Origin of the sequence: Acetobacter persici (assembly GCF_018256955.1) — a bacterium.
In the GTDB taxonomy this organism is placed as follows: Bacteria; Pseudomonadota; Alphaproteobacteria; order Acetobacterales; family Acetobacteraceae; genus Acetobacter; species Acetobacter persici.
This window is the reverse complement of record NZ_JAERKU010000003.1, coordinates 115,344-173,014: the sequence shown is the minus strand read 5'-3', so window position 1 is coordinate 173,014 and position 57,671 is coordinate 115,344. Positions and strand designations below refer to the sequence as shown.

48 protein-coding genes (2 of these 48 cut by a window edge) are annotated in these 57,671 nt (G+C 60.4%); 24 read left to right on the top strand and 24 right to left on the bottom strand.

What is annotated here, in order from left to right; all coding sequences use genetic code 11:
• On the top strand, window positions 1-1,379 hold the 3' portion of the coding sequence (gene cobT / locus JK199_RS05170) for a cobaltochelatase subunit CobT (RefSeq protein ID WP_086655278.1). Its footprint begins 562 nt before the window's first position; 1,379 of the gene's 1,941 nt are visible here — the last part of the coding sequence; its start codon lies beyond the left edge, outside the window; the stop codon is at window positions 1,377-1,379.
• Window positions 1,380-1,659: 280 nt separating this feature from the next.
• Here cobT and rsgA read toward each other — a convergent pair whose 3' ends face one another.
• Window positions 1,660-2,712, bottom strand: coding sequence for a ribosome small subunit-dependent GTPase A (gene rsgA, locus JK199_RS05165; protein ID WP_212374284.1), 1,053 nt, complete (start codon window positions 2,710-2,712; stop codon window positions 1,660-1,662).
• Between the two features lie 218 nt (window positions 2,713-2,930).
• On the opposite strand from rsgA, the gene JK199_RS05160 reads away from it, so the two are divergent.
• Window positions 2,931-3,566 carry a GNAT family N-acetyltransferase gene (locus JK199_RS05160; RefSeq protein WP_212374282.1) on the top strand — a complete coding sequence of 212 codons (636 nt, stop codon included), beginning with the start codon at window positions 2,931-2,933 and terminating at the stop codon, window positions 3,564-3,566.
• Between the two features lie 192 nt (window positions 3,567-3,758).
• On the opposite strand, the gene JK199_RS05155 is transcribed toward JK199_RS05160, so the two are convergent.
• Both JK199_RS05155 and JK199_RS05150 read right to left on the bottom strand, forming a co-directional pair.
• Complete coding sequence (locus JK199_RS05155; RefSeq protein WP_212374280.1) at window positions 3,759-5,213, bottom strand: pyridoxal phosphate-dependent decarboxylase family protein; 1,455 nt, start codon at window positions 5,211-5,213, stop codon at window positions 3,759-3,761.
• Window positions 5,214-5,216: 3 nt separating this feature from the next.
• A complete protein-coding gene (locus JK199_RS05150; protein WP_025828809.1) occupies window positions 5,217-6,206 on the bottom strand; it encodes a bile acid:sodium symporter family protein in 990 nt (329 codons plus the stop codon).
• 158 nt (window positions 6,207-6,364) lie between these two features.
• Here JK199_RS05150 and JK199_RS05145 point away from each other — a divergent pair, with 158 nt between their 5' ends.
• From JK199_RS05145 to JK199_RS05135, 3 genes are all read left to right on the top strand, one after another.
• Window positions 6,365-7,255: a hypothetical protein gene (locus tag JK199_RS05145; protein WP_212374277.1), complete on the top strand. Its 891-nt coding sequence runs from the start codon at window positions 6,365-6,367 to the stop codon at window positions 7,253-7,255.
• 137 nt (window positions 7,256-7,392) lie between these two features.
• Window positions 7,393-8,310, top strand: a complete 918-nt coding sequence (locus JK199_RS05140) for an SPFH domain-containing protein (RefSeq protein ID WP_212374275.1) — start codon at window positions 7,393-7,395, stop codon at window positions 8,308-8,310.
• Window positions 8,307-8,531, top strand: a complete 225-nt coding sequence (locus JK199_RS05135) for a hypothetical protein (protein ID WP_212374273.1) — start codon at window positions 8,307-8,309, stop codon at window positions 8,529-8,531. Before JK199_RS05140 ends, JK199_RS05135 begins: the two co-directional genes overlap by 4 nt.
• Before the next feature lie 20 nt (window positions 8,532-8,551).
• Here JK199_RS05135 and mfd read toward each other — a convergent pair whose 3' ends face one another.
• A complete protein-coding gene (gene mfd / locus JK199_RS05130) occupies window positions 8,552-12,031 on the bottom strand; it encodes a transcription-repair coupling factor (protein WP_212374271.1) in 3,480 nt (1,159 codons plus the stop codon).
• Window positions 12,028-12,351 carry an FAD assembly factor SdhE gene (locus JK199_RS05125; RefSeq protein WP_212374269.1) on the bottom strand — a complete coding sequence of 108 codons (324 nt, stop codon included), beginning with the start codon at window positions 12,349-12,351 and terminating at the stop codon, window positions 12,028-12,030. The genes mfd and JK199_RS05125 overlap by 4 nt, the downstream gene beginning before the upstream one ends.
• A gap of 68 nt (window positions 12,352-12,419) precedes the next feature.
• Between JK199_RS05125 and recG the strand changes: the two genes are divergently transcribed.
• Window positions 12,420-14,564 carry an ATP-dependent DNA helicase RecG gene (gene recG, locus JK199_RS05120; protein ID WP_212374682.1) on the top strand — a complete coding sequence of 715 codons (2,145 nt, stop codon included), beginning with the start codon at window positions 12,420-12,422 and terminating at the stop codon, window positions 14,562-14,564.
• 101 nt (window positions 14,565-14,665) lie between these two features.
• Here the strand turns inward: recG and JK199_RS05115 are convergent, their stop codons facing one another.
• The 5 genes from JK199_RS05115 to JK199_RS05095 form a co-directional block, all read right to left on the bottom strand.
• Complete coding sequence (locus tag JK199_RS05115; RefSeq protein ID WP_212374267.1) at window positions 14,666-15,277, bottom strand: thiamine phosphate synthase; 612 nt, start codon at window positions 15,275-15,277, stop codon at window positions 14,666-14,668.
• Window positions 15,274-16,050 (bottom strand): thiazole synthase, encoded by a 777-nt coding sequence (locus JK199_RS05110; protein ID WP_212374265.1) that lies wholly within the window; start codon window positions 16,048-16,050, stop codon window positions 15,274-15,276. The genes JK199_RS05115 and JK199_RS05110 overlap by 4 nt, the downstream gene beginning before the upstream one ends.
• Window positions 16,051-16,056: 6 nt before the next feature.
• Window positions 16,057-16,254 (bottom strand): sulfur carrier protein ThiS, encoded by a 198-nt coding sequence (thiS, locus tag JK199_RS05105; RefSeq protein ID WP_025828820.1) that lies wholly within the window; start codon window positions 16,252-16,254, stop codon window positions 16,057-16,059.
• Between the two features lie 65 nt (window positions 16,255-16,319).
• Window positions 16,320-17,315, bottom strand: a complete 996-nt coding sequence (locus JK199_RS05100; protein WP_212374263.1) for an FAD-dependent oxidoreductase — start codon at window positions 17,313-17,315, stop codon at window positions 16,320-16,322.
• Window positions 17,316-17,442: 127 nt separating this feature from the next.
• Complete coding sequence (locus JK199_RS05095) at window positions 17,443-17,919, bottom strand: DUF3429 domain-containing protein (RefSeq protein WP_212353623.1); 477 nt, start codon at window positions 17,917-17,919, stop codon at window positions 17,443-17,445.
• A 182-nt stretch (window positions 17,920-18,101) separates the two neighbouring features.
• On the opposite strand from JK199_RS05095, the gene eno reads away from it, so the two are divergent.
• Window positions 18,102-19,379, top strand: a complete 1,278-nt coding sequence (gene eno, locus JK199_RS05090) for a phosphopyruvate hydratase (protein ID WP_212374261.1) — start codon at window positions 18,102-18,104, stop codon at window positions 19,377-19,379.
• Between the two features lie 168 nt (window positions 19,380-19,547).
• Window positions 19,548-19,877 carry an FtsB family cell division protein gene (locus JK199_RS05085; protein ID WP_086655292.1) on the top strand — a complete coding sequence of 110 codons (330 nt, stop codon included), beginning with the start codon at window positions 19,548-19,550 and terminating at the stop codon, window positions 19,875-19,877.
• Window positions 19,878-20,028: 151 nt separating this feature from the next.
• Here JK199_RS05085 and rpmG read toward each other — a convergent pair whose 3' ends face one another.
• Complete coding sequence (rpmG, locus tag JK199_RS05080; RefSeq protein WP_003623017.1) at window positions 20,029-20,196, bottom strand: 50S ribosomal protein L33; 168 nt, start codon at window positions 20,194-20,196, stop codon at window positions 20,029-20,031.
• A gap of 152 nt (window positions 20,197-20,348) precedes the next feature.
• Here rpmG and JK199_RS05075 point away from each other — a divergent pair, with 152 nt between their 5' ends.
• On the top strand, window positions 20,349-21,548 hold the full coding sequence (locus JK199_RS05075) for a molybdopterin molybdotransferase MoeA (RefSeq protein WP_212374259.1): 1,200 nt from the start codon (window positions 20,349-20,351) through the stop codon (window positions 21,546-21,548).
• Window positions 21,549-21,554: 6 nt separating this feature from the next.
• Here the strand turns inward: JK199_RS05075 and JK199_RS05070 are convergent, their stop codons facing one another.
• Window positions 21,555-22,862 carry a carbohydrate porin gene (locus JK199_RS05070; protein WP_342356290.1) on the bottom strand — a complete coding sequence of 436 codons (1,308 nt, stop codon included), beginning with the start codon at window positions 22,860-22,862 and terminating at the stop codon, window positions 21,555-21,557.
• Window positions 22,863-23,125: 263 nt separating this feature from the next.
• Between JK199_RS05070 and lexA the strand changes: the two genes are divergently transcribed.
• Complete coding sequence (lexA, locus tag JK199_RS05065; protein ID WP_025827829.1) at window positions 23,126-23,791, top strand: transcriptional repressor LexA; 666 nt, start codon at window positions 23,126-23,128, stop codon at window positions 23,789-23,791.
• A 107-nt stretch (window positions 23,792-23,898) separates the two neighbouring features.
• Here lexA and bioD read toward each other — a convergent pair whose 3' ends face one another.
• Genes bioD through JK199_RS05050 form a run of 3 tightly spaced genes read right to left on the bottom strand, consistent with a single transcriptional unit; the run spans window position 23,899 to window position 27,205 of the window.
• A complete protein-coding gene (bioD, locus tag JK199_RS05060) occupies window positions 23,899-25,323 on the bottom strand; it encodes a dethiobiotin synthase (RefSeq protein ID WP_212374257.1) in 1,425 nt (474 codons plus the stop codon).
• Entirely contained in the window at window positions 25,320-26,012 is a 693-nt protein-coding gene (locus JK199_RS05055) for an alpha/beta fold hydrolase (RefSeq protein ID WP_212374255.1), read from the bottom strand. Before JK199_RS05055 ends, bioD begins: the two co-directional genes overlap by 4 nt.
• A complete protein-coding gene (locus tag JK199_RS05050; protein ID WP_212374253.1) occupies window positions 26,009-27,205 on the bottom strand; it encodes an aminotransferase class I/II-fold pyridoxal phosphate-dependent enzyme in 1,197 nt (398 codons plus the stop codon). The genes JK199_RS05055 and JK199_RS05050 overlap by 4 nt, the downstream gene beginning before the upstream one ends.
• Before the next feature lie 148 nt (window positions 27,206-27,353).
• Here JK199_RS05050 and JK199_RS05045 point away from each other — a divergent pair, with 148 nt between their 5' ends.
• Window positions 27,354-28,613, top strand: coding sequence for an adenosylmethionine--8-amino-7-oxononanoate transaminase (locus JK199_RS05045; RefSeq protein WP_212374678.1), 1,260 nt, complete (start codon window positions 27,354-27,356; stop codon window positions 28,611-28,613).
• 155 nt (window positions 28,614-28,768) lie between these two features.
• Here JK199_RS05045 and JK199_RS05040 read toward each other — a convergent pair whose 3' ends face one another.
• The 6 genes from JK199_RS05040 to JK199_RS05015 all read right to left on the bottom strand — a co-directional run bounded on the left by JK199_RS05040 (window position 28,769) and on the right by JK199_RS05015 (window position 34,183).
• The gene (locus JK199_RS05040; protein ID WP_342356289.1) at window positions 28,769-29,221 is read right to left on the bottom strand and encodes a molybdenum cofactor biosynthesis protein MoaE; all 453 of its coding nucleotides are present in this window, start codon (window positions 29,219-29,221) and stop codon (window positions 28,769-28,771) included.
• Between the two features lie 4 nt (window positions 29,222-29,225).
• Window positions 29,226-29,489 carry a molybdopterin converting factor subunit 1 gene (moaD, locus tag JK199_RS05035; RefSeq protein WP_086655297.1) on the bottom strand — a complete coding sequence of 88 codons (264 nt, stop codon included), beginning with the start codon at window positions 29,487-29,489 and terminating at the stop codon, window positions 29,226-29,228.
• A 55-nt stretch (window positions 29,490-29,544) separates the two neighbouring features.
• Entirely contained in the window at window positions 29,545-30,045 is a 501-nt protein-coding gene (locus JK199_RS05030) for a hypothetical protein (protein WP_373278446.1), read from the bottom strand.
• A gap of 201 nt (window positions 30,046-30,246) precedes the next feature.
• The gene (pgsA, locus tag JK199_RS05025; protein WP_077930028.1) at window positions 30,247-30,819 is read right to left on the bottom strand and encodes a CDP-diacylglycerol--glycerol-3-phosphate 3-phosphatidyltransferase; all 573 of its coding nucleotides are present in this window, start codon (window positions 30,817-30,819) and stop codon (window positions 30,247-30,249) included.
• A gap of 99 nt (window positions 30,820-30,918) precedes the next feature.
• Complete coding sequence (gene uvrC / locus JK199_RS05020; protein WP_408742331.1) at window positions 30,919-32,832, bottom strand: excinuclease ABC subunit UvrC; 1,914 nt, start codon at window positions 32,830-32,832, stop codon at window positions 30,919-30,921.
• 265 nt (window positions 32,833-33,097) lie between these two features.
• Window positions 33,098-34,183: a dipeptidase gene (locus JK199_RS05015; protein WP_212374251.1), complete on the bottom strand. Its 1,086-nt coding sequence runs from the start codon at window positions 34,181-34,183 to the stop codon at window positions 33,098-33,100.
• A 117-nt stretch (window positions 34,184-34,300) separates the two neighbouring features.
• Here JK199_RS05015 and JK199_RS05010 point away from each other — a divergent pair, with 117 nt between their 5' ends.
• A complete protein-coding gene (locus tag JK199_RS05010; protein WP_408742330.1) occupies window positions 34,301-35,095 on the top strand; it encodes an exodeoxyribonuclease III in 795 nt (264 codons plus the stop codon).
• A 71-nt stretch (window positions 35,096-35,166) separates the two neighbouring features.
• Here the strand turns inward: JK199_RS05010 and JK199_RS05005 are convergent, their stop codons facing one another.
• Window positions 35,167-39,564, bottom strand: coding sequence for a translocation/assembly module TamB domain-containing protein (locus JK199_RS05005; protein ID WP_212374247.1), 4,398 nt, complete (start codon window positions 39,562-39,564; stop codon window positions 35,167-35,169).
• A complete protein-coding gene (locus JK199_RS05000; protein WP_212374674.1) occupies window positions 39,564-41,450 on the bottom strand; it encodes an autotransporter assembly complex protein TamA in 1,887 nt (628 codons plus the stop codon). The genes JK199_RS05005 and JK199_RS05000 overlap by 1 nt, the downstream gene beginning before the upstream one ends.
• 334 nt (window positions 41,451-41,784) lie before the next feature.
• Between JK199_RS05000 and JK199_RS04995 the strand changes: the two genes are divergently transcribed.
• From JK199_RS04995 to JK199_RS04960, 8 genes are all read left to right on the top strand, one after another.
• Complete coding sequence (locus JK199_RS04995) at window positions 41,785-42,861, top strand: lysophospholipid acyltransferase family protein (RefSeq protein ID WP_212374245.1); 1,077 nt, start codon at window positions 41,785-41,787, stop codon at window positions 42,859-42,861.
• Between the two features lie 93 nt (window positions 42,862-42,954).
• Window positions 42,955-44,373 (top strand): tRNA (N6-isopentenyl adenosine(37)-C2)-methylthiotransferase MiaB, encoded by a 1,419-nt coding sequence (gene miaB, locus JK199_RS04990; protein ID WP_212353653.1) that lies wholly within the window; start codon window positions 42,955-42,957, stop codon window positions 44,371-44,373.
• Window positions 44,370-45,467 carry a PhoH family protein gene (locus JK199_RS04985; RefSeq protein WP_179194548.1) on the top strand — a complete coding sequence of 366 codons (1,098 nt, stop codon included), beginning with the start codon at window positions 44,370-44,372 and terminating at the stop codon, window positions 45,465-45,467. The genes miaB and JK199_RS04985 overlap by 4 nt, the downstream gene beginning before the upstream one ends.
• The gene (gene ybeY / locus JK199_RS04980) at window positions 45,451-45,990 is read left to right on the top strand and encodes an rRNA maturation RNase YbeY (RefSeq protein ID WP_086655301.1); all 540 of its coding nucleotides are present in this window, start codon (window positions 45,451-45,453) and stop codon (window positions 45,988-45,990) included. The genes JK199_RS04985 and ybeY overlap by 17 nt, the downstream gene beginning before the upstream one ends.
• Entirely contained in the window at window positions 45,987-46,931 is a 945-nt protein-coding gene (locus tag JK199_RS04975) for a hemolysin family protein (RefSeq protein ID WP_212359093.1), read from the top strand. Before ybeY ends, JK199_RS04975 begins: the two co-directional genes overlap by 4 nt.
• Before the next feature lie 70 nt (window positions 46,932-47,001).
• Window positions 47,002-47,628 carry a thioredoxin domain-containing protein gene (locus JK199_RS04970; RefSeq protein WP_212353657.1) on the top strand — a complete coding sequence of 209 codons (627 nt, stop codon included), beginning with the start codon at window positions 47,002-47,004 and terminating at the stop codon, window positions 47,626-47,628.
• A 41-nt stretch (window positions 47,629-47,669) separates the two neighbouring features.
• Entirely contained in the window at window positions 47,670-52,196 is a 4,527-nt protein-coding gene (locus JK199_RS04965) for an AAA family ATPase (RefSeq protein WP_212374243.1), read from the top strand.
• Between the two features lie 13 nt (window positions 52,197-52,209).
• Window positions 52,210-52,968, top strand: coding sequence for a hypothetical protein (locus tag JK199_RS04960; RefSeq protein WP_237388708.1), 759 nt, complete (start codon window positions 52,210-52,212; stop codon window positions 52,966-52,968).
• 51 nt (window positions 52,969-53,019) lie between these two features.
• Here the strand turns inward: JK199_RS04960 and JK199_RS04955 are convergent, their stop codons facing one another.
• The gene (locus JK199_RS04955; protein ID WP_212374241.1) at window positions 53,020-54,537 is read right to left on the bottom strand and encodes a succinate CoA transferase; all 1,518 of its coding nucleotides are present in this window, start codon (window positions 54,535-54,537) and stop codon (window positions 53,020-53,022) included.
• 265 nt (window positions 54,538-54,802) lie between these two features.
• Here JK199_RS04955 and JK199_RS04950 point away from each other — a divergent pair, with 265 nt between their 5' ends.
• From JK199_RS04950 to gltA, 4 genes are all read left to right on the top strand, one after another.
• Window positions 54,803-55,546 (top strand): metallophosphoesterase, encoded by a 744-nt coding sequence (locus JK199_RS04950; protein WP_025829375.1) that lies wholly within the window; start codon window positions 54,803-54,805, stop codon window positions 55,544-55,546.
• An 80-nt stretch (window positions 55,547-55,626) separates the two neighbouring features.
• On the top strand, window positions 55,627-55,944 hold the full coding sequence (locus JK199_RS04945; protein WP_179194549.1) for a chorismate mutase: 318 nt from the start codon (window positions 55,627-55,629) through the stop codon (window positions 55,942-55,944).
• Window positions 55,941-56,468: a SixA phosphatase family protein gene (locus tag JK199_RS04940; protein WP_212374239.1), complete on the top strand. Its 528-nt coding sequence runs from the start codon at window positions 55,941-55,943 to the stop codon at window positions 56,466-56,468. Before JK199_RS04945 ends, JK199_RS04940 begins: the two co-directional genes overlap by 4 nt.
• Before the next feature lie 163 nt (window positions 56,469-56,631).
• On the top strand, window positions 56,632-57,671 hold the 5' portion of the coding sequence (gene gltA, locus JK199_RS04935) for a citrate synthase (RefSeq protein ID WP_025828158.1). The gene runs 271 nt beyond the window's last position; the window shows 1,040 of its 1,311 coding nt (coding positions 1-1,040); the start codon lies at window positions 56,632-56,634; the stop codon falls past the right edge of the window.

The following is a 57,671-nucleotide window of genomic DNA, read 5'->3' as shown; positions in this document are numbered from 1 at the left end:
TCCTGCGCAAATGGCAGGCTGCACTCTCCCCTCAGGCGCAAACCGCGCTGGAAAATCTTGCACTCACTCAGGATGACCAGACAGCCTATGCCAGAGCCACACGCAAGCTGCTGGCAGCCTGCTCCCTGACAGACGATGACGCTCCGTCGGACGAGATGGAAGCGGATGAAAACGGCTCCGACTCTGCGGCAAATGAAGATGACAGCACGGCTCCGCCCCCGGAAGCTCAGGAAGAAAACGCTCCGCCGGAGCCGGATTCTTCTTCCGAGCCGGTCCCGCAGCCTGAACTGATTGGCGGCGGCGGAGAGACCTCCCCGGAAGGGCTGGAAGAAGAACGGGAAGGCGCAGGCGCGGATGGAACGGGGGAAGCCGCAGGCCCCGGCAGCAACCCGGAACGCGAAGCCGGAGAAACCGCAGGCAGCTATCACGCCTACACCACCGCGTTTGATGAAGAAATCAAAGCGGAAGATCTGTGTGACCCGGAGGAACTGAACCGCCTGCGCCACCAGCTTGATCTGCAACTGGCCACGCTGCATGGCGTTGTCTCCCGCCTTGCCAACAAGCTGCAACGTCGCCTGATGGCGCAGCAGACGCGCTCCTGGGAGTTTGACCTTGATGACGGCATGCTGGATGCAGGCCGCCTCTCCCGCATTGTGGTCAACCCCATGCTCTCCCTGTCCTACAAACGGGAACGCGAGACAGAATTCCGCGATACGGTTGTTACGCTGCTGGTTGATAACTCCGGCTCCATGCGGGGCCGCCCCATTTCAGTCGCGGCCTCCTGCGGGGATATTCTGGCCCGCACACTGGAACGCTGCGGCGTGAAAGTGGAGATTCTGGGTTTTACCACGCGCGCGTGGAAAGGCGGCCAGAGCCGTGAGCAGTGGGTAAAAGACGGCAAACCCGCAGAACCGGGACGCCTGAATGATCTGCGGCACATTATCTATAAAGCCGCGGATATGCCCTGGCGGCGGGCGCGACCTAATCTGGGTCTGATGCTGCGTGAGGGGCTGCTGAAGGAAAATATCGACGGGGAAGCCCTGCTCTGGGCATGGAAACGCATCCGGGGGCGGCCGGAAGCGCGCAAAATCCTGATGGTCATTTCAGACGGCGCGCCGGTGGATGACAGCACGTTGTCCGTCAATCCGGCATCCTATCTGGAAGACCATCTGCGGGCCGTTATTCATCAGATTGAAGACCGCAGCCCGGTCGAACTGACAGCCATCGGGATCGGCCATGACGTCGGCCGGTATTACCAGCGCGCCGTGACAATTACCGACGCGGAAGAACTGGGCGGCACCATGCTACAGGCCCTCTCCGGCCTGTTTGATGAAAAGCAGAACCTCCCAGGTCGACGCGGCAGGGGCGCAAGAGCTTAAATGCGCCCCGCAGGCCCAACACATCAAGTCTCCGCATCCAGAACACAGAGGCAAGAGCATGAACAGATGTTGCTTCCCCTGTGTTCTGATTACCAGTTCCTCAAAAGTGCCCACCCCTCACCCAAATGAGGAATAATAAGCTGATAGCCGGGCAATCTGGAGAGATTGAAGGCCTTCCGGGTCACAACATAACGATAAGACTCTTCTCAACCCGGAAGACGTTGATGATCGGATAACTCCTCAGGCAGAAGGCACAAGGAAGCCGATTTGCTCAGTCGACTTAATCATTTCGTCTCAATGACCGTGACTGTCGATTAAGCCTGATCTGCTCACGTCGTTTGGCTCTTCTGGATTCCGGATCTTCTTTCTCGGCCTGATAAGCACCTTCCCGTTTTAATTTGAGCCAGTTATTCCAGCGTCGACTGTCGATTCTGCCGTCTGCACGGGCAGTCCGTACAGCACAATCAGGCTCCGCCTGATGCTGACAGTCTCGAAAACGACATTCCTGCGCAATTCGCTCAATCTGCGACGTAAAGTCACTAAAGCTTTCATCAATACTCTTATCCGCGCCGATCATTCCGAGTTCACGCATTCCCGGCGTATCAATGAGCAACCCTCCCGAAGGAAGACGAACCAGTTCGCGGTGTGTCGTCGTGTGGCGTCCTTTTTCCGCAAACGGCGACACATGCCCCGTTGCGGCATACTCCGTTTCTAACAACGCGTTCAGCAGAGTTGATTTTCCAGCCCCCGAACTGCCGACCATCACGCCTGTTCTGTGTCCGGTCAGATATAAAGCTGTCTGCTCAATACCCGTTCCATCAAAAGCGGAGACTATCTGGATATCAGTAGTCGGAGCGCATGCTCTGGCCGCCTGCATACATGCTTCTGGATTGTCGCACATATCCGCTTTAGTCAGTATGATAACGGGGGTAGCCCCGCTCTCTTTTGTCAAAGTCAGATAACGCTCAAGGCGAGAGAGATTAAAATCTTCCCCCATCGTCATAACGAGAAATGCCACATCAATATTGGCCGCTATGACCTGTGAACCGGTCCGTTTACCGACTTCCTTGCGGACGAAACACGTCGAACGTGGCAATACGCTGTGGATCGTTGCGCGCTGTTCGCTCTTACGTGGCGAACACATCACCCAGTCCCCGATGGCTGGCCTTTCCAGCGGGGCGGACGTATGCAGCAACCGCCCGGCAATATCCGCCTGCAACAGCCCTGCTGCCGTTACGACGGTGAGACAATGACGCTGCTGAGAAATAACGCGACCGGGAAGCTGATCACGTCCCGATACCTGCTGAACCGCGCACATGGTCGCAGCGTTCAAGCCATAAGATGTAAGTATGGTCAGATTTTTTGTCTTTCGTGGCGAAATTAAATTCCGCCAACAGCCCTTTAAACGGGAAAGAGCCCAGAGCGGCGGAAAGGAACAATAGCGAGACTCATGATCATGATCGTGCCCTCCTCTGTTACTTTGGCTCTAGGAATTTCCTGCCTTCAGGACAGTGATCTTGTCAATAAAGACAGCCCGTATAAAACCATAGAATGGCTCAAGAACTACATCTCAATAACAATATTTCTCTCGTACCGTTACGTCCTGAAGATGCGGTAGAGATGTTTCCCGGATTATCAGATGCGAAAGCCTATCAGTTTATTCCTGATACACCTCCGGACACGCCTGAAACTCTCCGTGAACGCTATCAGGTGCTCGTATCCGGAGGGCCGCCAGATGCCCATGAAATCTGGCTAAACTGGGTTATCCGATATGGAAGCAACAAGGTTGCCGCAGGCTATACTCAGGCAACAATTACAGGGAAAGATGCCCTTATAGGGTATCATGTTTTTCCTGCCTTTTGGCGCAAAGGCATTGGATCTGAGGCGGTCACTCAAACGCTTGAAAATATATTTGACCGAAAAGACGTCACAACCGCACGAGCATTTGTAGATACGCGCAACACCGGATCTATCTCACTCCTTGAAAAGCTCGGTTTTTTCAGAGCGAACACCCTTGAAAATGCCGATTTTTTTAAGGGGCAACAGAGCAACGAATATGAATATATTCTCAAAAAAAGAGATATATTTACGCCACCGCCATCAGAAAAACTTGTGATTTTTATCAATGATACTTTTGAAATGGGCCTTTTTACCCATCTCAAAACCATTTCTTATAAAAAACATTGAGTTTTCCTGTGGCTTTTACCCGGACGACAGGACGTTTTTCACGACAGTTGCGAGAATAAAAAAAGGAAAAAAGAACCAACAGGAGACTCACTCCCCTCACCGCAGGCTCTTGAATACCCCTGATGTGAGTATTCAAAATTACCTTTTCCCGCTCTCCAACACTACTTTTTCAGGCGCCTCTGCGCCTCCCGTTTACGCCGCCTGACGTTCCAGCGTATGTCCAAGGCGTTTCTCGGCCAGTTTCAACAGCGTTTCCAGCATCAGATCAACATCTGCGTCTATTGTGCGGTGATTAACGATTGCAGCCCGAATGGCGCGCTTGCCATGCACGATGGTGGTAGAAGGCGCGGCAACCCCACTTTCATGAAGGTCTTTTACCAATTCTCCATTCAGCCTGTATTCATCCACGCCCGGCGCAACAACGCGGAAGCAGACAATGTTGAGCGTGACAGGGGCCAGCTGTTCAAGGCAGGGCGTTGCCTGCACCCGTGCGGCCAGATGCTGCGCCACAGAACAGCAATGTGACACCATCTGCCCAAGTCGTTCCGTCCCGAAAGACGCCAGCGTGAACCAGACCTTGAGCGCACGGAACCCACGTGAGAGGTCCGGCCCGAGGTCACAAAACCACGGAGCCCCGGCCGCCAGCCCACGATCTTCGCGCGAGAGATAGGCCAGAGACTGCGCAAAAGCCGCTGCCTGCCGCCCCTCTTCCCGCACAAGAATGCATCCGGCGTCATACGGTGTCTGCGCCCATTTATGGAAATCAAACGCAATGCTGTTGGCACGCTCCATGCCTGTCAGAGCCGGAGCATGTTCCGGAGAAAGGCGGGCCATGGCACCAAACGCGCCGTCTACATGGAACCAGAGCGCCTCGGCTTCAGCAAAATCCGCCAGCGCCGCCAGCGGATCAACAGAGCCGGTATCGACTGTTCCGGCGGTGCCCACCACTACAAATGGCTCCAGCCCGGCAGCCCGGTCTTCCGCCACCATGCGGCGCAACGCCGCGAGATCCATCCGGAAGTCCGCATCCACCGGAACGCGGCGGAGGGCCTGCGTACCCAACCCTGCCATATCAAACGCACGGGCAATACAGCCATGGGCCGTCTGGGCGGCGTACCCAACCAGCCTGCGTCCGGCCAGTCCCGCACTCCGCATTTCCAGACCACCCGGCACTGCGCGGCTGGCGGTAATCACGGCAATGAAGTTGGCCATGGAAGAGCCGGTCACCAGAACGCCCGTCGCTGTTTCCGGAAAGCCCAGCATGGTCGCGGCCCAGCGGATCACCATCCGCTCCACTTCAATCGGCGCGTGATCCCGCCCGCCCAGATTGGCGTTCAGCCCCGCAGCCAGTAACTCGGCCAGCATCCCCTGCGCTGTACCGCCACCATGTACCCATCCCATAAACCGGGGGTGCCGGTTGCCTGTCGCGTAAGGCACGACCGACTGTGCAAACTGCTCATACAGCGCGGTCAGAGAGGTTTCCTGCACCGGCAGCTCTGCGTCCCGGAACGCCTGCCGCACAGCAGGAGGCATAGGCTGCCAGACGGGGCCGGAAGCCACGGTCTGGACGTTATCCAGCATTTCATCCAGCATCCGGTGTCCAAGTGCCCGTAATGCGTCCCAGTTTTCCGGATCAAGCCCCGCCACGTCTTACTCCTTTTGCGGCTCTCCTGCCGCTGGCAGGCGTTCCGCGCTTTCCTGCGTCATGCGGGCAAACTTTCGGGCCAGCACCGCACAGACGAACAACTGGATCTGGTGATAGATCATCAGCGGCAGGACGATAAGCCCGACAGAGGATGCAGGGAACAGCACGTTGGCCATCGGCACACCTGACGCCAGTGTTTTTTTGGAGCCACAGAACACAATGGCAATCTCATCACGCAGCGGCACACCCGCCATACGGCTGCCATAAGCGGTAATCAGCAGAACACAGACGAGCAGCAGAAAATCCACCAACGCAATCAGCCCAAGCTGGCTGAGCGGCAGGCGGTGCCACAGGCCCTGCATCACGGCCTCACTGAAGGCCGTGTAGACCACAATCAGAATAGACCCACGGTCCGTGAGGGAAAGCAGCTTTTTGTTCCGGTGCGCCCACCCCCCGATCCACGGCTGAAGCAACTGGCCCAGAAGAAAAGGCAGCAGAAGCTGGAAAACAATATTCAGGACATTGCCGGACGAGCCGCCATGTTTACTGAGAACCAGCCCGACCAGAAAAGGCGTGATAAAAATCCCGGCAATATTGGACGCCGTCGCGGCACAGACCGCCGCTGGCACATTGCCACCGCCAATGGAGGTGAAGGCAATGGAAGACTGCACGGTGGACGGCAGGCAGCACAGAAACAGTACGCCCATCCAGACGTCATTCTGTAAAAGCCCCGGCGCCAGAGCATGAGCGGCCAGCCCCAGCAGCGGGAACAGCACAAATGTGCACGCCAGGATAATCAGATGCAGCCGCCAGGCCATCACGCCGTCCACCACCGCCTTGCGGGAGAGCCGCGCGCCTTGCAGGAAAAACATCACGGCAATGACAATAATCGCAAGCCACTGGAAAACAGGCACAGCAGCGCCATGACAGGGCAGGACTGTCGCCAGAAAAATGGTACAGATCAGGCCGAGGAGAAAAGGGTCCAGTCTCAACATCTGCTGTGGCTCTTTTTTATTGTGACAGAAGTTTGCGCGCAGGACGCCGTGAAATCTGTATTATTCTTAAGATCCCGATTGCACCCGGCACCCGCTTACGCCACCTTTACGATCAAATGAAACACAACACCATTCCTTCCCCCGCTGGTCTCATACTTATGAGCCTTGGTCTTTGCGCCGCCGTTGTGCCGCTCCGGACAACACAGGCCGCAACCCCTCCGGCCACCTGCGCCGTGATTACGCACGGTGCGACGCAGGACAGCGCGCATGGCGTGACGTATGAAAACGTGGTGGTGCACGCACCAGACGACAGCGGTGGCCTGACCGCCAGCAAAATGACGCTGACGGGCGGCACCGCCGAGGCTGCGCATGATCAGGCGGATGCCGCCTCGCTCCTGCTGATGTCCGCCATCACGGGGCGTCACAATACCGCGTGCTCGGACTGGCTGGCCCAGCAGGGGAAAATCGCCGCGGCGACTCTTAAAGCAGGCGGCGGGTATGACATTACATGGACCAATGCGGTCCTGACCCACGGCTCCAGCCGCGTGAACAGCAGCACAGCGCATTTCAAGGTCGATGGTAGCACATCGGCCCATACCAGTGCAGCCACGCTGGCCCTGTCCGGCATGAGCTTTCAGGGCATTAGCAATGAGGCCCTGCTCCCCTCTTCCGCCTCTGCTGCGTTCTCTCTCCCGGCGTCCGAGCTTCCTGCACTGATGGCTGCCATCGGGGGCCGGGCCTCGGCTGCCCCTGCGGTCCATGTCACCATTTCCAGCTTTGATGCGGTGCGGGACACCGTGCACCTCAAAGGCAACGGCACGGCCACCCTCACGGGTGACGTCAACGCCACCACGGCCTCCGGCCATCTGGAAATCAGCAATCTGGAAGCGCTGATTGAAAAAGCCCGTGATGCCAGACAGATGAAGCTGGCCGCCGGACTCGTGCTCGCCCGGCTGGTCAGCCACGCCCAGAACGATGTGAATGTGTGGAATACGGTCTGGCAGGGCGGCGTGCTGACAGTAAACGGGTTCCCGCTCCCTCTGCACTGAGCGTTACAAGCCAAACCGGAGGGGCAGGTTTTTCGGGATTTACGGGAATCCCTGCCCCCTTCCCTCTGAATGGCGTTGTTTGCCGGCCTATTTTTTTGATATCATTAATATATCAGAAAACAGGGAATGATCTGACAATGAGCACGACAGAAACCAGACCATGGGCGCTCTCCGGATTTGTCGGTGCGGGCGTTGTCCTCATCCTCGGTGCGGGAGGTCTGGTCTGCCAGCTTGCGGCCAGAGAGACGCCTGCTGGGGTCGCGGGCACAGTCCTGTTCTGGGGGGCCGCAGCCATCCTGCTGCGTGGGTTTGTAACCCTGCAACCCAATGAAGCCTCTGTACTGACATTCCTTGGAAAATATTCAGGAACCCTGAACCGGGATGGCTTCTGGTTCATTAACCCGTTTGCTCTGCGCAAGCGCGTCACGCTGCGGCTGGTCACGCAGGAGATTGGTCCGCTGAAAGTGAATGACGCCTCTGGCAATCCCGTCGAAATCGGCATGGTGCTGACATGGCGGGTGGAGCAGGCTGCCCGCGCGATCTTTGATGTGGAAAATTATTCCCGTTACGTGACGGCACAGGGAGAGACGGCCCTGCGCAGCCTCGCCAGCCGCTACCCCTATGATGAAGATGAATACGCACAGAGCCACGCCGCACGGCAGACAGAGCCGCTCCCCCTGCCAGAAGGCGGCGTTCTCTCGCTGCGTGATGGAGGAGACCGTCTGACGGCTATTCTCACCGCTGATCTGCGGGAACGGATGGCGCTGGCCGGGCTGGTTGTTCAGGACGCACGTCTGTCCCACCTTGCCTACGCCCCTGAGATTGCCGCAACAATGCTTCGCAAGCAGGCAGCAAGTGCCGTTATCGCCGCCCGCCGCACCATTACATCTGGCGCTGTCAATATTGTCGAGCAGGCGCTCAACGAACTTGAAGAGCGCCTTGACGGAGTACTGGACGCCGAGCGGAAAGCCGCCATGGTCTCTAATTTGCTGGTTGTTCTGGTCGGGGACAGAGACGTCACCCCTGTTGTCAACGCAGGCACGCTGTATTCGTGACGGAATACAACCGCAGGGGCAGACCGCGCGGACCGGAGAAAGCCGCCTTCGCGCTGCGGCTTGACCCTAAGTTACTGGCTGCCGTCCGCCGCTGCGCAGCCGCCGAGTTGCGCAGCGTGAATGCCCAGATTGAAGTCCTCCTCAAGGAAGCACTGGGCCGACGCGGCATTCCGCTTCACCCGGACCCGCACGCAGCCCCTGATGACGACGCCGCCGAATAAGCGGAAGGCGGAAAGCCGCCTCAGGCTGCCTCCGCCGCGACCTTCTTTGTCAGCTTAACCAGATCCCGCAGCACACGGCGGGCAAGGTCGATCCGCTGCGTGTTGGTCAGCTCCCGCACCACCGCCATTTTATGGTCTGGCCGCAGGCGGACAGCGCCATCTTTCCAGCGACCCATCCACTGCACCAGCCCCGCCGGGTTCCTGAAGCTGTTATTGCGGAATTGCAGCACCATGCCCTTGGGGCCGGCTTCCAGTCGCTCCACACCTGCGGCGCGGCAGAGGCGCTTGAGGTCTACAATATCGAGCAGGTTCTTTACCTCTGGTGGCAGCGTACCAAAGCGGTCCACCAGTTCGGCTTCCATAGCTTCCAGTTCTGCGTCTGACCCAAGGCCACTGATACGGCGATACAGCCCAAGCCGCACCGGCAGGTCCGGCACATAGGCGTCGGGGATCAGCACTGGCAGACCGACAATAATATTCGGCGTCCAGTCGCGATCTTCCGCCCGCCTGCGGCTGGTTTCATTCCGGAGGTCGGCCACCGCATCTTCCAGCATCTGCTGGTAGAGTTCGATCCCGACTTCCCGCACATGGCCGGACTGCTGGTCCCCCAGCAGGTTCCCGGCCCCGCGCAGATCCAGATCATGCGAGGCCAGCGTGAAGCCCGCACCCAGCGTATCCAGCGTCTGCATCACTTCCAGCCGCTTTTCGGAAGAGGCAGAAAGCGTATGTGTCTGCGGCCATGTCAGATAGGCGTAACCACGCTGCTTGCCGCGCCCCACACGCCCCCGGAGCTGATAAAGCTGCCCAAGGCCAAACATGTCGGCCCGGTGAATAATCAGCGTATTGACCGCGGGCATATCCAGCCCGCTTTCCACAATATTGGTGGAGAGCAGAATGTCATATTTGCCGTCCGAGAATTCCGTCATCACCCGCTCAAGGTCGGTTGGCGTCAGGCGGCCATGCGCCTGCACTACCTTGGCATCCGGCACGATGGTGCTCAGCCGCTCGGCCAGACGGTCCAGATCCTCGATGCGGGGTGCCACACAGAAAATCTGCCCACCCCGGAAGCGCTCACGCTGGATGGCCTCACGAATGACCACACTATCAAACGGCATGATAAAGGTGCGCACAGCCAGACGGTCAGTTGGCGGCGTGGCAATCAGGCTCATCTCACGTACGCCGGAAAGGGAGAGCTGCAATGTGCGCGGTAGCGGCGTGGCAGAGAGTGTGAGCACATGCACGTCCTCCCGCAGCGCCTTCAGCTTTTCCTTATGGCCCACACCAAAATGCTGTTCTTCATCAATAATCAGCAGGTCCAGCGAGGCAAACTGTACCGTCTTGGCCAGAAGCGCATGGGTGCCAATGACGATATTGACGGACCCATCCGCCAGCCCCTTGCGTACGGCGGTGGCTTCCTTCCCCGTCACCATACGGGACAACTGCGCCACCTTGATGGGGAAGCCCTCAAACCGTGCGGCAAAAGTCCGGTAATGCTGCCGCGCCAGAAGCGTGGTCGGCACCACAACGGCCACCTGCCCGCCAGACATGGCGGCCACAAAGGCGGCACGGAGCGCCACCTCGGTTTTCCCGAAGCCTACGTCCCCGCACACAAGCCGGTCCATCGGGCGGCCTGAACTCATATCATCCAGCACATCGGCAATGGCGCGGAACTGATCATCCGTTTCCACAAACGGGAAGCGGCCACAGAATTCATCCCACAGCCCCTCCGCCGGAGCCAGAACGGGGGCTTCCTTCAGGGCGCGGGCAGCAGCGGTGCGGATCAGCTCTCCGGCCATGTCCCGGATACGCTGCTTCATCTTGGCCTTGCGGCCCTGCCAGGCCACACCGCCAAGCTTGTCCAGCGGCACACCGGCCTGATCAGAGCCAAAGCGGCTCAGCAGTTCGATATTTTCAACCGGGAGATACAGCTTCTCCCCGCCGTCATAGAGCAGACGCAGGCAGTCATGCGGAGCAACGCCGACGCTGACTGTCTCCAGCCCGTCATACCGGCCAATCCCGTAATCCTGATGCACAACCAGATCGCCCGCGGAAATTTCCCCGGCTTCGGCAATCAGTTCATCCGCGCGGCGTCTGCGGCGCGGCGGGCGGCCAATACGTTCCCCCAGCAGATCCTGCTCGGACACAAAAGCCAGATCATCCGCCACAAAACCGCGTTCCAGCCCGAGCGTCAGCAGGGCGACGGAGCCGGGTTTGGCTTTGCTGGCAGAGGCCCAGTCCTCATAGCTCTGGGTGGCAACACCATGCTCCCGCAGCAATGTGCCAATGCGCTCCCGCGAGCCTTTGGTCCATGCGGTAACATAGGTTCTGCGCTTAACCTGCTCCCACTCCCGCACCTGGTCTCCCAGCAGGGTAAAAACCTGTTCACGCTGGGCACCGGGGACGATTTTGGCAAACATCTTGCCCGGCCGGCCGCCCACATCCATGCCAGCCGCACCATCGGGCTTGGCAAACGGACTAAAGGCCACAACCGGCATACGGCTGAGAATGGCCTCCCAGCCTTTGGAATCCAGATACAGCAGATGCGGCGGCAGAGCGCGGTAAGGTGTCTCCCCTTCCCGCGCGGGCTGACGGCGGGCCTGATAATGGTCGGCAATCATCTCCAGCCGGGTTCTGAAGACATCCTCAACCTGATAATCAAGCGAGACAGACACATCCGGCAGGTAGTCAAACAGCGTTTCCAGCTGCTCATGAAACAGTGGCAGCCAGTGCTCAATGCCCGGATAACGGCGGCCGTCAGAAATATGCTCATAAAGCGGATCAGCCGCCGCAGCCGGGCCAAAAACATCCCGCCAGCCTGTACGGAAACGGGAAATACTGGCGGCATCCAGCGAAAATTCTGAAACCGGGCGGAGCGTCAGCGCATCCTGTTTGGTAGTCGACCGCTGGGTGCCGGGGTCAAACGCCCGGATATTTTCAACTTCATCACCAAACAGATCCAGCCGGACCGGCTCGGCAGCGCCCGCCGGGAAGAGATCAAAAATCCCCCCGCGGGAGGCAAATTCACCGGCTTCCATCACCGTATCGGTACGGGTGTAGCCGTTGGCAACCAGCAGTTCGATCAGAAAAGCCTGATCAAGGCTTTCCCCCTGCTTTACCGTCAGAGACTGGCCTTCAAACGTGGAACGCGGAGAGACACGCTGCACCACGGCGCCAACCGTTGTCAGCACCAGACGCGGCCGCCCCCCGGAGGGTTCCAGCAGGCGGGTCAGCGTGGCAACGCGTTCCGCCACAATGGCCGGGTTGGGGGAAACACGGTCATACGGCAGGCAATCCCACGCCGGGAACCGCAGGGTTTCCACATCCGCCGCCACATAGGCCAGCATATCCGCCAGCCGGGCCGTTGCGGCATCATCCCGCGCAATATGCAGGACGGGGCCTTTATGTTCTCTGGCCCGTCTGGCCAGCAAAAGCGCATCATACCCTTCAGGCACGCCCCAGATGGGCGCAATACGGCCCTCAGCGCTCGTCTCTTCCGTCATCCGGTTATCCCAACTCCTTTGGCGCGGCACGCATCAACCATCCGGCGTAACATGGGCGTCTCCCGCTCCGGCGGCAATGGCAGGCGGCCAAACAGCCAGTCTGTCAGGTCCGGGTCCGGAATTTCCAGAATGGCTTCCATGTCCCCAAGCTCTGCCGCGTTCATGCTCGCGACGTTGTCTTCCACAAAGCCGCCAATCAGCGCATCTGTCTCAAACGTGCCGCGATGCGAGGCCCGAAACTGCAGGCGACGCCGCCGAAGAGCCAGAGCCTCTTCAGAATCGTGTTCGGGCGGAAGCGTGGTGGTTGAATTGTGTTGCATGGCGCTGGTGTCCTATAGCCTTGGCATTCTCTTCTGTCAGCCTGCCAACAGAGGCCTCTGTTACGCCAGTGTCCAGCCCCCCGCCTATCACATCCGCTTCGGCAGCCTCTCCGTTTGACCGCGCCTGCCTGTCCGGCCTGCTGGCTCCGCTGGAGACACTGCCGGGTGTCAGCACGGCACGGGCAAAGCTTCTAAGCCGGATTGCGGGCGGCACACGGGTACTGGACCTGCTGTTCTGCCTGCCGGAAAGCGTGGTGGACCGCAGGCTGCGCCCGACTCTGGCGCAACTCAGGCCGGAGACAATCGCAACCATTTCCGGCACCGTGCAGGATATCCGTCAACCAGCGCCCCGCACACGCCAGCCCTGGCGCGTAACGCTGACGGATGGCACCGGGCAGCTTGAACTCGCCTTTTTTTCCAAATGGCAGGCAGAAAAGGTCGTGCAGGGCGAATCCATTGTCGCCTCCGGCAAGGTCGAGCGGTTTGGGGAACGCCTGTGCATGACCTCCCCGGACTATCTCCTGCCCGCCCGCTCGGCAGACCGTATTCCCGGACTGGACCCTGTATGGCCACTGACGGCGGGCCTGTTTGCCGGGCATGTCCGGCAGGCCATGACGGCTGCCCTCGCCCGCCTGCCCGCCGCTCTGCCGGAATGGCACGAGGCAAAACTCATTGAGGAAAAAAACTGGCCGGATTTCCCAACGGCTCTGACATGGATGCACGCCCCCGACCGTATTCCGGACAGTGCCAGCGGAGACGCATGGCGGGCGCAGCAAACCCGCGCGCAGGCGCGTCTGGCCTGTGATGAACTTCTGGCAGACCAGCTTGCCACGCGGATTGCCCTGCAAGCCTCCCGCGCCCGCCCCGGCCGCAGCCTGAGGGGCGATGGCCACCTGCAACGGCAGGCACTGGCCGCGTTTGGCCACGCGCCAACCCCCGGCCAGAAAAAGGCTCTGGCTGAAATTGAAGCGGATATGGCCGCCCCCTACCGCATGAGCCGCCTGTTGCAGGGGGATGTGGGAGCCGGAAAAACGCTCGTTGCTCTGCTGGCCATGCTGCGGGCGGTGGAAGCCGGAACACAGGGGGCACTGATGGCACCCACGGAAATTCTGGCCCGCCAGCATGCCGCAACCTTTGCCCGGCTCTCCCCCGTGCCTGTGGCGTTTCTCTCCAGTTCAGTCAAAGGCAAGGCCCGTAAAAAAGCCTTGCTGGAGATTGAGGACGCCACAGCAAAGCTGGTCATCGGCACGCATGCGCTGGTGCAGGAGACTGTAAAGTTCGCGGACCTCGGGCTGGCGGTGATTGATGAACAGCACCGCTTTGGCGTGGAGCAGCGTCTGGCGCTGGTGGAAAAAGGACCGGCCACGGACATGCTGGTCATGACGGCAACCCCCATCCCCCGCACCCTGCTGATTACCCGTTTTGGCGATATGCAGATCAGCCGTCTGGACGGCAAACCGGCTGGCCGCAAACCGGTCCGCACCTCTCTGCACACCATCAGCATGATGGATGAGGTCATTGACGGGCTGGCGCGGGCGCTGAGCAAAGGTGCCCAGATTTTCTGGGTCTGTCCGCTGGTCTCAGAAAGTGAGGCTCTGGACATTGCGGCGGCAGAAGCCCGGCAGGCAGCCCTTCTGGAACGGTTTGGCGAGATTGTCGGGCTGGCGCACGGGCGGCAGGACGCCAACATGCGCGAAGAAGCTCTTCAGGAGTTTGCACAGGGCAAAACCCGAATTCTGGTCGCAACGACTGTCATTGAAGTGGGCGTGGATGTGCCCACCGCGACCATCATGGTCATAGAACATGCCGAGCGCTTCGGGCTGGCGCAGCTCCACCAGCTCCGCGGGCGTGTGGGCCGTGGGTCCGCTGCGTCCTACTGCCTCATGCTGCATGATGAAGGTCTGGGCCTGACAGCCCGCCGCAGGCTGACCTGCCTGCGCGAGACGGAAGACGGCTTTCTGATCGCCGATGAAGACTTCCGCCTGCGCGGCGGAGGCGACATGACGGGCCGCCGCCAGTCCGGCCTGCCTGAATACCGGATGGCCCCGGAAATTCTGGTCGATATACTGCTGGAAACGGCGCACGCGGAAGCAGAAAAACTTCTGCCCGAGACCACTCAGCCAGATGCCGCCCCCTCCCTGCCGCTATCCGCCAGAGTTCTCCTGCTTCTGTTCAACAAAACTGATGCCGCCCGTATTTTTTCTGGTGGCTGACCGGAGCGGCACAGGATGAATGTGGCCACGAACAGCAGAAGCAAAACACCCCGGAGTCACGCTAACAAGGCTATTCCCCTCAGAAACTGCCAATACGCAGGTCAGGCCCGGCGGTCGGCCTCCGCCAGCCAGGCTTTGACCTGCCCTTCCGGGTCCGCATGCTGCGTGAAATCAGACACAGCGGCCACGCTATCCGCCCCGGCATCCAGACAGGGGCGCAGGCGCTCAAGCGTAATCCCGCCAATGGCAACCAAAGGCAGATCGCCAATCAGGGCTTTCCATTCTGTCAGGCGCTCTGTGCCCTGCGGGCCAAACGGCATTTTTTTCAGCCGTGTCGGCCAGATGGGGCCAAGGGCTACGTAATCCGGCTTGCAGGCCAGTGCGCGGGTCAGTTCTTCATGGCTGTGGGTGCTGAGACCAAGCCGGATACCCGCCTTGCGAATAGCCTCAAGGTCCGCTGTATCCAGATCTTCCTGCCCCAGATGCAGGTAATCAATCCCCTCAGCGATAGCGATCTGCCAGTAATCATTAAGCACCAGACAGACACCGTGCTTTTTTGCAAAGGCATGGGCTGCGCGAATTTCCGCTAACAGATCCTCCGGGGAGCGGTCTTTGACGCGAAGCTGGATAAAACGTGCTCCAGCACCGCCCAGCCGATCCACCCAGAGCGCGGTATCAACAACAGGATAAATTTTCTGCGGGAGAGAGGTCATGCCAGCAGAGCCTTTCCGGCAACGGGGGTTGAAGGAACAGCCATATCACGCTCTTCCATAGGGTCAGCCGTGCGGGCCAGAACGCCCGCCTGCACAGCAAAACGAAAGGCCTCAGCCATCAGCGAAGGGTCACCGGCCTTGGCCACAGCGGTATTAATCAGCACAGCGTCATACCCCAGTTCCAGCGCCTGCGCCGCGTGGGAGGGCACGCCAATGCCCGCATCCACCACCAGCGGCACATCTGGGAAATGCGCCCGCATGGCCCGCAGGCCAAACACATTGTTCAGCCCCTTGCCGGACCCGATCGGCGCGCCCCACGGCATCAGCACTTCACACCCCACGGCAAGAAGGCGCTCGGCCACCACCAGATCTTCCGTGGTATAGGGGAAGACTTTAAAGCCGTCTTCCGTCAGCACGCGGGCGGCTTCCACCAGCCCGAACACATCAGGCTGAAGCGTATCCAGCTCCCCGATCACTTCCAGCTTGATCCAGTCCGTGCCGAACACTTCACGCGCCATATGGGCCGTCGTGACGGCCTCCTTAACCGTATGGCACCCGGCCGTGTTGGGCAGAACCGGCACACCCAGTTCCTGAATAAGCCCCCAGAACGCCTGCCCGGCCCGCTCTCCGGCAGATTCGCGCCGCAGAGAAACCGTGACCACACCCGGCCGGGCTGCCCTGACGGCATCGCGCAGGATATCGGGAGAGGGATATTGCGCCGTGCCGAGCATGAGCGGCGAGGACAATTCCGTGCCGTAGAAAGATTTGGTCATAGGGTCTTACCCTCCCTGCATGGGGGCAACAATTTCTATCCGCGCCCCATCCCGCAGGACAGTTCTGGCCCGGTAGGGCACCGGCACAAAACTACCATCCATGGCTGTGGCAACCCGTGCCCCGCCGTAGCCGAGTTCATCAATCAGAGCCGCCAGAGTTTTGGCTGAGACCTCATGAGCTTCATCATTGACCACGATCTGCATATGGGTGTTCCCCTTCAAACTCCGCTGCCGGACTAACGCACGTTCCCCCTGTGGAGCAACCGCGTTCAGCCTGCCGTAACCGATGCCTCAAAAATCATGTCCGCCGCCTCCCGCGCCCGCGCGGGGGAGAGCAGAAATCCGTGCCGGTACATCCCGTTGATATAAATATGCCGCCCGTCCCGCACCACGGCTGGCATGTTATCGGGGTAAGACGGACGCAACCCGGTGCCCATTTCCAGAATTTCTGCTTCCGCAAACCCCGGATGCAACGTCCAGACAGCATTCAGCAATTCCGTCATGGAGCGCACGGTCATACCGCCCGCGTTCTCGCTCTCAATCATGGTCGCCCCGACCATAAAGACATGGTCAGCCCGCGGCACAATATAAATGGGAATACGCGGATGCAGCATCCGCACCGGCCTGTGCAGCACAACATCCGGGCACCGCAGCAGGAGCATTTCCCCCCGCACGCCGCGTAAAGGGGCATGCAGGGCGGAGACGGTGTTGCCGACGGTCAGCCCCGTGCAATCCACAATCCAGTCAAATGCCCCCTCATCAGGAGCGTGTGCGCCGTCCAGCACAACCGTGCCGCCCAGAGCCTCCAGCGTCCGGCCGAGTGCCAGCAAAGCCTTGCGCGGGTCCACGTGCCCTTCATCCGCAAAAAACAGCGCTTTATGGAAACGGCCAGCCAGATCCGGCTCAAGAGACGCAATTTCTTCAGTGCCGATCGTCTGAAAATGTGATGTACGCCGCCCGAACCGGGCAATCTCCCCCACATCCCTCGGGGGAGCCAGCACCAGACTCCCTGCCCGCACCACGTCGGGCACATGCGCGGCCCACCAGTCCGCGGAATCGACGGATTGCGCTGTCACCTCTGGGGGAGCTGACTCGGCCTCACACCAGGGGGCCAGCATGCCTCCCGCCATCCATGATGCCCCGGCCCCGATCCGCCCTCCGGACTCGTAAAGCGTGACCTGCGCGCCGCGCTCGGCCAGCGTGACAGACGCCGTCATACCGGCAACACCGGCACCTTTGACCAGAATGCGCGGAGTGCTGTGCATGCTCATCCAATCCTTCCATGTCCACCCGACCGTTCCATCCGGGCTTTCATGTTATAACAAAAGAACGGAGCGAGACTAAAGACCTGTATCATCAAACTCTTGTTCCCGCCCTCTTCACACCCTCTGCCTAGAAGAGCCGCGCGACAAGCACCACCAGCAGGCAACATTCCGTAATCGCCGTGACAATCCAGCGCAGCCCCATATAGCCGCTTGGCAAAGCGCCCGTGCGCCAGCCCTGCCGTTCCAGCAACGCCAGCAGCGGCACCGCCACCGCGAGAATCGCAACGCCTGCCACAGGCATCCACGCAAAAGCCGTGTAAGCGGCAACCCAGCCCACAAAAGCCGGCACCACGCCCAGCACAAGGCGGGTGATATCCGTCCGGTCCGCCCGGCTCGTCACAATGACGGGCGCAGGCTCCAGCGCCAGCCCCCAGTGCACTGCCCCGAAAAAGGCCAGAGACACGGCACAGTAGGAAACAAACGCCATCATCAGATTAGGGATGGGCACGCCGGATGAAAAAAATACGATCCCGCACGCGCAGAGAATCAGGGGGATAAGCCCCGCTATTGCCAGCACCACAGCCACAAACGGTAGTCTCTTCATGAGCCTCGGGCGTGCCTCCTCTGCACGGTTTCAGGTCGTCAACTGGTTGACAGAAAAGCCCAAGAGGCTGCCACTAGCAACTACAGGGAAACGCGCGCCGCCGCGTTTCGTTGAAGCAAGAAGAAAAACAACGCATCTGGGCCAGCCCAGGTCGCCTGAGCCTGAAACGGGAATGAGAAATTATGAGTGCCATTGTCGATATCATCGCGCGTGAAATTCTGGACAGCCGCGGAAACCCGACAGTTGAGGTGGATGTGGAACTGGCCTCAGGCGCTAAAGGCCGAGCTGCTGTCCCCTCAGGTGCATCCACCGGCGCGCATGAAGCCGTTGAACTGCGTGACAAGGACCCCAAACGCTTTGGCGGCAAGGGTGTTCTTCAGGCCATTGAAAACATTGAAAACGAAATTCTGCCGACTCTTCAGGGCGCCGAATCTTCCGATCAGATTGATATCGACAATGCGATGATTGATCTGGACGGCACCCCCAACAAGAGCCGCATGGGTGCGAATGCGATTCTCGGCGTTTCTCTGGCCGTTGCCAAAGCCACGGCGGCTGAACTTGAAATCCCGCTTTATCGCTATGTTGGCGGTGTCTTTGCCCACACCCTGCCCGTCCCGATGATGAATATCGTCAATGGTGGCGAACATGCCGATAACCCGATTGATATTCAGGAATTCATGATTCAGCCGGTCGGCGCGCCGACGGAATCCGATGCCATTCGCTGGGGTGCAGAAATTTTCACGCATCTGAAAAAGGCGCTTCAGGCTGCGGGCCATAACACCAATGTCGGGGATGAAGGTGGCTTTGCCCCGGCCCTGAAATCGGCTGATGAAGCTCTGGGCTTTATTACCCGCGCCGTGGAAGCCGCAGGCTACCGCCCGGGTGAAGATGTGACGTTTGCGCTGGACTGCGCCTCCACCGAGTTCTTCCGTGATGGCAAATACATCATGAAGGGCGAAGGCAAGACCTTCGATTCCGGCGATATGGTCAGCTGGCTGGCTGATCTGACCCGCCGTTACCCCATTGCCTCCATTGAGGACGGTCTGGCGGAAGACGACTGGGAAGGCTGGGCTCTCCTGACGGAAACACTTGGCAAAAAAGTGCAGCTCGTTGGGGATGATCTGTTCGTGACCAACCCTGAGCGCCTGCGTCGTGGCATCAAGGCTGGTGTCGGCAACTCCATTCTGGTGAAGGTCAACCAGATCGGCACGCTGACGGAAACGCTGGAAGCGATCGAGGTCGCCCATAAAGCAGGCTACACAGCCGTTATGAGCCATCGCTCCGGTGAGACGGAAGACTCCATCATCGCGGATCTGGCCGTGGCGACCAATTGCGGTCAGATCAAAACCGGCTCTCTCTCCCGGTCTGACAGAACCGCAAAATACAACCAGCTTATCCGGATTGAGCAGGAACTGGCGACCGCAGCACAGTATGCTGGCCGCTCCATCCTGAAAGCCTGAGTAAGGCACCTTTTTTAAGGGTCGAACCCGTTGAAAAGCCGTGCTCTCCGGAGCGCGGCTTTTTTTATGTCTGCGTTAGCAGAGAGAGCTTCCTGTCCAGAACTTCATGGTTTAGACATAAAGATATGACCAGAATGACACTTTCCGGGGCAGAGGGACGCTAAAACCGTGAAGATAGGCCGCTTTATCAGACGTGCTGTGCGCGCCATTGTTCCCCCTACCGTTTTTCTGGGCATTGCGGTTTATTTCGGCTGGAACGCTACGCAGGGTGACCACGGGATGAAAGCCTATCAGCAGCAGCTTCTCCTGCTGGATCAGGCAAAACAGGCCCAGCAGGATGCCTCAGCCGAACAGATTGCCTGGAAGCGGCGCGTGAATGGCCTGCGGGAACAGTCTCTGGATAATGACACGCTGGATGAACGCGCCCGCGCCATGCTCAATCTGGCCGATAAGAACGATATCGTTGTGCCGTATGACCGGCATGACCCGCTTTACTAAGCGCCAGTCTCACGAGCAGCCAGAACCCCGCAGACCCTCGTCTGGCGGGGTTTTTCTTTGCCCGGCCCAGAGCGCAACGAGCAAGCAGGCATAAAAAAAGCGGCCCCAGAGGGAGCCGCCTTTTTAAATCTCTTACCCGGGAAGGGAGAGATTATTTAATTTTCGCTTCACGGAAGACGACGTGCTTGCGCGCAACGGGATCGTACTTCTTCAGTTCCATCTTACCGGTGTGCGCACGGGCGTTCTTTTTGGTGACGTAGAAGTAACCGGTGTCCGCCGTGGAAACGAGACGGATTTTGATAACATTGGTCTTGGCCATAGCTTCCTCAGCAGAGCATCGTTAAACCCGGCACCACGCCAGAAACGTGGTCGGGTGGTGTTCAAGTGCCGGCAAAATGCGCATACAAGAGCCAAACGTCAAGCATTCTTGCATCATTCAGGCGTGGGAATAGCCGAAAGGAGTAAAAAAACATGCTGGATGTGGCTGTTGCACGTGCCCGAATCCTTGAAAAATTCTCTGCCTGTGGCCTGGAAACCGTCTCACTGGCCGATGGCTGCGGCCGTGTGCTGGCATCCCCTCTGACGGCCCGCCTCTCCAATCCCCCCGTCTCCATCTCCTCCATGGATGGCTATGCCCTGCGAGCGGAAGACGCGCAGGAAGGCGTATCCCTGCGCATTATCGGTGAAGCCCCTGCGGGCCATCCGTCGAGCCTGACTGTGGAAAAAGGCACCTGCCTGCGCCTGTTTACCGGCAGCCAGATCCCCGCCGGGGCTGACATGGTCATGATTCAGGAAAACGTGCGGCGCGAAGGGAATAACGCAACCCTGCTCAGCGCTGGCCGCAAAGGACAATTTATCCGCACCGAGGGGCAGGACTTCCGTAAAGGCGACATTCTGGTTCCCGCCGGTCAACGCATTGGCCCGCGGGATATCGGGCTGGCAGCCGCAGGCGGGCATATCTGGCTCCCCGTATCCCGCCGCCCGCGTATAGGCGTTCTGGCCACGGGGGATGAAATTATTCTCCCCGGAGACCCGGCTGCCCCGGACTCCATCGTCAATTCCGGCGCGTTCATGATCGTGGCACTCCTGAAGTCTCTGGGGGCAGATGCATTTCTGCTCCCCATCGCACGGGATAACGCAGCCTCTCTCTCCGCGGCGATCGGGCAGGCCCATTCGCTGGACCTTTTGGTGACCATCGGCGGGGCTAGTGTCGGCACGTACGATATCGTGCGCAGCACGCTTGAAGCGCACGGGCTGGATCTGAACTTCTGGAAAATTGCCATGCGTCCCGGCAGGCCGCTGATGTTCGGCCAGCTTGGCCACACCCCCGTTATTGGCCTGCCGGGTAATCCGGTGGCAGCGCTTGTATGCAGTCTGGTGTTTATTGCCCCGGCCCTGCGCAAGCTGCTGGGGCTGCCTGTTCCGGATGAAATGGAAACAGAACCCGCCCTGCTCGGGTCGGATATCGCGGAAAATGATCAGCGGCAGGATTTTGTGCGGTGCCGCCTGACTCCGCAGGCTGACGGACAGCTTCCGCTTGCCACTCCGTTCAGCTCACAGGATTCCGCTCAGCTCAATATTTTTGCCCAAAGTCAGGCTCTTCTGATCCGCGCCCCGTTTGCCCCGGCAGATAAAGCCGGAACACCCTGCCGTATTCTGCGCCTGCCCTGAGGCCTTTCAGAACGACACGCTGGAATGCAGCCCAAAAATCGCTTCATCTTTCACCCTGCGGCCTGCGGTATCCAGCACCCCGCCGCTGGGTGAGAGCATCCCCTGCAAATCAGGCTGGATCAGCAGCCAGCGTGTAGCCTGAAACTGGTACGTCAGTTCCAGATGGTATTCCGCATGCTGGGCCAGCGTCCCTGCGCGCCGCTCTGCACGGCGCAGTACAGGACTGGCCTCGCCATAACCAAAGCCAAGAGCCAGCACATCATCCGCGCGCTGGAAGGGCGCGTTGAGCACAAGCCCCGCATCCACAGCATTGGCAATCTGGTTACGATTTGCAGGGGGGGCCCATGTTGCCCGCACAAAGCCCGCGAGCGTCTGCACGCCAGACAGGCTGGCAAGCTCCTGATCCGCCACAGCATATAAAGTCCAGTTGCCTTTATGCCGCACAGAAGAATCGGCCTGATCCGGAAAGCGGCCCGTATCCCCATAGCCGCCCAGCTTATAGGTGCCGTCCCGCCCCCAGAGCTTTGTGTGGTACTGCGCTTCCAGAAACATCAGCACGCCGGTGCCAAAATGGAACCGGGTGCCACTTGGGTCCTGATTCTGGTTCCACGGATCTGCCTCATTCAGGAAACTGGCCCCGATCGGGTTATCATCCGCAACCGCCGCCAGAACCGTCCAGTCATGGGACAGAGCATATTTGAGCCGGAGTGCAGGCGTGCCCAGCGGTGCGGCAGGCCCCTGATCATACAGGTTATTATCCGGCACCATAGGCCAGGAAAATGAGGCGTTCATGAACTGCTGAGCGCCGTCACTCCCCATAAAATCATGGCTGAGGTCCAGCTTGCCAAGCCGCAGGTCCAGCTTGTCATGATCAAAGGTCTGACCATACCAGACCTCATAAAGCCGGAGATTGATATCCGCCTCAATCCCCGAGACCTGATTGAACACATACAGCGGCTGATTGCTGAAGGGATGCCCGCGAATATCCACGCCACTGATCCCGAGAGTGCCGAGCGGCAGATGCGTCAGACGGCCAAGGTCCAGCGAGAGCTGGCCCGTCGTCACCCCGATATAATTATTGGAGGGCTGGCTTCCGCCAACCGGAATAGCCCAGAATTCATTCTGGTCCGTGAGCTGAAAATCCACACCATGCTCAGCGAGAGTACGGCGCACACCGCCCCAGTCCTGCGTCAGACGGTCTTTAAAACTGAACGCATCCTCGCCAGACTGTGCATCCTGCGCTCCGGCCGGAGCCACATTCAGGGTCAGGCAGGCGCAGAACGCTGCCGGAACTGTGATAATTTTTCTAAACACAAAACCTGTTCAAAATTACTATGCTACCGGCTGAAAGAACGGCTCCGGGTCCTGTGGCCAATAGCAACCGCCACCCGCTTAAATCGCCATACTGCAAAGCAACAGGCCCGCAACGGACCCTTCTGTTCCACAACTTTACAGGCCCCGCAAAAAATACAGAAGCGCTTTTGATATGACCGAATAACCCCTTGACCCAAAAAGAGAACTTATGTAGAACAAAGTCTTATAAATACAAAAACGATCATCTGCTCCGGGGTGCCGCAATGCTGACGCGCAAACAGCACAAACTGCTTCTTTTTATTGATTCCCACCTCAAGCAGACGGGTTTTTCTCCTTCTTTTGATGAGATGAAAGAGGCCATGGGCCTGCGCTCCAAATCCGGTATCCACCGCCTGATTTCCGGGCTGGAGGAGCGCGGTTTTCTGCGCCGCCATCATCACCGCGCCCGTGCGCTGGAAGTCATCCACCTGCCGGAAATCATGCCTGCGTCCGAGACTCTCCCCGCCAACGTCGTGCGCGGTGATTTCTCCCGCCCGCAGACAGCGGCACTAAAAATCCCGCTTTATGGCCGCATTGCCGCCGGTCTGCCCATTGAGGCAATGGCCGAGACCGACACCTTTCTGGATATCCCCAAAGATATGGTTGGCTCAGGCGATTACTACGCTCTGGAAGTCACTGGTGATTCCATGATTGAGGCCGGAATTATGGACGGCGACCACGTTATCATCCGCCGCACGGAAGACGCCGAGAACGGGCAGATTGTCGTGGCGCTGATTGATAATAGTGAAGTCACACTCAAGCGCCTGCGCCGTAAAGGCAACACGATCGCGCTTGAACCCGCCAACCCACGCTATGAAACGCGGATTGTCCCGGCGGAGCGCCTGCATATTCAGGGGCGTCTGGCTGGGCTGATCCGCCAGTATCACTAAAGCGCCGCTTGTGCGGCAACCTCACCAAGCGACATGTCTTAGACGCAAGGATTGAGACCAGACCTGAGAAGGAGGGCGTGATTTTGATATCACGCCCTCCTTCTCACTCACACACTCTCCCTGCCTCCACAGACGGCATCCCATGAGGGAATGAGCCCGCTCAGCGTGCGCACCGTCTCCGGTGTAACAGCCTCCTGTTGTGGCAATTCAGCTAGAATCCGCACCTGCCCTTTTTCTTCAATCGTTTTGCGATTCTCAGGGTTGAGTGGCCCGCTCAGCACCACCCCGGCAACAGCCAGACCTCTGGCCCGCATGGCCTCCAGACTGAGCAACGTATGGTTGAGTGTACCCAGCCCGCTGCGAGCAACCAGCACCACCGGCAGCCCCCAGCGTTCTGCCAGATCAAGCATCATCAGCGTATCCGTGGCAGGCACCATCAGGCCGCCCGCCCCTTCCACCACCATCGGGCGTTCCGGGTTCTGCAACGGCAAAGCCAGAAGGGCCGGGTCAATTTCCGCCCCTTCTGCCTGTGCTGCGGCAAGGGGGGAGAGAGACGCCTGATAGGCTCCGGCGGGAGGAATACAGTCCTCCGGCAGACAACCACTCAGTTTTATAACGGTCGCAGTATCCCCTTCTTCATCCGCCAGCCCGCTTTGCAGAGGCTTCCAGTACAGGGCGTTCCATGCCCGCACCAGGCAGGCAGACGTCAGCGTTTTCCCCACGCCGGTATCCGTTCCGGTGACAAACACCCCGGCTCTTAGAGGTTTTTGAAAACAGCCGTACGCCAGATGCCAGGTAGCCAGAGCGCCGCTCGCATCAAAGCGTGCCATCACCCGCCGCAGGTCTGCCGGGGAGAACGCCGCGACACCCTCCCGCGGGACGGACGCTCCGGTTGCCTTCAGATGCCTCACAAAGGCGAGTCCGCTTTCAAAAGGCTGAACACAGCGCTCCGCCACCCACCGCCCCGCACACAGGCGGGGCTGCCACCCCTGCACGGTCCGGGCTTCCGGGTACTCCGGCGTGCCTGCCACAAGCCCTTCTGCCGCGCAGGCATTCTGCCATTCCGCAAATGTGCCATCCAGCAAGGTTGAAACCGCAATCACGCCACCGGGCGTCAGGCGCTCGGCCAGTGTTTGCAGAACAGCGGCGGGTTCGGCCAGCCACTGAAAGACCAGATTGCCGCAAATCAGATCAAACGAGCCCGCAACATCAGGGCGCGCGGCATCCATCTCACAAAACTGCACACGCTTCCCGACACGGTTGCGGGCACGTTCCAGCATCTTGGGGGCAATATCTGTCGCAATCAGTTCAGCCTCAGGCCACGTGTCATGCAGCATCTGCGTCAGAAAGCCAGTGCCACATCCCACTTCCAGAATACGGCGTGGCGCTTTGCCGGCCAGCCGGAACTGTAACAAGTCAAACAGCCGCCGCGCCGCCACACGTTGCAGCAGTGCCGCCGCGTCATAGCCTTCAGCAGCATCAAAACTGTGCTGAATACGGGTCTGTCGGGAATGGGCAGAACAGTCAGTCATAAATTTTCCAGCATCTGTAGGGTCATGCGCCGGATGGCCTCGGCGCAGATATCGGGGTGCGTCTGTGGCAACATGTGTCCTCCCTCTGCCTGCCAGCTGATCGGGAGGTCTGGCGGCAAGGAGGCGCGTGTCATGTCCGGGCTGACAATCGGATCCTGCCCTCCGGCCAGAATACTGACCGCACCCGGCACCCCTGCCAGACGCGACAGAACGGGGCGCATATCCAGCGTCCTCAAATCTGTCAGCCCCTCCTGCAAGGCCTCTTGACACACCATTTCAGAGGGGACCGGGCCTGCTCCGCAGCGGACCCGAAAATCCATCACCACCTGAGCCGGATTCCGCATCAGCCCCGCCTGCATCCGTGTCAGCACACGCGGGGAAATACCCTGTAAAAACCCCTCCCCGGCGGCAAAACGCCCAAAGGCGTTGATACCGAGAAAGCGGCTTCCCTCTGGCCAGTTTCCACGCGCAAGAAGCCAGAGAAACCCCAGAGAATGCCCCACAGCCAGAACAGGATGTGGGCCGCTCCGCAGAGCCTCGACCTGTCTCTGCGCCTCGTGCTGTGAGGCCCCAAAATATCCAAGGTCCGGCAGACAGGCCTCGGGCTGGCCAAGTGCCTTTAAGACTGGCTTCCACACATCCGGCCCAAAGCTCCAGCCATGCACAAAAAGCAGCTGCGGCGCAGTCATGGCCGTTCGCCTACAGGATAATCCGCCACCGCCGCACACAACACCTCAGCAAGCTGATCAACCTGCGCTGCCGTGTGATTCCCGTGCAGCACAACCCTCAGGCGACACCCTCCCGGCGGCACCGTAGGCGGGCGGATGGCAATTGCCAGAAAACCGGCGTCTTCCACCTTGCGCGAAAGCGCGAGTGCGGTCTGTTCACGCCCTACCACAACCGGGACAATCTGGGTGGAGGATGGGCCAGTCTCCAGCCCCACAGCCTTCATATGCTGCCGGAACCGCTCCGCCAATGCTGCCACATGCTGCCTTGTGGCTTCCATCTGCGGCAACAGCTCAAGCGCAGCCTCCACCGCCCCCAGCACCAGCGGAGAGGGCGCTGTGGAATAAATATAACCGGACCCTTTGTTCACCAGCCAGCGGCACAGCGCGGAAGATGAGGCAATAAATGCCCCCATCCCCCCCAGCGCCTTGCTGAAGGTGCCTATGATCACATCCGCCTGTCCGTCCGCGATCCCTTTCCCGTCCGGCCCCAGAATACCGGTGGCATGAGCTTCATCCACACACAGCAAGGCATCATACCGGCGGGCCAGTACGCCCAGAGCCGCCATGTCCGCTCTGTCCCCATCCATGCTGAAGACGCTCTCTGTCAGGATGATCTTCAGGCCCGGACCATCAGCCTTCCGCAGCAGGCTTTCCAGATGCGCCATGTCATTATGCCGGAAGCGCACCGGCTGCACGCCCGCTGCAGCACAGCCATGATAGAGGCTGGCGTGAATAAATTTATCAACCATAACCTGAGGCGGTGCCCCCGTCGCAGCGAGCGAGATCTGGGCAAGGGCTGGCACCAGAGTCGCATTCGCCTGCCAGCCGGAAGAAAAAATGCAGGCCGCTTCCATCCCCTTCAATGCGGCAAGCCGGGCTTCCAGCGCCACCATGCCGGGCGCTGTACCTGTCACCAGCCGGGATGCGCCGGAGCCAGTTCCGTATCGCCCGGCCCAGATCAGAGCGCGCTCCCGCAGCAGCGGGTGCGCCCGCAGACCAAGATAATCATTGGAGGAAAAATCAACCAGAAGGGTGCCGTCTTCTCGCTCCAGAATGCCATCGGCTCTGGGTTGAAGGCTGCGCGGCGTCCGGAGACGCCCCTGTTCGGCCAGTTCCTCCAGCCCATGCTGGAAAAGATGATCAAACCGCGTCATGAAGCGAGTGGTGCCGGAGCCGGGACCGCCGGTCAATCACCTAAGCAGGAGTTCTCGCGCAATGTCCGCCCCCCAGAAGCCCCATATGCCCGCGCCCCCCGCTCCCGCCCGGCAGCCGGAACAGGCAACCGCATCGTCCTCACCCGTCATGCCAGACTGGTACCAGCAGGGGCTCCCGCATATCTGGCTGCCTTACAGCCAGATGAAAACCGCTCCGGCCCCTCTGGCCGCCCGCAGCACCCACAATGCCCGCATTCAGCTTACGGATGGCCGGGAACTGGTGGACGGCGTGGCCGCATGGTGGACAGCCTGCCACGGTTATAATCACCCCCACATCCACGCCGCCGTTACAGCACAGCTGGGCACCATGCCGCATGTGATGTTCGGCGGGATGGTGCATGAACCCGCCTTACGTCTGGCAAGCCGCCTGTGCGCCATGCTGCCGGGAGATCTGGATCGGGTCTTTTTTACCGATTCCGGTTCTGTCGCGGTGGAAGTCGCCATGAAAATGGCCATTCAGTACCGCCTGAACACCGGGGAGCCGAAACGCACCAAAATGCTGGCCTTCAAAGGCGGATATCATGGCGACACACTTGCCACCATGTCCGTCTGTGACCCGGAAGAAGGCATGCACCACCTGTATGGCGATGTGCTGGCTCATCATATCATCGCCCCGCTGCCACAGGATGAGGACAGCACCGCAGCTTTTTTCCAGCTTCTGGACGAGCACGCCCATGAGCTGACTGCCATCATCACCGAGCCTCTGGTGCAGGGTGCGGGGGGCATGCTGTTCCATTCCCCCACTGTGCTGCGCACGCTGCGCGAGGCCGCAGACCGTTACGGCCTCCTGCTCATTCTGGATGAAATTTTTACCGGCTTTGGCCGCACCGGCACGATGTTTGCCTGTGAACAGGCCGACATTGTGCCGGATATCATCACCCTCTCCAAAGCTCTGACAGGCGGCACCATGGCGCTGGCCGCCACCGTTGCCCGCCCGCATGTGTTTGAGGCCTTTCTGTCCGACAGCCCGGACCACGCTCTGATGCACGGGCCGACCTTTATGGCCAATGCTCTGGCCTGCGCCTGCGCCAATGCCTCGCTGGACTTATTTGAAACCGAACCCCGACTGGCACAGGTGGCCACCATTCAGGCGCATCTGACAGAAGCGCTTGAACGCTGCCGCACGCTGCCGGGCGTTAAGGACGTCCGCGTTCTGGGGGCCATTGGCGTTGTGGAACTGGAAAAAATTGCCAATCCGGACGCTCTGCGGCAACGCTTTATTGCGGAAAATGTGTGGATCCGCCCGTTCCGCTCAATCGTCTACCTCACCCCGGCCTTCACCATCCCACCGGAAGATCTGCGCACGCTGACCGATACCATCTATCGCGTTCTGTCTACGGAAAACTGAAAACCACAGCACAGGAGCCACAGCAGATTGTCTGCCTGTGGCTGTGGCTGTGGCTGTGGCTGTGGCTGTGGCTGTGGCTGTGGCTTAACAGAACCTTCAGATTCACAGCCAAAAAAAACAACAGATTTCATTAAAAAACAAAATCTTATGAAACGTTATTCATCCCACAACGCAGATGCTTTATCGTCCGCTTCCCGTGCATCCACCCAGACACAGCGCCCATCATGATAGCGCTCACATTTCCAGAATGGTGCTCCGGTTTTAAGGCGATCAATAAGAAAATTGGTGCCCGCAAGCGCTTCCGCCCGATGCGCGGAAGACGTCCCGACAAACACGATGGGGGCACCCACAGGCAGCGTGCCAACGCGATGGATCAGTGTGCAGCCCGTCAGGCTGAAACGTCGCACCGCTTCATCCGCCAGCGCCGTCAGCACTTTTTCTGTCATGCCGGGATAATGTTCCAGCGTCAGGCTTTCCAGCCCATCCGGCCCGTCCCGCACTTGCCCCATAAAAACGCTGATACCGCCAATAGAACGGGACCCGGCTGAAAGGCGGTCCATTTCCGCCCCCATATCAAAAAGCTCAGGCTGGACAAGAACGCGCAGCACGCCCCTAGCCCCCGGTCATCGGCGGGAAAAATGCCAGTTCATCACCGGGCTTTACAGTATCCTGAAACGTCGCAAGCGTCTGGTTAATGGCAACACGGATACGTGGTGCGGCAGCAAAAACCGTATCCAGCGTGGCATCCTTCTGACGCAGTTCGGTAAGAAATGCCTCTACCGTGACAGACGGCTCTGACAGACGGACAGTCTCCCTCTCCCGCCCCATCTGCTCACGCAACGCAGCGAAATAGAAAATTGTGACGTCCTGCGCCATAGCGATGTCCTTGCTTTTTCTCGTATCAGGCGGCCTGTGCCGCGCCCCGGCGCCGTCAGGGGCGCGGGGTGGCCGGAGCCTGCGTCTTTTTTGCCTGCGTGGTCGTCACAGACCCGTCCGGGTGGATCAGCGTCACGGTGCCGTCACCATTCGGAATTTCAATGGTGGAGGCAGATCCGCGCTGCACACCGTATTTAGAGGCCGCATCCGGTTCGGCATCCGGAAGCTTTCCGGTCACGGACTGAGACGTATCAGGCTGGCCATCCGGCTCGCCCACGCTCATTTCTCCGCCATCAGGCAACTGCGAGCCACCCCCATTGGACGCACCGCCCAGAATGGTGCCAATACGGTCCTTCTCAACGTCTTCCAGAGTAGGCAGTGGTGCCGGCGGCCCTGGCCAGATATTCCCGCCTGCGGGCAGGAGTGGGGTTTCCGCGGTGGAATATCCACGCACCCGACGCATGTTGAGGTTTTCACCGCCCGGCGCATTCGGGTTCGCGCCCGGCAGGGTTGCGGTATCGGTCACAAATTTCCCGAACCCGGAACAGCCGCTCAAAACCAGACATATTCCAACAAGAGCGGATTTCCGCATCACCTGACTCCGCTAACCATGACACCATGCAGGCAAAACAGAGATACCTGCTGCGGCAAAACTATGCCGCCTAAAGCTTAAATACCGGTTTGCGGAAGGGATACAAGCCGAGGAACGCCATTTGAGACTTATGAGACACACCGTGCGAGGGTTTCAAACGCCTCTTCACGAGAGATTAACGTGCCGCAGCCCGGTTGTCAGATAATCCCAGCCCGTGATCAGCGTAAGAGCCGCTGCAATCCACAGCAGAACAGCGCCAATCAGCGCCACGGGCAGCCAGGGCATCCCCAGCAGAACACCTGTGCCGTCCCCTGCCAGCAGAAACCCGATTGCTGTCATCTGGAAGCCGGTTTTCCATTTTGCGAGGCGCGTCACCGGCAGGCTGGCCCGGCGTTCCGCCAGATATTCCCGCATGCCGGACACCAGAATTTCCCGGCACAGAATAATGATGGCAGGCCACAGGCTGAAATAGGCCATGCGGCCCAGCCCGGCCAGCACCATCAGGCAGGCCCCCACCAGCAATTTATCTGCAATGGAATCAAACATCCGGCCGAAGTCAGACAACTGATGCCGGGAACGAGCCAGCTTGCCGTCAAAATAATCCGTCACCCCGGCAAGAATGAACAGGAAGCAGGCCAGCGCATCCGTTTGCGGAGACCCCCATGCGGCAAAAAGCACCACAATCGGGATCGCCACGATACGCGAGATGGTCAGAACATTCGGCAGATCTGTCAGCATTGGCGGGATGCTAGCCTATTTCCCGCGGAGCTGAAATGGTTTCTGGCGTCTGCTTTTCACCACTCACCCAGAAGTTTAGTGCAGGGCTGAAAACCGGGGTCAACCCGGCGTCCAGTCCGGGTGAAAATGCCCGTAAACCGCCCTGGCTGTCTCCCGGTTGATCCCCGGTGCCGATTCGAGTTCCGGCAACCCGGCCTGTTTGACCCCACGGGCCGAGCCAAACGTGTTGAGCAGCATCTTTTTCCGCGCAGGCCCAACACCCGGAATATCATCAAGCTCGGACGTCACCAGCGTTTTGGAACGCCCGGCCCGGTGCGTGGTAATGGCAAAACGATGCGCCTCATCGCGCAGGCGTTGCAGGTAGTAGAGAACCGGGTCCCGTGGTTCGAGCTGGAACGGCGCTGCATCCCCGGTATGGAACCACTCCCGGCCCGCATCGCGGTCCGGCCCCTTGGCAATGCCCACCAGCTTGACACCCGTTACACCAAGATCATCCAGCACGCCGCGCACGGCGGAATATTGCCCTGCCCCGCCGTCAATCAGCAGAACATCGGGCCAGTTGGACAGATCGCCTTCCGCCGCTTCCTTCAACGCCCGCCCGAAGCGACGCTCCAGCACTTCCCGCATCATGCCAAAGTCATCACCGGGTGTGACGGGGCCTTTGATCAGGAACTTACGGTACGCCCTGCGGTCAAACCCCTCTGGCCCGCCGACAATCATCACGCCATAGGCATGGGACCCCATGATGTGGCTGTTATCATAGACTTCAATCCGCTCAGGGGGCGCATCCAGCCCCAGCACGCGCGCCACGCCCTCCAGAAGTTTCGCCTGCCCGGCACTTTCCGCCAGTTTGCGGTGCAGCGCATCCCGCGCATTGGCGACGGCATGGTCCAGCACCTGCTTTTTCTCACCCCGCATAGGGTGCAGAATTTCTACCTTCCGCTCACGCCGCAGCGTCAGGGCTTCAGCCAGCAGGGCTTCTTCCGGCAACTCATGATTAACCAGAACCTGTGCCGGGCATGGCTTATCGTCATAAAACTGCGCAATGAAGGCGGCGAGAATATCACCCGGTTCCTGGTCCTGCGTATGCGCCGGGAAGAAGGACCTGTTGCCGTTATTGCGTCCGCCGCGGATGAAAAACACCTGTATGCAGGCCTGTCCGGCTTCCTGCCAGATGCCAAACACGTCCGCATTTTGCAGAGAGGCCGGGTTTATGACGCTCGAATCCTGCATCTGCGCCAGTGCACGAATTCGGTCCCGCATGGTGGCCGCGCGCTCAAAATCCAGCGCCTCGGCCGCCCGGTGCATCTCGGCACTCATCTCTTCCCGCAGAACGTGATCCTTGCCGGACAGAAAGTCCCGCGCCTGCTCAACCAGCTTTGCGTAATCGGCCTGATTAATCCGGTCCACACACGGGCCGGAACAGCGTTTGATTTGATACAGTAAGCAGGGGCGAGAGCGGCTGTTAAACACGGAATCGGCGCAGGAGCGTAGCAGAAAAACCCGCTGGAGCAGGTTAAGCGTCTGGTTAACTGCCCATGCGGACGCAAACGGCCCCCACAGGCTGGCCCCTTTCACCGGCTTGCCGCGGTGTTTGGCAATCTGCGGAAATGCGTGTGCATCCGTGAGCATCAGCCAGGGGTAACTTTTGTCATCCCGCAGAAGGATGTTGTAGCGGGGCTTCATGCGCTTGATGTAGTTGGCCTCAAGCAGCAGCGCCTCGGCCTCGGTATGCGTCGTGACAATCTCCATGGAGGCTGTCTCGGACACCATGCGCCGCAGGCGTTCAGGCAGGCGATTAACCTGCGTGTAGGATGTCACCCGTTTTTTAAGCGCCAGCGCCTTGCCGACATAGAGAACATCCCCCTTCTCGCCCAGCATGCGATACACACCGGGAGAGAGCGGCATGGTTTTGAGCGCCTCCCGGATAACCTCCACCCCCTTCAGCGGGGTGGCAGGCCTGTTTTCTCCGGCGTCCGGCGTAGTCGCGTTTGGGGAATTTTCAGATGTCATCAGGCGCTCTTTCGAGAAAATAATTTCATCCACTGATTTTGTGGATAAGTCTGTGGATCAGCCGGGCTTGACACCCCGAAATCCGCAGATTTCCCGTGCTCCTGACGCATTGCATATTTTTTAGCCAAACAAAGCAACCTATTGATTTAAAACAACTTTATATCGCATGTTGCGTAACCACTCCGCCACACCCGCAGACTTTATGGAAAATAAAGTCTGTCAAGGGTGGAAGTGGACAAATGCCCTAAAAATCCGGCTGTGGTTTTCAGCCAATTGTCCCGGTTTGTTCTGCCACGGCCTCCGCCTGCCCCAGCAGACGCATGAAGTTTCCGCCCCAGAACGCCGCAATCTCACTTCTGTCATACCCGCGGCGCAGGAGTTCCGCCGTCAGGTTCACCCCCTGCGTGGCGTTCTGCCAGTCCGCCAGCGAACCGCCGCCATCAAAGTCTGATGAAATCCCGACATGCTCCACGCCAATGCGGCGCACCACATAGTCAATATGGTCCACAAAATCGGCCACACCGGCTGAACGGGGCGCCTCGCCGTCGCGCGGTTTCAGGAACGCAGGCATGGCGGTAATCTGGATTACGCCGCCGCTGGCCTTTAACGCATCCAATTGTTCATCATCCAGATTGCGCGGGTGGTCACACAAGGTCCGCACACAGGAATGGCTGGCCACAACCGGCACAGCGGACGCCGCGACGGCCTGCAACATGGTCTTTTTAGACGCGTGCGAGACATCAATCAGCAGACCAAGGCGGTTCATGTGCCGCACAGCCTCACGCCCCAGAGCAGACAGTCCGCCGTGGTTTTCCGGCTTATCGCCCAGACTGGGGCGATGCACCGCCGCATCTGCCAGCGCATTATGTCCGTTATGGGTCAGCGTGACATACCGAGCACCTCTGGCCCGGAACTGCGCCAGAACGGCCGGGTCATCCCCCATGGCGTAACCATTTTCCACGGCCGGAATAACGGCCAGCACGCCTGCTTGATATGCGGCCTCAATTTCCGCCACCGTGGAGCAGACACGTGCCGTAACGCCGTTCTGGCTGCCCTGCATCCCGTTGATCACATCCAGCATGGCCAGACACTGCGCCTGTGCCTCCGCATGCCCTTCGGCATCTACCTTTGCCTGCGCGATATAGGCCACAAAGCACCCGGCGGACATGCCGCCCTTCTGCATTTTGGGCAGATCAACCCGGCGGGCCTCCGTATCCTCAAAGGCGTCTCCCCGGTCCGGCCAGGGGATATCAATATGGCTATCCAGCGTGAACAGCGCGCGATGCAGCGCCTCGGCTTCGGCGGAAGGAGCAGGAGTCTGGCCCGTATGAGCCTGTGAGGAAGACGTCATGAGAGAAAAATGGTCCTGTCAGTCAAGATTACAAGGCGCACGCCCCGCCGCGCCTTTGCTTTATATGTGGCTGTTTTTTCTTGCTCCGCAAACCCGGATGCGCAATGGCTCATGCCCATGCGACTTGTGACATGGAACATCAATTCCCTCCGCCTGCGCCTGCCCCGGCTTGATGATCTGGTGGCCGCACTGGCCCCCGATATCATCTGCCTGCAGGAAACCAAGGTACCAGACCCGCTCTTTCCGGAAGAGGCCGTACGGGCTCTGGGCTTTGAGCATCTGCATTATAAAGGGATGAAGAGCTACAACGGCGTGGCCATTCTCTCCCGCCATCCCATCACCCCGGTGGAGAATCTGCCGGGCTGGTATGGCAAGGAAGATTGCCGCCATGTGGGGGCTGTCATCAGCACACCCTCCGGCCCGGTGGAACTGCATGATTTTTATGTGCCTGCGGGCGGTGACATTCCGGACCCGGACACCAACCCCAAATTTGCGCACAAACTGGCCTTTGTGGAGGAAGTGACCGAGTGGTTTGCTGGCCGCAAGCCCGAACGCGCCATTCTGGTAGGGGACCTGAATATCGCTCCGCTGGAACATGACGTCTGGAGCCACAAGCAACTGCTCAAAATCGTCAGCCATACCCCGCCCGAGACCGAGCGGTTAAACCGCTGGCTGGAAACCGGCTTTGTGGACGCCATGCGGCATTTTGTCCCGCCGCAGGAAAAACTTTATACATGGTGGTCCTACCGCAACCGGGACTGGCAAAAATCCAACAGGGGCCGCCGACTGGACCATGTGTGGGTCACCCCCGATCTGGTGCCGAACCTCAGCGGCATGACCGTGGTGCGGGAAGCGCGTGACTGGGTCAGCCCTTCCGACCATGTGCCCGTGATGGTTGATTTCCAGTTTTAAGCCAGCCTTATCCTTGAAGAGAGCCGTTCCCGGCCTCTCTTCAAGGTCCCTCTGCCGTCCATGCACCCACCTCAGTAGCGATACTGCCAGAGCAGCCCCACGCTGCTGCCGGGGTCATTTTCCGGGGTGGTAAAGCCCGTCACGTTGCCGCCCGTGCCGACTGTGGTGTTCAGCTTGAGATGTTTGGTCAGGTCAACTTGCACCTGCGCCTGTGTGCCAGAGCCAGAGGTCGCCTGCTTGGCCCCCACATACACGCCGCGCATCACATATTTCCCGGCTTCCACCGTGGTACCGCCATTCCCCACGCCAGACCCGCCACCAACGGCCAGACGGTCCAGATGCAGGGTTTTGCGCAGGGTGCCCATCGGGTCAAACGTCGTCACACCCGTCAAGGTCGCCAGTGCCGTGCCAAGTTCCACCATCTGGGTGGAGGAGAGAGAGTGCGCATCCGTGCCAAACAGCAGCATGGCCAGAACCTGATCCTGCGGCAGAGACGGGATGGATTCAAAGCTGATTTTCGGCGCGCTGGCATAGCCGCCCACCTTCAGCATCGCTGTTTCCCCGTTCACGGCGCGGTCTGCTTCAAAGTCCAGCGTGGGGTCCAGCTTGTGGTCCACGCTGCTGCCGTTAAAGGCCACGCGCCCCTTGGTGAAGTTGAGGGAAATCCCCGCCAGATCAAAATTCCCGCGCTTGAGGTCAAACCCACCGCTGACGAGAGGAGCCGTACTGGTGCCTTTTACCTTCAGTCTGCCAGCCATTTCCGCATCCAGACCATGCCCGCGCACAAAGAATTTACCCGGCGATGTCAGTGTCAGATCCAGTCCGATCACGCTGGCCGTCGCGCTTGTGGTTGCGGCTTTCTCAGCCTCTGTTTTGTCACCCGGGCGCACAACATCCAGCCGCGCGACAGACGACGGCAGGGAGTTGGGGATATTGATTTCCACTTTCCGCAGATCAACGTTGCCGACCACATCCATCCGGCCTGCCGCCTGACCTTTAATGGTCATGTCCGAATTCATGATGGCCGTAATCAGATCACTGGAGACCGGCCGCGCATCCCGCGCCACAAAATGAATATCGACCGGCAGACCGGGCGCCAGCACACCAACTGAGCCCGTCACACCCATCGTGCCGTCGCCCGCTTTGGCGGTCAGATTCTGGATAACAATGCTGTTGCCCTGCCCGACAATACGCCCGTTGATGGCGGACAGATGCACGCCCTGCGCAAAATCCTGAAACTCTGCGTTTTGCAGGTCTACGGTGCCTGCAATCCGGGGAGCCGCCAGCGTGCCCTCCGCCTGCAAGGCCAGTTGTACCTGCCCCAGAGCCTGCCGCGCCTGCGCGCCCAGATAGCCATTGGCAATGGCCAGATCCAGATGCCCGCTAGTCCGCAGACTGATCGGCCCGGTGCTGGTCAGCGGCGCTGTGCCATTTACACCCAGCGCCAGCTTTGCCCCGGCATCCGCCTGCATTCTGACTTTGGCGGATGTCCCGGCCAGATCAGCCGTTGCATCCAGATGCAGCGGCGGCAGAGACGCCGCGGCAGAGGCACCCTGCATCCGCAAACCATTCCCCGACAGATGCACCTGCCCCTGCGGGCGCTCCATCGTGCCGCTTACTTTGGCCTGCATCGCAAGCGTTCCCTGCGCATGCAGGTCAGGCATAAAGGGGTGCGCCAGTGCGGGTGTCAGATTCCGCACATCCACCGTGGCCACAAGTGTGGGCTTGATACGGCCTGCAATATCCGCCGTTGCCGGTTCCGCCCCCTGCGTTCCCAGCGTCACCCGCAGCCGGTCCACCCCCATGGTCTCCCCAAAGGAGATAAGGGCCGGAGCCAGAAGCCGCAGATTTTCCTGCTTTGCCGTTGCCGCAAGCTTTTGCAGACGCACCTGTTTGGCAGGCAGGTTCAGCAGAGCGGCCGTATCGAGAGAAAGCGGGCTGCCAGACCATGTGGCCGGGCCGATCTGGGCCGTCAGCGCCATCGCATTGTCCGGCCCTCTGGCCGTTACCCGCGCCTGCCCGGTCATTCCTGCCGCAGCAAGGCCACCGAGCTTCAGGGTAAGGTCCGCGTCAGGGTGGGCTGCCGGGTCTTTCACCGTCCCGGCCAGAGAGAGCGTGCCAATTCTGGCCTGCGGCATAGCCACATTGCCATCCAGTTTTAACGCGACCAGCGGCTTCTGATTAAGCTGTGTGGTTTTAACGGATGCCGCCAGCGCGCCGGAAATCGGCTGACCGATGACGTCTTTCAGGTCTGCCAGACGCCCTATTTTGACATCCAGCGTGCCCAGCGGAACAACCTCACCCGCCGCCAGAGACAGTGCGCCTTGCCCCTGCACGCTGTTCCATGAGAGTTTTTTCAGATCAATCTGGCGCGCACCCGTCTCATCCTGCGCCAGCGCAACATTCAGCAGCAGCGGCGCACGATTGACCGACCCATGCGCTTCAACCGTTCCCGCAGGAGCGGACGGCAGATGCGCCACATCCGCATCCAGCACCACCTGGCCACGGGACATGGTTGCCGTGCCGGGGTCCCCTTCCAGATGGAGCTTAGCGGCAAAATCCTGCATCAGCCCTTTGGCCGAGAGCGCAAGCGTGACACCGCCCCGCAGGGAGGGCAGCGCCCGGGCCAGATCCGGCAGCGCCAGAGTGGATGTCACATCCAGATCCTGCCCGGTATTCACCCGACCCTGCGCCTTGAGGTGCAAGGCCTGCCCGTCGACAGTCAGGGACGCCAGATCAATCTGCTGCCCGGCAGCCTGCGCGGCAGGTTTATCCGACTTTTTCGCCCCCTCGGTCTGCTTTGCCTCCGCACCGGAACCCGCAACACCTGACGGGACAGGCTGTGCCGCATCTGGCTGTTTCGGCGTGACGGCGGGAGTGTGCGCAGACGCAGAGGCATCCGGGGCCGATGCCGGAGCGGAGGCCGAAGAAACTGAAGCGGCAGCCCCCGGTGCTGTATTGGGCCGCATAGTGGCTGCCAGCGCAAACGTGCCTTTGGGGCCGATCAGCCCCACGGCCTGCGGCTGGCCGCCGGAAATGGCCAGTGTGCCATCAGCTTTCAGGTGCGTATCACCCTCTGCCTGCGCAGGCAGGTCAAACTGCGCGGTCATTCCGGCATTGCCCTGAAGCGGCGTGCCCGCCACCTGCCCGATGGGGCGCAGGTCCGGCAGGCTCAGCGTCAGAGTGCCACGCTGGGGGGATGCTGTCAGAACGGAGCCTGTCAGATGCAGAAGCGGATGCGAGATATCCAGTTGCAGTGGTTTGCCCGCCGGTTGCGGGGAGAGTTTTGCATCAAGCTGCACCGGAGCAGAGGCCAGCAGATTTGGCGCACTTCCCGGTATCCGCACACCATCCGCCGTCATCACCAGATGCAGCAGATCCTCAACACCCGCCTGCCCGCTCTGGCCGGTAAAGTTTGCCTTCAGGGTGCCCACAGCAGCCCCGGCGGCAGCCAGCCTGTCAACCTGAAGCGTGGCGGTGCCATTGGGCGCGGTCATTTTGCCTTTAAGCTGCGCAGCAAGGTGAATGGCATCCCAGCCGATATCCGGCGTCAGAGCCAGTTGTGGCGACTCAAACTGCGCGGACAGGCGCGCCATATCTCCAGCCAGAAGGTTCAGTTCCCCTTCTGCTTTCGCCTTTACCGGCCCCGCTGATGCAGAAAACCCCAGTGCCGCAGCGTTTGTCGGGCCTTTAATATCCAGCGCGAGAGACAGCGGCGTAAGCTGTGGCATTTTCAGTCTGGAGGCCGCAAACCCATCCGTGCCTTCCTGCGCATCCAGATGCAGGCCCAGCTTGCCGTCGCCGGTCTGTGTCGCCAGATCAATCTGCCCGGACGCATCCAGCCGTTTTACGTGCAAAGCGATGTCAGACTTCGGCAATGTAGGCAGCGTCAGCCCGTCAATCACCGGGTCAATGGAGGAGAGGCTGCCATGCCCGGCCAGCGAGAAACTGGCAGGCACGCCCGCCAGCGCCGCGCCCACGGTAATGCGCTGCACGGCCAGCGTGCGGATATCAACACTCAGCCCCAGTCTGGATTTCGCGCCTGAAGACGGGGCCGCAGGCTGCGCCGTCGGGTCTGAAACCGGCAGACGCGGAATATTCAGTTCATCCGCTTTCAGGGCATAAATCCGCGCGGTGCGCCAGACCATGCTGAGCGGAGACCAGTTGAGGTCGATATTCCGCAGGGAAAGCCAGACGCCGTCTTTGTCCTTCAGGGCGATGGAGTCCAGATGGAAATTATCCGGGAAACGGCCGGATATCCCGGCAATATTGACCATGCCGCCCGTCAGCGCTGTCGTCTGCTTCATCAGCAGCCTGCGCCCCGGCCCGGTATTCGCCCCGACCAGAATAACCCCCACCGCCAGAACAGTCACACCTGTCAGCACACCAGCGGAAAGACCCAGCACGCGGCCTGCGCGCCGCAGCGCGGAACGGCGCGGTGCGGGAGCGGTCTCGTTGTATTCAGTCATCAGAATGTTTCCCCAAGACCGATATACAGATCCCACTTGTCACCACGATAAGCGCGGTTCAGCGGCACAGCGACGTCAACACGCACCGGCCCGATGGGGGTGTAATAGCGCACACCGCCACCCGCACCCACGCGCAGAGTGCCGGTAAACGGGATACTGCTGCTGCCCACCTGCCCGGCATCCACAAACCCGGCCATCCCAAAACTTTTGAACAGCCTCTGCCGGTATTCAATGGTCCCGGCATCCAGCGACGTCCCGCCGATTGCGTAGCGCGTGCGGCCATATTGCGGCCCCACGCCCTGCCAGCGATACCCGCGCACCGTGGCGCTGCCACCGGCATACATGCGCTGGTCGGGCGGGATATCGTAAGTCGATGCGCCCTGAATACTGCCAATCATGGCGCGCAGCGCGATGATGCTGCGTCCGGGTTTGCTGATCCCCAGATGTTTGAGATCAAAATAGGTGGAGGCAGAGGCATTCAGGATCGCGAAGAAGGACGTGCCGCTCCCCTTGTTGCCCAGAGAAACAGACGGCGTGGCGTTAATGCTGGCTCTTACGCCATGCAAAGCTGGCTCAATGGGGTTCCCAACGCCAGTATTGTCAAACGTCGCACCCAGCGGTGCGGAAACAATGGTGTAATCGCGGCTCACGTTAAACTGCTCGATATTTTCCTGCTCAGCCGCCAGCCCGAAATTGACATTCCAGTGTTTATCAATCCGGCGGGTGATCCCGGCATTCACCAGAAACGCCGTCTGGCGATAGGACCAGAACAACTGCCGCAGGGCTTCAATCCGCACGCTCAGATTCTGGTTCCGGCTGTAAAAATCCGGCTTCATGAAATCGGCATACACATCATAGCCCAGCCCCTGCTGGGCGGAGCCACCAAGGCCGGTGATCAGCGCCGTCAGTTTCAGCCGCTCGGCATTGCCCAAAATATTATAGTGGGTCCACGTCGCACCCACGCGTGCCCCGAGGTCTGTTGAATACCCGGCTTCTGCCCCTACGGAGCGGCGTTTGGCTTCCTTGAAGGTAAAGTCCAGCGGCATGGTGCCGTTCACGGGCTTTGTGGAGCCATCCTTTACGCCCACGTTGGAAAACACACCCAGTGAGCTGAGATCCTGCCGGGCCGCCTCAATTTTGGAGGGCTGGTAAAGTTCGCCTTCCTGCACGGTCAGTCTGCGGCGCACAAATTTTTCATGCACCCGCTTCAGCCCGTCCACATCAATCGTGCCGATATTCAGCACCGGCCCGGCGGAGGCCGGATAGACAATGTCCAGCGTATGCGTCTGCGGCTGGAGATACGCCCGCGGCTTGTCCACCCGCGCCAGCGCGTGCCCTTCTTCCCGCCAGACATCCAGCAGGTTGCCACCACTGCCCAGCACATCCTGCGCCACAGCGTCCTGCCCGGTTTTCAGGCCGAACGCCTGTTGCTGCGCCTGCGTGAGGGCCACTGGCATATTGGTTTTGGGGTCAATGACCTTCACGGAGCCAAGATGATAAAGTGGGCCCTTCTGCACTTTGATCTCGGCGGTCACCTTCTCCCCTGCCGGGACGCTGTTTAGCCAGTCGGACAGCGCGGGAGACATCCCGTCTACCGTGACGGAGTCTTTCTCTTTGGCGCGATGCAGGAAAATCTGCACCGTGCCATCATAATAGCCGTAACTTTCCAGAGCAGAGCGCAGGCGGTCGTAGTCGTTGCGCACACGTCCGGCCAGAGCAAATGGCCCGACAGCATGGGTGGCCTGAAGGTTCAGCAGGTCAGAAGAAGACTTGAGGGCTGCATCCAGATCCGCCTGCCCGCTGCCCGCAAGCTGGGTCACGTAAGGCTGCGGGTCCGCGGCCCATGCGCAGCCTGCGGCAGCCCCCCACAGCGTAACACCTGTCATGACACGATTCGCGGTCAGCACGAGGCCATCCAGAACGCCTTTACTGCTCACCTGCACGCACCTCTGCTCTCACGGCCTGTCCTTCTCCCCTGCCCCTGCGGGCGTGCATTCCGCCATTTCACGATCCCGGCGAGCGTCATGCCGTATCACCATGACAAAAATGAGATCATTTTCAGGCTTTATGGATTTCTCCGCCCCATAGTCCCTTCTGCCATCTTGAACGCATCTTGCGAAGCACGATTGTCCGCAGGCATCAGTTCGCGTTATGAGGGCCTATGATTTGCCATTCCTGCAGCAAACCCGGTTCCTGCCCGTGCAAGGCAGCCTCAGGATCATGACGCGTAATTCCACCGCTCAGACGCGGTTTTCCGGAACCTCCGCGCCCCCGGAGCGTGATACAGTCTCCCCACTGCCCGCATGGGTGGAAAAGTGCTGCACGCTCAGGGCGCAGGTGCGTGGCGGGTTGCGGCTGGGAGCCATTACCCTGTGGGTCCCGCTCTCTGTCGGGTTTGAAGCCTGCCTGCTGCTGGTGCCCGGCACCCCAAAAATCCGCTGGACGCGGGTCATCTGGGGTGTGCTGTGCAAACTGCTCGGCCTGCGCATCCGCGTGATTGGCAAACGGGCTGGCACCGTGGGCGGGGCACGCGCCCGCGCACGGGGGGAACGCCCTGTTATTTATATTTCCAACCACTCCTCCTGGCTGGATGTGCTGGTTCTGGGCACGTTGCTGCCGTCTGTTTTTGTGGCCAAGGGCGATATCGAGAAATGGCCCGTCATGGGGCTGGTCTCCAAAATTGGCCGGACCATTTTTGTCAGCCGCCAGCGCAGCACTACCGGGCGGGAGCGGGACCAGATGATCAGCCGCATGGTGGACGGTGATAATCTGGTGCTCTTCCCGGAAGGCACATCGTCTGACGGCTCGCGCGTGCTGCCGTTCATGTCCGCCTTTTTTGCCATCGCCAGACTCCCCCGGTTGCGGAATGGCGAGAAAAGTCAGCTCCCCATTGTTTATGCGCCCGGCATGTCCCCCATCATCCAGCCTATTTCCGTGGTCTATGATGAGCTGGAGGGCCTGCCCGTTGCACGTCTGCGCCGCCCGGTTTTTGCGTGGTACGGGGATATGGATCTCGGCCCGCACCTCTGGCAGCTCGTGCAGTGGCATAATTCCCGGGCCACCGTTGTTCTGCATGAACCGCTGGACCCGGAACTTTTCCCCAGCCGCAAGGCTCTGGCGCAGGCGGCATGGAACGCTGTGGCGCAGGGGGCTGCGGACCTGCGGCAGAACCATGCAGCGCAACCGCAGCCCGGCCGGTGTGAGCCTGCGGAAATTCCGAGCAATAAACCGCACGTCACAAAACGTCTGCTTGACAGAGTGGCTCTGCATTTTGCTTCATACAGGAAGACACGGTAAGGACCCCTTCTATGGTGCATTGCCCCTCCGTTTGCGGAAAAGAGTCTTGACCTCTGGCCTGACTGGCCTGATTTCCTCCCCCTGCCGTATGGAATGGGCCTGCGGTGTGCCGGAGCCGCTGCTGTCATGACTGGACTTCCCCCTTCCTCCCCCGCCCCGCGTGGCCTGCATGTCATTACATGGGGCTGCCAGATGAACGTGTATGACAGCGCACGGATGAGCGACGTGCTGCGCCCGCTGGGATACCAGCCGGTGGAAACACCCGCCTCGGCTGACATGATCATCCTCAACACCTGCCACATCCGTGACCGCGCGGCGGAAAAAGTCTTTTCCGAACTGGGCCGCCTGAGAAAAATCAAGGAAGAGCGGGAAACAACCGGCCAGCAGACCATTATTGCCGTGGCAGGCTGTGTGGCGCAGGCGGAAGGGCAGGAAATTCTGGCCCGTGCGCCCTATGTGGATATCGTCCTCGGGCCGCAGACCTACCATCGCCTGCCGGAAATGGTTGCCCGCGCTGCCCGCGCTGGCGGCGCGGTGATTGAAACCGATTTCCCCGCAGAGCAGAAGTTTGACTTCCTGCCGGATGCCGCCGCCCCGCAGACGCCGGGCAACCTCACCGCGTTCCTCACCATTCAGGAAGGGTGTGACAAATTCTGCTCCTTCTGCGTGGTGCCCTATACGCGCGGAGCGGAAGTCAGCCGGTCCGTCACCTCTGTTCTGGCGGAAGCCCGCCGCATGGTGGAAAGCGGCGTGCAGGAAATCAGCCTGCTGGGCCAGAATGTAAACGCCTATCACGGCACCGGGCCGGATGGAGACGTCTGGGGTCTGGCAAAGCTGGCCTATGCTCTGGCCGCCATCCCGGGCCTGAACCGCATCCGCTACGCTACATCCCACCCGCGCGATATGGATGATGCCCTGATTGCCGCCCACCGCGATCTGCCGGAACTGATGCCCTACCTGCACCTGCCCGTGCAGTCCGGGTCCGACAAAATCCTGCGCGCCATGAACCGTGGCCACACAGCGGATGATTACCGGGAGATTGTCCGCAAGCTGCATGCTGTACGCCCGGACCTTGCCTTGTCTTCAGACTTTATCGTCGGGCATCCGGGGGAAACGGATGAGGACTTTGAGGCCACCATGCAACTGGTGCGGGATGTCACCTTCGCACAGGCCTATTCCTTCAAATATTCCCAGCGCCCCGGCACACCGGCCGCCGGTGCCCCCCTGCAGGTGCCCGAGGATGTGAAGGACGCACGTCTTCAGGCTTTGCAGGCCCTGCTACGTGAGCAGCAGGATGCCTTCAATCAGTCTCTTGTCGGGCAGACAGTCTCTGTTCTGTTCACATCAGAGGGCCGTAAGCCCGGCCAGATTGCGGGCCGCACGCCGTGGCTCCAGCCGGTGCATGTTGCCGGAACACCGGACCTGATTGGCCGTGAAGTGCCTGTCCGGATTACCGAACGTCTGACAAACTCCCTGAACGGCATTCTGGAAGAGGAGACCGTTTACGCTTGAGCACGACCGACCAGCCCCTGACCTCCGCACCGGAAAAACCGGTTACCCTCTTATTTGAAGATAACGCGCTGCTGGCCCGGCTCGTGGGGGACCATGACCGCAATCTGCGCCATATGGAGGAAGGGCTGGACATACAGGTTGCCCATCGCGGCAACCGGATTTCCATCCGCGGCACACCGGCGGATGTCGCCATTGCCCGCACAACGCTGAGCACCCTTTATCAGAAACTGGCCGCCGGGGGCATGGTGGATGTCAGCACGCTAGAAGCTGTCATCCGCATGACCCAACTGCGTGAAAGCACAAGGCACACCGATATGCAGCGTTCAGCCCCCGCTCACCAGACCACGCACGCCACCTCCCACACAGACTCTGCCGGGACGTTCCCGGCCCTGAAAATGCGCCATGGCGTGATTGAACCCCGCTCCCCCGGTCAGGCCGCCTACATGCAGGCCCTGGCCAAAAAGGAGATGGTGTTCGGCATCGGGCCTGCGGGGACCGGCAAAACCTATCTGGCCGTGGCGCAGGCCGTCGCCATGTTGCAGGCAGGCTCCGTGGACCGCATCATCCTCTCCCGCCCGGCGGTGGAAGCCGGGGAACGGCTGGGCTTTCTGCCCGGTGACATGAAGGACAAGATCGACCCCTACCTCCGCCCGCTTTATGACGCCCTGCACGATATGCTGCCGGGGGATCAGGTCATGCGGCGCATGGCCGCAGGGGATATTGAGGTCGCCCCGCTGGCCTTCATGCGCGGGCGCACGCTCTCCCACGCGTTTGTCATTCTGGATGAAGCCCAGAACACCACCATCGCGCAGATGAAGATGTTTCTGACCCGTCTCGGGCCGGGCTCCCGCATGGTCATTACCGGGGACCTTACCCAGATCGATCTGCCCACGGGCACCACATCCGGACTGAAAGATGCTCTGGAAACGCTGAAAAATGTCAGCGGCATCAGCATCACACAATTTGACGCAGCAGATGTGGTGCGGCACAGACTGGTCGCGCGCATTGTAGAAGCGTATGATGCAAGGACGACGGCTCTCAGGGGATCGCCCCGCAATAACGGCCGTCAGGAGAACAATGGAACCGCCAAGTAGCACAAGCCACGTTCACGCAAGGAACGTGGCTGGCCCGGAAAATCCTGCCTCAGCGGGCTTTTTCCCATCCTGCGCGTTTGAAGAAACGCCCGAAATTCTGATAGAAGACCGGCGCTGGCACTGTTACGTGCCCCGGCCGGAGCAGGTCATACGCCGCGCACTGGCCGCCTGTGAGGGCTATGGCCGCCAGCCCGGCAGCGTTGTGCTCTCAACAGACCGCGTGGTGCGCGTTCTTAACGGGCAGCATCGCGGCAAGCACCGCCCCACCAATGTTCTGACCTTTGACCCACCCCCCGGCATTCCGGGCGGCGATATTATTCTGGCGCTGGAAACCGTGCTGCGGGAAGCCCGGCAGGCAGGCAGGCCGGTCAGTGACCATCTGGCGCATCTGATCGTGCATGGCAGCCTGCATCTGGCTGGCTATGACCATCATCAGGCGGGGGAAGCCCGCGAAATGGAAATGCTGGAGGCGCGCCTGCTCTCCCGTCTGCATGTTCCTAATCCATGGAAACCACGGGCATGAGCGAGTACGACTCTTCACGGTCTGAGGGGCAGGATACGCCGTCCCGCGGCCTGTTCTCCTTTTTAAGCCGCAAGAAGCAGGCCCCCGGCCTGCGCAGCTCCATCGCCGCCCTCGTGCAGCAGGCCGCCAACGAATCGGAAACACCGGAAGGTGAAAAACCGGAACTGGACCGGCAGGAACGCGTGCTGATTGCCAACATCCTCCGGCTGAGAAACATCTCGGCGTATGATGTAATGATCCCGCGGCCCGATATTATCGCCATGCCGGTTTCCATCAGTCTGGATGATGCTCTGGCCATGATGCGGCGGGAAAACCACTCGCGCATGCCGGTCTACCGTAACCAGCTCGATGATATTGTCGGCATGATCCATGTGAAGGATCTGATCGCCTATGTCGGCACCAGTGAGGCGTTTGACATCGAGCTTCTGCTCCGCCAGCCGCTGATGATTGCCCCGCAGATTCCCGTAATGGACCTGATGCTGCAAATGCGCCTGCGGCAAACACATCTGGCGCTGGTGATTGATGAATATGGCGGTGTGGACGGTCTGGTCACCATTGAGGATCTGATTGAAACCATCGTCGGTGATATTGCCGACGAGCATGATGAACCCGCCGCCACCATGATCACGGAGCGGCCGGACGGCACCTATGACGTGGATGCCCGCTGCCCGGTGCAGGAATTTGAACATCAGATTGGCGCGATTCTCACCGCGTCCGAAAAAGAAGCGGAAATCGAGACCATTGGTGGCCTCGTGTTCCGCATGGCAGGCCATGTGCCAACCCGCGGAGAAGTGCTGACGCACGAAAACGGGTATGTCTTCCGGGTGCTTGATGCGGATGCCCGGCACATCCGCCGGGTGAGGGTGCGTAAACTGCCAAACGCGGCAGACCCCACCGGCAACACGGGCGAGAGTAACGCCGAGACAACGCGTACGGGTTGACGAACAGGCTATTCTGCCGTCAAGCCTAAGTCTGTACTCTGTTCAACCAGTCATGAAACCGGGATTGCCCATGTCCTTTTCACGCCGCTCTCTTCTTGTCACCGCTGGTACAGCTCTGGCCGCCACGGCAACGCATGGCCTGGCCTTCGCCGATACGGCAACCGGGGCAGACCCGCGTATGACAACGCGCCAGCTTGGTGACCCGAACGCAAAGGTGGTGGTGGAAGAATGGTTCTCCCTCACCTGCATTCATTGCGCCCACTTCTCTGAAAACACCTTCCCGCTGGTCAAGAAAAACCTGATCGACACCGGGAAAATCCGCTACGTTTTCCATGATTTCCCGACAGATCAGCTTGCAACCGTTGCAGCCATGGTCGCCCGGACCCTGCCGCCGGAACGCTATGAGCCCTTTACGGCGTCCCTGCTCGCCAGTCTGGACCGATGGGCCTACATCAAGGATAGCAGCCCGCTGGACGCCCTGAAGAAAATGGCGGCCTTCGCCGGGATGCCGGGCGACGTGTTTGATAAAACTGTCGCGGACCAGCAACTGATGCAGTTCATCCTGTCTCAGCAGACGGAAGCGCAGGACAAATATCATTTCGATTCCACGCCGACCTTCCGCTTCAACAACAAAATTCAGATCTCGAATGACATGACATACGAGGCCTTCACAAAAAATCTGGCTGACGCCAGCTGACGCGCCTCTTCTCCGTCATCCGGCCGTAAGTCCCGCCCTGCATGACCGTCCGTTTCGTCCGTTTGCGGATTGTCGGGTTCAAAAGCTTTGCTGAACCCGTCACTGTAGAAATTCTCCCCGGCCTGACAGGCATTGTCGGGCCTAACGGCTGCGGCAAATCCAACGTGGTGGAAGCGCTGCGCTGGGTCATGGGGGAATCCTCCGCCCGCTCGCTGCGCGGCGGAGAAATGGATGATCTGATTTTTGCCGGTACAGCCGGGCGGCCCGCCCGGTCTCTGGCAGAAGTGACCGTCACACTGGAAGGTACACAGGGCCACGGCCCTGCCGCCTTTGCCGATCAGGACGAACTCCAGATTACCCGCCGGGCCGAACGCGGCTCCGGCAGCGAATACCGCATTAACGGCAAACCCGCCCGCGCGCGGGATGTGCAGACTCTGTTTGCCGATCTGGCCTCCGGGGCGCGCTCCTCCGCCATGGTCAGTCAGGGGCGCGTGGCCATGCTGGTCGGCGCACGTCCGGAAGAACGCCGCTCCATTCTGGAAGAAGCCGCCGGCATTACCGGCCTGCATGCCCGCAGGCATGAGGCGGAACTCAAGCTCCGGGCGACCGAGAACAATCTGACCCGCGCGGAAGATCTGCGCCAGCAACTGGAAACCCGGCTGGGCGGTCTTGCCGAACAGTCCCGCGAGGCCAGCCGCTACCGCGAACTTTCCTCCGCCCTGCGCGATGCTGAAACCGAATTGCTTGCCGTGCTGCACGCCCGTGCCCGGCAGGCAGTTGAACGCGCCATTGAGACCGCAGCCCGCGCCCGCCATGCCCTGACAGAGCATGAGGAAGCCGCAGAAGGCGCCGTCATAACGGAATTTGAGGCCAACCAGAAACTCCCTGTCCTTCGTGCCCGCGCGGATGAGGCCCGGACCGTGCTGGAGCGCTGCCGCGTGACAGCGGAAGGTGTCACGCGGGAAGAAGAACGCGCCGCAGCACAGGCCAGAAGTGCGACAGAACGCCTCCGGCAGCACGAGGCCGATACGACCGCCGCCCAGACCCGCGTGGAAGATGCCACCAGCACGCTGGAACGCCTGAACACGGAAAAAACCGAAGCAGATGCCGCCGAGACCTCGCTCCCGCAAAGAACTGCCGAGGCAGAAACGCGCCAAACAGATCTGACGCAGGCTCTGGCCGGAAGTGAACAGACCCTCGCCCGGCAAACCGAAACACTGGCCGCCGCCCGCGCCCGCAAACATCGCGCCACGGAAGAACTGGAAACCGCCACCGCCCAGCTTACCCGTGCTTCCGACGCTGTTTCTGCTCTCCAGACCGAACTCTCCGCCCTGCAGGACCGCCTGCCGTCAGATGACAGCATGGCGGTCGCAGCAACAGCCGTGCAGGCGGCCCGCGCTGCCCAGACCGCTGCCCGCACAGCGTTTGAGGACGCTGATCGCGCCCGGTCCGAAGCCAGTGTGGCGCTGTCCATCGCCCGTAACGATGCAGAAAATGCCCGCCAGACGCAGGCTGAAACCCGCAAGGCGCTGGAACGCAGCCGCGCAAAACTCACCACCTTGCGGTCGGATCTGGCCCAGCTTGAAAAACGCCATGCGGAAACACAGGGCGCCCTGCTGGAAGACGCAGCGCTTCAGGCCCTGAAAGACAAGGCAACGCAGGCCGCCACTGCGCATCAGGCCGCCACGGTCACGCTGGATACGGCGGACGCGACCCGGCGCGAAACCTCCGCTGCCCTCACACAGGCCAGCCGCACGTTTCAGGAGCATGAAAGTCACCGCAAAACGGTGGACGCCGCCTGCGCCGCTGCGCGGACGGCTCTGCACCGCGCCCGGCAGGAAGAAGAAACGCTCACGCGGGGGCTGAAACAGGCACAGGCCGATGCCCTGCCGGAGGACACCCTCAAAGCGGCCCAGACTGCCCGCGCCACACAGGAAGACAAACTCCGCACTGTCACCGAGGCTCTGACGCAGGCAGACTCCAGTCTGGCAGAGCTGAAAACTGCCCATAACGACGCACTCACCCGCCAGAACGCTCTGCACACGGAACTCACGCGCCTTCAGGCGCAGGCCGACGGGCTGGCTCAGGCGCTGGGAACGGACACCGCCACGGCGGAAGAGCCTGTCTCCGCCCGTATGGAGATCCCGGAAGGATATGAGGCCGCTCTGGCTGCGGCTCTTTCAGAAGGGCTGGATGCTCCGGTTGCGGATACGGCTGCGCGCGGCTGGCATCTCCTGCCCCCTTCGGCTGCTCTGCCGCCCCTGCCCGGTAACGCCACGCCCCTCAAAGCTCATATTCAGGCCCCGGATGCGCTGGACCGCGTGCTGTCCTGCATTGGTCTGCTGCCGGACGGCGTGGATGGTCTTTCACTTCAGGCCGACCTCAAACCGGGGCAAAGCCTTGTCTCACGTGCCGGGGACCTGTGGCGCTGGGATGGATTTTATACCCGCGCAGGGGAGCCGGACGCCGCAACCCGCCGCCTTGGCCAGCGCCGGATTCTGAAAGAAACCGAACAGCGGATTGAAACGCTCCGGCAGGATGCGCCGAACGTTGAGCAGACTGTCGCGAAAGCAAGCGCTGCCTTGCAGGAGATGGAGCGGCAGGCCGCCGAGCATCGGGCACAGCGCGCAACGCTGGAACGCGCCTTACAGCAGGCGCGTACGCAAGAAGCAGACCTTGAGCGTCGGCACGCGGCCTCCCGTGCCCGGCTGGATGGACTGCGCCCGCAGCAGGAACGCGCCATTGCCGCAAAACAGGATGCCGAAGCCGCACTGACCGCCGCCGTAGCGGCACAGGACGCGCTCCCGCAGACGGAAGCCCTGAAAACGGCTCTGGATCAGGCCCGCCAGAAAGATTTGGCCGCCCAGCAGGCTGAGCAGCAGGCCAGAACCGCCCTGAAGCTGGCGGAACAGCAGCTTCGCTCAGCACAGGACACCCTGACCCATGCGGAAAACCAGCAGGCTACGGCCAGTTCCCGGCTGGAAACGCTTCTGCCGGAACGGGAGCGCCTGCGGCAGGATGTGGCGGCGGAAGAAACGACCTTACAGGATCTGGAAACCCGTCTGGCCGCCGGGCAGGCTGACAAGCAGATAGAAGAAACCCTGCACGCGGCCCAGACACGGCAAACTGAGGCCGAAGCCGCCTGCCGCACGGCAGAACAGGCCGCCAGCACCGCAGAAACCGCAGTGCAGCAGGCCGCGCAGCAGCACCAGACGCTGCAGGAACTCTCGCTTGAACTCCGCTCCCGTCTGGCGGCCCTCACCCCGCGTCTGGAAACACTTCAGACAGAACAGACAGAGGCTGAAGAGCTGAAAGACCGCGCCACCGCAGCACTGGAAGAAGCGGCAGCCGCGCTCCCTGAACGTGGGGAGGAAGCTCTGGACGCCCTGCGCGCACAACGGGCGGCCCTCTCTGCGGAACTGGAACAGGTGCGGGAACTCCGGGCGGCGTTGCAGGCGGAAAAAGCCACGCTAGCCAGCAAGCAGGCGTCTCTGACCGCCGCCATACAGGACTGGACCACCCGCGCGGAGAGCGCGCGCACGGACCTCACCCACGCGCAGGCTCGTCTGGAGGCCGCCCGCACGGAGCATGAAACTGTCTCAGAACTGCCCGCCGAGGCTGAGCGGCTGAAAAAAACTACCCTTCAGGCTCTGACCGAAGCCGAGACAACCTATGCCGAGGCCGACAAGGCCCGCGCGGAAGCGGAAGCAGCACTGGCGGACGCCAGTGAACAGCGCCGCAAAACCGAAGCCCAGCTCACCTCGGCGCGGGAAAACCTGCTGAAAGCAGAAGCGCGAAGCGAGCAGGCTCAGGCCATTCTTGAGCAGCTTCTGGCTGAAACCCCGGAACCGCCCCGGCCGCCCACCGGAGATCTGACAGAAGCGGCAGAGAGTGCTCTGCGCCGCAAGATCTCGCGCCTGACGCGGGAGCGGGAGGAGATGGGGCCGGTCAACCTGCGGGCGGAAATTGAGGCGGAAGAAGCCTCGGGGCAGGCCCGCACCCTTGCCGCGGAAATTGCTGACCTTGAAGCCGCCATTGCCCGCCTGCGTGGCTCTATTGGCTCGCTCAACAAGGAAGGACGTGAGCGCCTGATGGCGGTGTTTACGCAGGTGGACCAGCATTTCCAGTCGCTCTTCTCCCGCATGTTTGGTGGCGGACGGGCGCATCTGGGCCTTGTGGGAAGTGATGATCCGCTGGAAGCCGGGCTTGAAATCTATGCCCAGCCACCGGGCAAAAAGCTGGCAACTCTCTCCCTGCTTTCGGGAGGTGAACAGGCTTTAACAGCTCTTTCATTGATTTTTGCAGTCTTTCGCTGTAATCCGGCCCCCGTTTGTGTGCTCGACGAGGTTGACGCACCGCTTGACGATGCCAATGTCGGACGTTTCAGTTCCCTGTTAGGGGACATGGTTACAGAAGCAGGAACCCGTTTTCTGGTTGTTACTCACCATCAGCTGACCATGGCGCATATGGACCACCTCTTTGGTGTGACCATGCAGGAACGCGGCGTAAGCCGTGTGCTGTCAGTTGACCTTGCCCGCGCCGCCGCCATGGCCGGGCAACAGGACTAGGGATTAAAGACAGATGCCGCATCTTGATACGACATCAGACGAACCCCGAAAATCCACCGGGACCCCCCTCAAACGCTGCCTTGGCAAAGGGGCGCTGGCTGTTGGCGTGTGCATGCTGGCCTGTGCCGGACTGGTGCTGCATCAGTCCAAGGCCTATGGGCTTCTGGCGCGTATTCATCACGGGCTGATCATCTGTACCCCCGGCACGGGGCTGAGCATGACAGCAGCCTCTGCTGGCCTGCCGCACCAGAACAACCCCGGCATGCTGCGGCTTGAACTGGCGTCTCAGGATGATGGGCGTGTGATTGTTGTGCCGGGCTCAAACCCGCTGAACGAGGTTCTGGCATCTTCCCGCCGCGCGCATACGCTGCTGATGCTGGATCTGAACGATACCAACCCGACCGATGTCGCGCTGCTGGTCCGTAAAGCCAGAATGCGGGATCGGGTGGTGCTGGTTCCCTCCAGCAAGGAAACAACGGAAGTCGCCCTGCAGGCAGACCCGTCCATACTGGTCGCTATCCCCGTGCATTCCACGCGGGAGGCGTATGCCGCGCACCGCATGGCGGGGCATCACCCCTATGCAGCGTACCTCTCGCCCAACGCTGCGCCAGACCTGTTTACGCTGGTGCACCGCGATGCGGAAGCTGTGATTACGGAAAACCCGATTGCCACGAACTTCCAGCCAGATGAGTTTCTGGCTGAACGTCCGGTAGATATTGTGGTGACACCGCAGACCAGTCAGGTGCCCCGGACTCTCGCCCGGGACAGCTAAACTCAGGCGTCCGGCTAAACGCCGGCGCCCCCTCTGGCCTCACCGGCCTTTTCAGGCCGGTATCATGCTCCCCGTTTCCACAAACCGCTGGTGCCAGGACAAAGCTTCCTGCAACAGATGCGGCGTATGTTTGCCGAAGGACTCTTTGCGGGCGCGGTCAAAATAATCCTGCAACATCGGCTGGTAATCTGGATGCGCGCAGTTCGTGATGATTTTCTGCGCACGCTGCACGGGTGAAAGCCCACGCAGGTCGGCCAGACCACGTTCCGTCACAAAAATCTGGGTGTCCTGCATAATGTGGTCCACATGCGCCGCCATCGGCACAATGGCGGAAATCTTTCCACCCTTGGCTGTGGAGGGGGACAGGAAGATCGACAGGTAGGAACTACGGGCAAAATCGCCGGAGCCGCCAATCCCGTTCATCATTTTGGAACCCATGACGCGGGTGGAGTTCACGTTGCCGTAAATGTCGGCCTCAATCATGCCGTTCATGGCGATACAGCCCAGACGACGGATCACACCGGGGCTGTTGCTCACATCCTGCTGGCGCAGAATGATCTTGGTGCGGAAGAAATCCATACGGTTGTTGATTTCTTCTGCCGCATCCGGGCTGAGCGAGAAGGATGTGGCAGACGCCACCCGCATCCGGCCGGAATCCAGCATGGCCAGCATGCCGTCCTGAATCACTTCACTATAGCCGACCAGATTTTCAAACGGCCCTTCATTCAGCCCTTCCAGCACGGCGTTTGCCACATTGCCCACGCCGGACTGCAACGGCAGCAGAGACGGCGGCAGACGATTCTGCTTCACTTCATGGCTGAAGAAATCAAGCAGGTGCCCGGCAATAGCGCGTGCGTTTTCATCCGGGGCTGCGAACGGGGCATTCCGGTCCCTGTCATGCGCTTTTACCACTGCGACAATCTTGTCGGGGTTTACGCGCAGGGCTGAGCCGCCAATCCGTTCATCCGCTTTGCGGAGCGGGATAATGTCACGCGGGGGAATACCGCTGACATTGCCGTCCCAGATGTCATGAATGCCTTCCAGACCCGGATTCTGCCAGTCATTGACCTCGATAATCACCTTCTCGGCGATATCCAGAAAAGTCTGGGAATTGCCAACTGAGGATGTCGGAACAATGCCGCCATCTTCGGTAATGGCCACAGCTTCAACCAGAGCAATATCAAACTTGCCGTAATTGCCCTGCACCGCACGCCCGGCAACCTGGCCGAGGTGGTTATCAAAATATTCCGTCTCGCTGTTATTAATCCGGTCGCGCATGGCGGCATCGGTATTAAAGGGCGAACGGAAAGAAACGCCGTTTGCCTTGGCCAGCACGCCATCAAGCTGCGGGCCGGTAGAGGCGCCGGTAATCAGGCTGATGCGGTAGTCTTCACCCCGTGAATGGGCCTGCTCCATAAGCCCGGCCAGCGCTTCCGGCACAGCTTTGGGGTACCCTGCCCCCGTAAAACCACTGGCGCCAACCACGGCACCGGGACGGATAAGTTCGGCTGCGGCTTCTGCCGAACAGACTTTGCTACGCAGGGCGACATTACGAATGCGCTCTTTCATGAGAGGCCTTCCTGTTCTTTATTATTCCAGTTCCGACGCGAAGCGGACCAAACGGGCATGAAGCGCTCTATATCCCATCGTGCCGCTCCTTCCCACCGGCACACCTGCGGGGCCGGATGATGCGCGTAGCGTATGCAGAAAATTGCAGGCGTGGCGCGTCACATGCTTGTGCACAAAACACGCGTCCATAAAAAATTACCGTTCCTCCCTTCCCTGTGTCCGCCTGTGGCGCCTACATGGGAAGGAGAAAGGTGGATAACAGCAGATGCACACAGGCCTCTTCCCTGACGAAAACGTGAAAGCGGCAATGCGGAAAGGACTCCGCATTGTGGGAGACGTGCATGGAGACCTTCAGGCCTTTCGTCATGCTGTTGCCACCGACCGGTTTATTATCCAGCTTGGAGACCTTGTAGATTACGGCCCGGACAGCGCCGGTGTGCTGCGCCTGATGCACAGCGTGATGCAGGAAGGACGCGGCCTGTTTCTGATCGGCAATCATGACCGCAAGCTGGGCCGCGCGCTGCTGGGTAAAAAACTCCGGCCAGACCCACCGCTGGAAGCCACCATGGCCCAACTCCACCGGCCGGAAAACGCGGACGTGCTGGAGTTTGCTCTGGACATGCTGGAAGCCGCCCCCGCATGGCTGGTGCTGGGCCGGATGCTCTTTGTCCATGGGGCGTTTGATGTCCGAATGCTGATGGAACCGCCCCCGCCCGCTCTGGGCCGCGTGACGTTCCTGCTCTCCCGCGCGCTGTTCGGGGAAACGACCAGCCGTGTCCAGAAAGATGGCTTCCCCGAACGCTGCCTGAACTGGGTCAACCATATTCCCACCGGCTATACGGTCTATTGCGGGCATGATCAGCGGTCTACCAACGGCTGCCCGCTCACCATCCCCGGCCGGGCCGGAGGGCAGGCAATCTTTACAGATACCGGTGCGGGCAAAGGCGGCCATCTGGCGTGGCTGGACGTGCCCGCTAACTTTTTGGAAGAATCAGCTCCCGCCATGTAAGAGTGTTTCGTGCAATAGCCTTGCAAGACACACTTCATTACAGTGCCAGACAGAAACAGAAACAAAGAACCGTGCAAACCGTGACCGACCAGCCCTCCCCGACTGATGCCCTGCTGGACCTCCGTCGCAGCATCGACAATATCGACGCAGCCCTTGTTGCCATGCTGGCGGAACGCTTCCGCTGCACCAAAGCCGTAGGGGCGCTCAAAGCCCGTTACGATATGCCCCCGGCTGACCCCGCCAGAGAGGCCCGCCAGATTGCCCGCCTGCGCACACTTGCGGAAGATGCGCATCTGGACCCGGATTTTGCCGAGAAGTTTCTGAACTTCATTATCCATGAAGTCATCCGGCACCATGAAGCGATTGCAAAACAGTCCTCCGAATCGGCTGTAAAGTGACCCGCCGCCTCCTTCTGCTGCGGCATGCTGAAGCCGCCAGCCCTCCGGGGGGTGATTTTAGCGAGGAGGCCGATCTGGCCCGTTCGCTGACAGCAGAAGGACGGCTGGCCGCGGGCCGCTGCGGCGCATGGCTCCGGGCGCGCGCACTGGCCCCTGACCTTGTTCTATGCAGTCCGGCCCGCCGCACGCGGGAGACGCTGGCAGCACTGGCCCCTTTCCAGCCGCCTCCGGCGCTCCCTACCCGGTTCTGCCCTGAAATTTATGAAGCGCCGCCTGCCGCCCTGCTGGCCTGTATCCGGCAAGCCCCGGCAAACGCCTGCACAGTTCTGCTTGTAGGGCATAATCCCGGCATTTCCGCGCTGGCCCGCTGGCTGGACCCGCAGGCCGAAGTGCTGGAACAGGGATTCGCAACAGCCTCCCTCGCAGTCTTCCGGATGTGGGGGTCTGAAAGTGCGGAAGAGGCAGCGGACTGGGCGGGGTGCGATGCCACAAGCCTGACCCTAGACACATTCGCGCGACCCTGAGGGCAGGAAAGCGCAGTTTTCCAAGCATGACCCGTTTTGATAACGCGCGGTTTATCACCCACCAGCTTCCTGTTTCTTTCTGGATCGGTGAGAAGAGTCACACAGCAGGCCGCACGTCAGTCAGCCAGTCAGGCAGCGGCTCTCTAATGCAGAAGGAAACATCATGAGCGCATCGCAGAATGAAGGTCAGCGGTCTGACGCAACCCTGTCACTCGGTGGGCGGACGGCGAGTTTGCCGGTCCTTTCCGGCACACTCGGGCCAGATGTTGTCGATATTCGCAAACTGCCGGCCGATATGGGCGTGTTCACCTATGACCCCGGCTACGGCGAAACAGCATCCTGCTCCAGCAAAATCACGTTCATTGACGGCGATAAGGGTGTTCTTCTCCATCGCGGCTATCCCATTGCCCAGCTTGCAGAACATGCATCCTATGAAGAGGTGATCTACCTGCTTCTGAACGGTGAGCTGCCGAACAAAGCCGACTACGAGAAATTCTCCAACACCCTGACCAATCACACACTGCTGCATGAGCAGATCCGGAACTTCTTCAATGGTTTCCGGCGTGATGCCCACCCGATGGCCATTCTCTGCGGCACAGTCGGTGCCCTCTCCGCATTCTATCCGGACGCCAGTGACATCGCGATCAAATCCAACCGCGAACTGGCAGCCATGCGGCTGATTGCCAAAATCCCGACCATTGCGGCATGGGCCTACAAATACACGCAGGGCGAAGCCTTTATCTATCCGCGCAATGACCTGAACTACGCGGAAAACCTGCTCTCCATGATGTTTGCAAGGGTGTCCGAACCCTACAAAATCAACCCTGTTCTGGCCCGCGCCATGAACCGGATTCTGATCCTGCATGCCGACCATGAGCAGAACGCCTCTACCTCCACCGTCCGCATGGCCGGTTCCACCGGGGCCAACCCGTTTGCCTGTATTTCCGCAGGGATCGCAGCCCTCTGGGGGCCCGCACATGGCGGCGCGAACGAGGCAGTCCTGAAAATGCTGGCCAGCATTGGCAGCAAGGAAAATATCCCTGACTTCATCGCCAAGGTGAAAGACAAATCCAGCGGCGTGAAGCTGATGGGCTTCGGCCATCGCGTTTATAAAAACTTCGACCCCCGCGCCAAAATCATGCAGCAGACCTGCCATGAAGTGCTGGGCGAACTCGGCATTAAAGATGATCCGCTGCTGGATCT

Bases quoted from the DNA above. Each gene is read 5' to 3' on its own strand.
- JK199_RS05160 (WP_212374282.1), top strand. From the start codon at position 2,931: ATGGCTCAAGAACTACATCTCAATAACAATATTTCTCTCGTACCGTTA.
- JK199_RS05150 (WP_025828809.1), bottom strand. From the start codon at position 6,206: ATGTTGAGACTGGACCCTTTTCTCCTCGGCCTGATCTGTACCATTTTT.
- JK199_RS05145 (WP_212374277.1), top strand. From the start codon at position 6,365: ATGAGCCTTGGTCTTTGCGCCGCCGTTGTGCCGCTCCGGACAACACAG.
- JK199_RS05140 (WP_212374275.1), top strand. From the start codon at position 7,393: ATGAGCACGACAGAAACCAGACCATGGGCGCTCTCCGGATTTGTCGGT.
- mfd (WP_212374271.1), bottom strand. From the start codon at position 12,031: ATGACGGAAGAGACGAGCGCTGAGGGCCGTATTGCGCCCATCTGGGGC.
- JK199_RS05125 (WP_212374269.1), bottom strand. From the start codon at position 12,351: ATGCAACACAATTCAACCACCACGCTTCCGCCCGAACACGATTCTGAA.
- JK199_RS05115 (WP_212374267.1), bottom strand. From the start codon at position 15,277: ATGACCTCTCTCCCGCAGAAAATTTATCCTGTTGTTGATACCGCGCTC.
- JK199_RS05110 (WP_212374265.1), bottom strand. From the start codon at position 16,050: ATGACCAAATCTTTCTACGGCACGGAATTGTCCTCGCCGCTCATGCTC.
- thiS (WP_025828820.1), bottom strand. From the start codon at position 16,254: ATGCAGATCGTGGTCAATGATGAAGCTCATGAGGTCTCAGCCAAAACT.
- JK199_RS05100 (WP_212374263.1), bottom strand. From the start codon at position 17,315: ATGCACAGCACTCCGCGCATTCTGGTCAAAGGTGCCGGTGTTGCCGGT.
- JK199_RS05095 (WP_212353623.1), bottom strand. From the start codon at position 17,919: ATGAAGAGACTACCGTTTGTGGCTGTGGTGCTGGCAATAGCGGGGCTT.
- eno (WP_212374261.1), top strand. From the start codon at position 18,102: ATGAGTGCCATTGTCGATATCATCGCGCGTGAAATTCTGGACAGCCGC.
- rpmG (WP_003623017.1), bottom strand. From the start codon at position 20,196: ATGGCCAAGACCAATGTTATCAAAATCCGTCTCGTTTCCACGGCGGAC.
- JK199_RS05075 (WP_212374259.1), top strand. From the start codon at position 20,349: ATGCTGGATGTGGCTGTTGCACGTGCCCGAATCCTTGAAAAATTCTCT.
- lexA (WP_025827829.1), top strand. From the start codon at position 23,126: ATGCTGACGCGCAAACAGCACAAACTGCTTCTTTTTATTGATTCCCAC.
- bioD (WP_212374257.1), bottom strand. From the start codon at position 25,323: ATGACTGACTGTTCTGCCCATTCCCGACAGACCCGTATTCAGCACAGT.
- JK199_RS05055 (WP_212374255.1), bottom strand. From the start codon at position 26,012: ATGACTGCGCCGCAGCTGCTTTTTGTGCATGGCTGGAGCTTTGGGCCG.
- JK199_RS05050 (WP_212374253.1), bottom strand. From the start codon at position 27,205: ATGACGCGGTTTGATCATCTTTTCCAGCATGGGCTGGAGGAACTGGCC.
- JK199_RS05045 (WP_212374678.1), top strand. From the start codon at position 27,354: ATGCCAGACTGGTACCAGCAGGGGCTCCCGCATATCTGGCTGCCTTAC.
- moaD (WP_086655297.1), bottom strand. From the start codon at position 29,489: ATGGCGCAGGACGTCACAATTTTCTATTTCGCTGCGTTGCGTGAGCAG.
- pgsA (WP_077930028.1), bottom strand. From the start codon at position 30,819: ATGCTGACAGATCTGCCGAATGTTCTGACCATCTCGCGTATCGTGGCG.
- uvrC (WP_408742331.1), bottom strand. From the start codon at position 32,832: ATGACATCTGAAAATTCCCCAAACGCGACTACGCCGGACGCCGGAGAA.
- JK199_RS05015 (WP_212374251.1), bottom strand. From the start codon at position 34,183: ATGACGTCTTCCTCACAGGCTCATACGGGCCAGACTCCTGCTCCTTCC.
- JK199_RS05010 (WP_408742330.1), top strand. From the start codon at position 34,301: ATGCGACTTGTGACATGGAACATCAATTCCCTCCGCCTGCGCCTGCCC.
- JK199_RS05005 (WP_212374247.1), bottom strand. From the start codon at position 39,564: ATGACTGAATACAACGAGACCGCTCCCGCACCGCGCCGTTCCGCGCTG.
- JK199_RS05000 (WP_212374674.1), bottom strand. From the start codon at position 41,450: ATGACAGGTGTTACGCTGTGGGGGGCTGCCGCAGGCTGCGCATGGGCC.
- JK199_RS04995 (WP_212374245.1), top strand. From the start codon at position 41,785: ATGACGCGTAATTCCACCGCTCAGACGCGGTTTTCCGGAACCTCCGCG.
- miaB (WP_212353653.1), top strand. From the start codon at position 42,955: ATGGGCCTGCGGTGTGCCGGAGCCGCTGCTGTCATGACTGGACTTCCC.
- ybeY (WP_086655301.1), top strand. From the start codon at position 45,451: ATGGAACCGCCAAGTAGCACAAGCCACGTTCACGCAAGGAACGTGGCT.
- JK199_RS04975 (WP_212359093.1), top strand. From the start codon at position 45,987: ATGAGCGAGTACGACTCTTCACGGTCTGAGGGGCAGGATACGCCGTCC.
- JK199_RS04970 (WP_212353657.1), top strand. From the start codon at position 47,002: ATGTCCTTTTCACGCCGCTCTCTTCTTGTCACCGCTGGTACAGCTCTG.
- JK199_RS04965 (WP_212374243.1), top strand. From the start codon at position 47,670: ATGACCGTCCGTTTCGTCCGTTTGCGGATTGTCGGGTTCAAAAGCTTT.
- JK199_RS04960 (WP_237388708.1), top strand. From the start codon at position 52,210: ATGCCGCATCTTGATACGACATCAGACGAACCCCGAAAATCCACCGGG.
- JK199_RS04955 (WP_212374241.1), bottom strand. From the start codon at position 54,537: ATGAAAGAGCGCATTCGTAATGTCGCCCTGCGTAGCAAAGTCTGTTCG.
- JK199_RS04950 (WP_025829375.1), top strand. From the start codon at position 54,803: ATGCACACAGGCCTCTTCCCTGACGAAAACGTGAAAGCGGCAATGCGG.